This window comes from Rhizobium sp. BE258, from assembly GCF_031457345.1.
Lineage (GTDB): Bacteria > Pseudomonadota > Alphaproteobacteria > Rhizobiales > Rhizobiaceae > Rhizobium.
Map to the genome: position 1 here is coordinate 107,515 of NZ_JAVDWL010000002.1, position 53,676 is coordinate 161,190.

Below are 53,676 nucleotides of genomic sequence, written 5' to 3' on the forward strand. Positions count from 1 at the left end.
CCTACGCTGCCTCGGCATTCCTGAAGATGGCGGAAGTGCTTGAGAATTACGAGTTCACCCGCACGATCGGCCGCGCCGCGGTGACCATGCAGCCGCTTGGCGTCGTAGCGGCAATCACGCCTTGGAACAGCAACTACGGCTTCATCTGCGCCAAGCTGGCCACCGCGCTGGCTGCGGGTTCCACCGTCGTCATCAAGCCGAGCGAGATGAGCGCGATCCAGACGCAGCTGATCACCGAATGCCTGCATGAGGCAGGGCTGCCCAAAGGCGTGTTCAACATCGTCAACGGCCGCGGCGATGTCGTCGGCGCCGAGTTCAGCAGCCATCCCGATATCGCCAAGGTGAGCTTCACCGGCTCGACCGCCGTCGGCAAACAGATCCTGCGCTCCGGCGCCGAGACGATGAAGCGGGTGACGCTGGAACTCGGCGGCAAGGGACCGAACATCATCCTCGACGATGCCGATCTCGATACCGCCATTCCGGCCGTGCTGATGATGGGGCTCATGAACAGCGGCCAGGCCTGTGTCGCAGGCACCCGCATTCTTGTACCGGAAAGCCTGATGGCCGAGACCCTGCCGCGGCTGAAATCGGGCATCGAAGCGATCAAGACTGGCAACCCCGATGATCCCGAGGTCAAGGTCGGACCGATGGTGAGCCAGAAGCAATATGACCGGGTGCAATCCTATATCCGGCTTGGCGAGGAGGAAGGTGCCGAGATCCTCACCGGCGGCATCGGCCGTCCTGAAGGTCTGGAGCGCGGCTGGTTCGTGCGCCCGACGATCTTTGCCAATGTGCATAACGGCATGCGGATCGCCCGCGAGGAAATCTTCGGGCCGGTGCTCTCGGCCATCCCCTACAAGGACGAGGCGGATGCCATCCGCATTGCCAACGACACGAGCTATGGGCTGCAGGCCTATATCCATTCCGGCGACATCGACCGCGCCAGGCGGGTCGCCGAGCAGATGGAATCCGGCCGCGTGGTGATCAACGGCGCGCCGCACGAGCCGCTTGCGCCCTTCGGCGGTTTCAAGCAATCGGGCATGGGCCGTGAGTTCGGAACCTTCGGGCTTGAGGCGTTTCTCGAGCCGCGAGCCATTCTGGCTTAGGCGCAGACGCCGACATCCCGCCCGCAAGGCTGCGGGCGGCGTGGCGCAACAGGCAATCGGCAGCCTTAGTTTGTGCGGTCCGGGCAGGCCGCGTTGACGGTGCCGTCGCCGCGCGTCTGATGCGTGCTGTCGCGCTCGCACGGCGCTCTCCAGCTCGATGGACGCAGGATGGTGATGCCGCCGGTTTCGATCGGGTCGAGCGGTATTTCCAGACCGCTCTGCTGCGCGTCATAGGCCGGCGACGTGCCGGGAGGCGGGCTGCCATCAAAACGGCCGTTGGTATCGACACCCATGCTCGACTGGGCAAAGGCCGGGGCTGCAATGAGAAGCACTATGGATGTGATTGAAATGAGCCTGCGCATGATCGTTATCCTTCCGGTGTGATCATCGCGGCTGAAACAGCCGACGGGATGGTTTTGTTCCCTGCGTCAGCGGCGTCTGGCGATCAATATTTGGCGATTGGAAATGTGAGGTTAAGCGAGCCTGCGGCTGTGTCATTCCGGGGCTTGGTGCGGGTGAATGGCTGCGTTGTGAAGAAAGTGATTCAAGGCGTTTGAGCAGGATGCGACGAATGGCGGGGATGCGATTGAAAATGCGCTGCTTTCTCTGAGCGTTGACGGTGGAAGCTGCGGCCCGCGGCCCCCTCATCCGGCCCTACCGGGCCACCTTCTCCCCGTTGGGGCGAAGGGGAGTGGAGAAGTTCGCGCCAGCACCCCTTCTCCCCTCGGGGAGAAGGTGGCCCGACAGGGCCGGATGAGGGGGCCACGAATACAGGCTGTCACCACCCAAAAGCCCACCGCTGCACGCCACGCTTCGCTCCCCCGAAACGGCGCCGTCCGGCAAGGCTTGCGCCGCGCACGGAAAGCAGTATCGGTAGCCACGCCCCCAGCCGCAAATCCCACGACATGGAGACGCCTTGACCTCACCTCTCAAAATTGCCGTCGGCGGCGCGCAGGGCCGGATGGGCCGGGCGATCGTTTCGGCGCTCTCCGGTGATCCGGCATTCCTGCATGCCGGCAGTTTTGGCCGTCAGGGCAGCAGCGGCGGCGGCCTGATCGACCGGTCGGCGGCGATCGAAGCGGCCGATGTGATCGTGGATTTCTCGACGGCAGCTGCTGCCGTCGAACTGGCGGAACTCTGTGCCACAAGAAACGGGCCGGCCCTGGTGATCGGGGCGACGGGGTTCGAGCCGGAGGAGCTTGCCCGGATCCGCAAGGCGGCAGACCGCATTGCGATCGTCCGCTCGGGTAATTTCTCGATCGGCCTCAGCATGCTTCTCGGCCTCGTCGCCCAGGCGGCGGCTGCCCTGCCTGCCGAAACCTGGGACATCGAAATTCTGGAAGCCCATCACCGGCGGAAGATCGACGCGCCGTCCGGCACGGCGCTGATGCTGGGGGACGCCGCCGCAGACGGCCGTGGCGTGCCGCTGGCATCGGTCGAGCGCCGCGGCCGGGACGGCATCACCGGCGAGCGTCCGGTTGGCGAGATCGGCTTTTCGGTCGTCAGGGGTGGCGGGATCGTCGGGGAACACAGCGTTCTCTTTGCCGCCGCCGAGGAAGTGGTGACGATCTCGCATTCCGCACTTGATCGCGGCATGTTTGCGCGCGGCGCATTGGCTGCCGCCCGCTTCGCCGCCGGCCGGGCGCCGGGCGAATATGACATGCAGGACGTGCTCGGATTGTCGCGGCGATCCTGAGGCCGCGGCACAAACAAAAAGCCCCGCGCCAAGGCGCGAGGCTTCGATCTCCAGAATGACCTTCGTCTCAGACGAACTGGCTCAAGCCCGGAACGGAAGCGACGACCTGATCGACGACTTCCTCGCCGGCATATTGCTTCGCGATGCCGATCGTTTCCTTGGCGAGCGCGGTGATTTCGCCCATGCCGAGGCCTTCGCTCATCAGCTGCTGTCCAAGGCCCATGATGCCGCCACCGCCGCCGAGCGCGCTCATCAGCCCGCCGAGCAGACCGCCGCCGCTGGCGCCTTCGCCGTTGAACTGGGCCACGAGATCGGAGCCGCCGGGGATCGCTTCGATCATCTTGGCAACCGGGCCGTCATCGGCCTCGCGCTGCAGGAAACCGAGCATCATACCGAGCGCCTTTTCGGCGAGGTCGGGCGAGATGCCCACGCGGTCAGCGATCTGGGTCACAACTTCATTCATCGTCAGGCCTCCTTTTATTTGACGTTAACGTCAACGTTAATCGACTTTCTCCGGCAACTCAAGCGGCCTTTCGCAAGGCGGCACTTTGTCCAGAATTGCTTTTAATGCAAACAGTTGCCGGTATCACGCTCCCTGCTTATAACAGGTACACTATAGGAGAATGAATGCGGCTGATCTTCGCATTCCAGCTCTAGCGGCGGCCTTGGCCCAAGGGAGAATTCGCAATGCTCGAAGACGGCAAGATTTTCATCGGCGCCAGCCGCAATCCTGACGATAGCATCAACAAGCCGGAATATCTCGACCTGAAATTCGGCAACCGCCACGGCCTCGTCACCGGCGCCACCGGCACCGGCAAGACCGTGACGCTGCAGGTGCTGGCCGAAGGCTTCTCGAAGGCCGGCGTGCCTGTGTTCTGCGGCGACATCAAGGGCGACCTTTCGGGCATCGCCGCCAGGGGCGAAGCGAAGGATTTCCTCACCAAGCGCGCCGAGCAGATCGGCTTTACCGATTACGAATACGATCTCTTCCCTGTTATCTTCTGGGATCTCTTCGGCGAAAAGGGCCACCGCGTCCGCACCACGATCGCCGAGATGGGACCGCTGCTGCTGGCACGCCTGATGGATGCTTCCGAGCCGCAGGAAGGCGTCATCAACATCGCCTTCAAGATCGCCGACAAGGCCGGGCTGCCGCTGCTCGACCTCAAGGATTTTTCGGCGCTGCTGAACTACATGGCCGAGAATGCCAGCGAGCTGTCCAACCAGTTCGGGCTGATTTCCAAGACCTCCGTCGGCTCGATCCAGCGCGCCATGCTGGTCCTGGAGCAGCAGGGTGCGGAACATTTCTTCGGCGAACCGGCGCTGAAGATCTCCGATATCATGCGCACCGACAATCGCGGCTACGGCCAGATTTCGGTGCTCGCCGCCGACAAGCTGATGATGAACCCCAGGCTTTACGCCACCTTCCTCCTCTGGCTGCTGTCCGAGCTCTTCGAGGAGCTTCCTGAGGTCGGCGACCCCGACAAGCCGAAGCTGGTGTTCTTCTTCGACGAGGCGCATCTGCTCTTCAACGACGCACCGAAGGTGCTGACCGAGCGTGTCGAGCAGGTGGTCCGCCTGATCCGCTCCAAGGGCGTCGGCGTCTATTTCGTGACGCAGAACCCGCTCGACGTGCCGGAAACCGTGCTCGCCCAGCTCGGCAACCGCGTGCAGCATGCGCTGCGCGCCTATTCGCCGCGCGAGCAGAAGGCGGTGAAGACGGCGGCCGACACCTTCCGCCCCAACCCGGCCTTCGATTGCGCCACCGTGATCACCACGCTCGGCACCGGCGAGGCGCTGGTCTCGACGCTGGAGGCCAAGGGCGCGCCGTCGATCGTCGAACGCACGCTGATCCGCCCGCCATCCGGCCGCGTCGGCCCGCTAACCGATGCCGAGCGCCAGCAAGTGATGGATCACAGCCCGGTTCTCGGTGTCTATGACGAAGACCTCGACCGCGAATCCGCCTTCGAAATCCTCGCCGCCCGCGCCAAGAAAGCGGCCGAGTCGGAGGCCGCCAAGCAGGCGCAGGAGGCACAGCCGACCGAAGCCGGCACCACCTCCGGCTGGAGCCTGCCGGGCTTCGGCGGCGGCGATGACGACAACAAGCAGAGCGGCCAGGGTCGCGGGCGTTCGGGATACCAGCGCGAGACCGTGGTGGAAGCGGCGATGAAGAGCGTGGCGCGGACGGTTGCGACGCAGGTCGGCCGTGCGCTGGTGCGGGGGATCTTGGGGAGTTTGAAGCGGTAGCTTAGGCGTTGACGGTTGGAGGTTACGCTAGGGGAAGATTGGCTAGTGCATCACTCGCCACATCGCGATACGGCGCTCAAGCTCGCATCTATAGTGAGGGAGCCACATCTTAAGGAGGCTATTATGGATGACGCAGTCAAACACAGTGTGATTGTTGCCGCTAGCGCTGGAACCTGGACGGTAACAACATACGATGGCGGATCAAAACCAACCTCTAAGACTTTCAAATCGAAAGTCGAGGCAGAAAATCATGCTGTGTTCGAGCGCAAGAGACTGGGCATTGGAGGTTAGAGCAGCCTCGACTACCGCCCAAGTTCGACGGCCAAGACGCAAAATGATGAGTAAGCGTCCATGCCGCGATAAGATGCAGCCGGCCGAACCGACGCTAGATGCCAACTATGTGCGAAAGGAGCGGCGCTGCAGAGTTATGAAGCCCTAGGCAAGCCACACACCCTCACCGCTTCCGCACAAATTCCGTCCGCAGCACCAGCCCCTTGATCGCATCGTGCTTGCAATCGATCTCTTCTGGATTGTCCGTCAACCGGATCGAGCGGATCACCGTCCCCTGCTTCAGCGTCTGGCCGGCGCCCTTGACCTTCAGGTCCTTGATGAGCGTCACGCTGTCACCATCCTGCAGCAGGTTGCCGGCTGCGTCGCGGACCTCGGCAGCTTTTGCCGCAGCGGCGGCGAGTTCGGATGCCGGGCGCCATTCGCCTGAAGCTTCGTCATAGATATAGTCGTCATCGGCAGCCATCGGCGCGTCTCCTCAAAGGAATTTCAATATGAGACCGGCGCTTATAGTAGCCGGCCGGCCGCGGCAAGACCGGGGCCGCAGCGTGCGGTTGCGCCGCAGCCCGCTCGATGCTATCCAATAGACGTTCGCTCAAAGAGAAAGGAGGGTCACGTGCAGAATTTCTATTTCCGGTATTACCGGCAGCGTGGCCCCGTCAACGCCCTGCAAATGCGTTTGCAGGGCTGACCAGAGACCGTTTCTCGCGACACCTCTTCCTGGTCTGCCCTTCGTGGCCCGCAGCACCTGTCCCATGGGATCTGTGCTGCCGATATTCCTATCCGCCGCTACAGTGCCTTCATCGATGATGGCCGATGCCCTCGATGACTGCGCCATGCGGCAAAGACCAGAGACCGACCATGACACTGATCAATATCCGCAATCTCGGCATCGCCCTGTCGCAGCCGCTGTTTTCAAAACTGAACCTCGTCGTCAATGCCGGCGACCGCATCGGTCTGGTAGCCGCCAACGGACGCGGGAAATCGACGCTGTTCCGCTGCATCGCCGGCGCCCTGGAGGCGACCGAAGGCGAGATCACCAAGGCGCGCGGGCTGACCATCGGCTATGTCGAGCAGAACGTGCCGCCCGCTCTCTTCGGCCACAGCTTCTACGACGCCGTGCTCGATGCTCTCCCGGCCGAACAGGCGGAGACCGAAAGCTGGCGTGTCGATGTGGTGCTTGAATCTCTCGAAGTACCGGAGGAATTCCGGCAGCGGCCGCTCAATGCGCTCAGCGGCGGCTGGCAGCGGCTGGCGATGCTGGCGCGCGTCTGGGTGACGGAACCCGATGTGCTGATGCTGGACGAGCCGACCAACCATCTCGACCTCGGCAAGATCGCGCTGATGGAAAACTGGCTGAACGCCCTGCCCCGCGACGTGCCCGTCATTCTGGCCAGCCACGACCGCGCCTTTCTGGATGCTGTCGCCAACCGGACGCTGTTTCTGCGGCCGGAGAATTCGCAGCTCTTCTCGCTTCCCTATTCGCAGGCGCGCGCCGCACTTGACGAGGCGGATGCCGCCGATGCGAAGCGCTACGAGCGCGACATGAAGACGGCCGAGCAGCTGCGCAAGCAGGCGGCCAAGCTCAACAATATCGGCATCAACTCCGGCAGCGACCTGCTGGTCGTCAAGACCAAGCAATTGAAGCAGCGGGCCGACAAGCTGGAGGATGCGGCAAAGCCTGCGCATCTGGAGCGCTCGGCCGGCGCCATCAAGCTCGGCAATCGCGGCACCCATGCCAAGGTGCTTGTTAGCCTGGATGATGCCGAGGTGCGCACGCCTGACGGAACCGTGCTGTTCAAGACCGGCAAGCAGTTCATCTGCCAGGGCGACAGGATCGTGCTGCTTGGCGAAAACGGCGCCGGAAAATCGCGGTTCATCGCCATGCTGCGCAAGGCGATCGGCAATCCGGATGGCACTCTTGACGGCATCAAGGCAACGCCTTCGCTGGTCCTCGGCTATGCTGATCAGGCCCTCGCCGATCTCCGGGATGCCGATACGCCGATGGAGACGATCATCCGCCGCTTCGATATCGGCGATCAGCGGGCACGTTCGCTGCTCGCCGGGGCCGGGATGACGATCGACATGCAGGCAAAGCCGGTCGGCCGCCTTTCCGGCGGCCAGAAGGCGCGGCTCGGCATGCTGGTGCTGAGGCTGACCGAGCCGAACTTCTACCTCCTGGACGAGCCGACAAACCATCTGGATATCGACGGCCAGGAGGCGCTGGAAACAGAGCTGATGGCGCATCAGGCAAGCTGCCTGCTGGTCTCCCACGACCGCAGCTTCGTGCGCGCCACCGGCAACCGCTTCTGGCAGATCGAGCGGAAGCGGCTGGTCGAGGTGGAGAGCCCCGAAGGGTTCTTTGCCGCTGCCGCGGAAGGCAGGGGCTAAGAGACAGCGCAGCCGCGGCGTATCGATGCCGCGGCTGCGCGAAAATGCTACGGCAGCGCTTTGGCGCCCGGGCCGAAATACGGCTGGCGTTCCGTTTCGCTTGCCCGGAGCGAATGGCGCAGGCGCAGCAGATCCTTGCGGGCGATGAGGCCGACGAGCTGACCGCTCTCGGGATCGACGATCGGGATGCGGCCGGCATCGGTTGCCAGCATCAGATCGGCGACATAGCCGGCCGTGTCATCGGGGTGAGCGAGCGGCACGGAGCTGTCGGAGACCAGATCGGCGAGCGGCTGGCTGCGCTCGACGCGTTCCTGCTGCCAGCGCAGAGCGTCGCCGCGCGACATCAGCCCCTTGAGGATGCCGAGGTCATCGATGACAGGATAGACCCGGTGCGTCTTCGGCTGCGTGGTGAAGAGGTCGATCGCCTCCCCCGCGGTCATGCCGGCGTTCAGGCTATCGACCCTGGAGATCATGATGTCGCGGGCGCGGGCGAATTCGAAGGGGTCGATGCCATATTCGCGGGTGATATGCTGGCCGCGGCGGGCGATCTTTTCGGTGAGGATCGAGCGGCGCAGCAAGAGAACGGTGACAGCGTAGGCGGCCACGGTTGCCGCCAGCAGCGGCAGCAGCGCCTGGACATCGCCGGTCAGTTCGACGGCGAAGAAGGTGCCGGTCAGCGGCGCGCGCATCGTGCCGCCCATCATCGCCGCCATGCCGAGCAGCGCCCAGAAGCCGGGATCGCCGGGAAGGACAAGCCCGACAAGCCAGCCGAGCGCACCGCCGAAAATCAACAGCGGCGCCAGCACGCCTCCTGATGTACCCGATGACAGCGCCACGAGCCAGATAGCCGCCTTGACCAACAGGACGGTAAGCACCGCCTGCGGCAGCAGGCTGCCGTTCAGGAGGCCATCGATGATGTCGTAGCCGACGCCGAGGACGCGCGGTTCGATCAGGCCGCCAAGACCGATGATCAGTCCGCCGAGTGCCGGGCACCACATCCAATGGATGGGCAGCGCTTCGAAGAGATCCTCGATCTTGTAAAGCAGCGTCGTCAGGATGCCGGACTGCAGGCCGGAGAGAATGCCCATGCCGGCGCAGAGCAGGATGCCCCACCAAGGGAGATCCATGTGGAATTGCTTCGGAAACAACGGCCCTGCCTCGAACAGGAACGGGCGCCAGCAGATCGACACGCAGGCGGCGACGGCAACGGGAATGAAGCTGCGCGGCTTCCATTCGAACAGCAGCAGTTCGACGGCGAGCATGATGGCGGCGATCGGCGAACCGAAGATCGCGGTCATCCCCGCCGCGGCACCGGCCACCAGCAGCGTTTTGCGCTCGGCCGAACTCAGGTGAAAGCATTGGGCAAACAGCGAACCGATCGCCCCGCCAGTCATGATGATCGGGCCTTCGGCGCCAAATGGGCCGCCGGTTCCGATCGAGATCGCCGAAGAAATCGGCTTCAGGATCGCCACCTTCGGCGACATCCGGCTGCCGCCGATCAAGATCGCCTCAATCGCCTCAGGGATACCGTGGCCGCGGATCTTCTCCGAGCCGAAACGGGCCATCAGGCCGATGACGAGACCGCCGAGAACCGGGATCACAACCATCCAGACCGAGCGCGGGGCGGCAGCCAGCGAGACGGCATGGATGCTGAAGCGGCCGAACCAGACGAGATTGGTCACCAGCGAGATGAGGCTGACCAGCACCCAGGCAGCAAGGGCGCCGCCGGTGCCGACGATCAGCGCCATGCCGATCAGGGCGATGACGCGCTTGTCGGTGGTGAAGTCTCCGGCCTCGCGCCGGGAAAGGCCGCCCATGAAATCATGCGGCCGGTGGGTGTTTTGTGAGGACATAGGGGTTCCTGTTGACAGGCTGGCAATGAAGCGCGAAATATATCGTATTACGATATAAATCAAGTCATGCTTTGAGGAGCAGTCCGATGCCCAAGGAAAGCCTTTCGGAGATCGAATATGAGGCGCTTGCCAACCTGAGATACCGGATCCGCAAATTCCGCCAGTTCAGCGCCGATGCAGCCACCCGTCTCGGCCTTGCGCCGCCGGAACATCAGGCGCTTCTCGCCATCAAGGGGCTGGGGATCGATGGCGAAATGAGCGTTTCCAGCCTGGCAGAGACGCTGTTTCTGGCGCCTGCCGCAGCCATGGAGCTGACCGAAGGATTGAGAGACCGCGGCTTTCTGACGATCGCCACCAAGCCGAAGCACCGCATCGTTGTCCGATTGACAGATCAGGCGGAAGAGCTATTGCGTCGGCTGACGCCTGCCCATCTTTATGAGATCCGGGAAATGGCGCCGGAACTGATGCAGGCGCTGCGGGCGCTGCAGGATCACCGGCGGATGGAGATGGCGGCATGGATGCAATGATCTTGCCGACGGCAAGCGAATGACGGCAGGGGATTGATGGCCAGGAAGCCGATAGACGATCTGACGGATGCCGATTACGAGGCGCTGTCCAACCTGCGCTATACGCTGCGCCAGTTCATGGATTTCAGCGCCTCGGCCGCCCACGAGGAAGGTTTGCCGGCACAGCAGCATCAGGCGCTGCTCGCCATCAAGGGCCACCGCGGCGAAGAGGCGATGTCGGTCGGCCTGCTTGCCGAGCGTCTGCTGATCGCGCCGCATTCGGCAACCGAACTTGTCGGCCGGCTGGTCGCCGCCGGCTATGTGTCGCGCAATGCCGACCCGAACGACAAGCGCCGCCAGACCCTGGCGCTGACCGCAAAGGCGGAATCGGCGCTAAAGCGGCTGACCGCCATTCATCTGAGCGAGATTCGTGAGCTCGCCCCACGGCTGATCGCCATCCTGCATAGCCTGCAGGACGGCGTGGCGCTGCAGGACGATCCCTGGGCGGATTAAGGGCAAGGGCCCGGGCGCTTCAAGCGTCTTCGCCAATCTCCTTCGCCACCTCCGATATCAGCGACCGCAGCCAGCGGTGGGCAGGGTCGTGACGGTAGCGGACATGCCAGGCGATCTCGACGGGGAAAGTGCCGAGATCGGCGGGAGCGGGCAGGATTTTCAGGCGGGGGTCGCGGGCGAGCCGCCGGCAAATCTGGCTGGGCAGCGTGGTGCAGTAGTCCGTTGCCGCGATCATTTCGGGCACGGCGAGGAAATGGGTGACGGAGACCGCCACCTCGCGGCGCAGGCCGCGCTGTTCCAGCGCCTGGAACAGACCGGCGCGCAGGCGGCCGGGCGGCAGGACATTGACGTGTTTCAGCCGCTCGTACTGTTCCTTCGAGATACTGTCGCCGATATCGGGATGACCGGCGCGAACGACGCAGGCGAGGCCATCGTCCATCAGGTGCTGCACGACCATATTGTCGGGCGGATCTGTGAAGCGGCCGATCACCATCTCGGTCGATCCCGATACCGCGCCGGTTTCGGCGAGATCGCTGCCGAAGGGGATGAGGCGGAGCTTGATGCCATCGGCACGTTCGCGCAGGCGGGCAACCACCTCCGGCATCAGCACGAATTCGGCATAGCTGTTCGGTGCAAGCGTGAAGAGCCTTGAGGCTTCCGCGGGATCGAACTGCTGCTGGCCGAGGATCAGCTCGTCGAACTGAGCCAGCGCGTTGCGCACCACCGGCGCCATCTCTTCGGCGAGCTGCGTCGGGCGCATGCCGTAGCGCTCGCGGATGAACAGCGGATCGCGCAGCGTGTCGCGCAGGCGGTTCAACGCATTCGAGAGCGCCGGCTGGGTGATGCCCAGCCGTTCGGCGGCGCGGGTGACGTTGCGCTCATCCATGAGCGCCAGGAACACCGGCATCAGATTCAGGTCATATCGCATTCAGTTATAATGCCATGTGAATATCTGGAATAGAACAAATAAATTTCCGAAATACGTCGGCGGAGAGCATCATCCAGTCATCGAAACGAGGCCAGAGGCCAAGGAGATGACAATGAGCAAGGGTAAAGTTCTCGTCGTGGGTTCGAACGCAACGCGCATCGAAACCAAAGGCGGCCGCAGCGGCGCAACCGGCCAGTATCTGAATGAGACCGTGATCCCGGTGATGGCAGTGATCGCTGCCGGTTACGATGTCGTACTCGCCACCCCCAACGGCACCAAACCGCATATCGATGAGGTCTCCGACAAGGTGGATCACTTCGGCGGCGACGAAGAAGCATACCGCAAGGCCAAGGCCTTCTATGCCGAGGACCCATCGATGAACGAGGTGAAGACCTTGGCGACGGTTATCGCCGAGGGTCTGGACGGCTACGCCGGCGTCTTCGTGCCCGGCGGCCAGGCGCCTGGGGTCGATCTGATGCAGGATGCCGATCTCGGCGAAATCCTGCGCCACTTCCATGAGAAGGCGAAGCCGACCGCCCTGCTCTGCCATGGTCCGATCGCTGTCGCCTCGGCCATGCCGAATGCCCGCGAATTCCGCGCGGCGCTGATCGCCGGCGCGCCAGAAAAGGCTGCCGAATGGGCCAAGGGCTGGCAATATGCCGGGTACAACATGACCGTCTTCTCCAATAGCGAAGAAAAGGTTGTCGAGGACTACATTTTGCACGCTAAGCTCTATTTCAACGTGGTCGATGCGCTGCAGATTGCCGGGGGCAACGTGACGACCGGTGACATCGATTTCGAACCGAATGTCGTTGTCGATCGCGAACTGATCACCGGCCAGAACCCGCGTTCGGACCATCCGCTTGCCGCCAAGCTGGTCGAGGCGCTGAACCGCGCAACGGCCGCCTGAAACGAAGGACGATAGCCATGCCGCATTCCGTGAAGATCATGGCAATCCTCGCCGCCCGGCCCGGCAAGGCAGGCGAACTCGAAGCGCTTCTGTCCGGCATGGCACCCGCCTGCCGGGCGGAGCCGGGCAACCTGCGCTGGCATATCTGGCGCGATCAGGCCGACGCCGCGCGCTTCGTGCTCGATGAACTCTATCAGGACAATGACGCGGTGGCCGCCCACCGCCAGACCCCGCATTTCAAGGCCTATCTTGCGAAGATCAATGATCTCGCCGAACGCACCGCGCTCGTGCTCGACGCGGCCGATATCGGCTGACACCCAACACTGGAGAGGACAGTTCAATGGCACTCAAGGACATCCTGCCGAGCAAGCTTGGCTTCGGCGCAGCCCCGCTCGGCAACATGTTTCGCGATATTCCGGAAGCCGAGGCGCTTTCGACTGTCGAAGCCGCGTGGAACGACGGCATCCGTTATTTCGATAACGCGCCCTTCTACGGCGCTGGCCTTGCGGAGATCCGCATGGGCGAGGCGCTGGCGGCCAAACCGCGCGATCAGTATGTGATCAGCACCAAGGTCGGCCGGGTGATCCTCGACGAGCTCGAGGATGTCAGCGCCCGCGATCTCGGCGAGAAGGGTGATGTGTTCAAGTATGGACGGCCGAACAAGATCGTCGACGACTACTCGGAAGATGCAACGTTGCGCTCGATCGAGGACAGCCTGAAGCGGCTGAAGACAGACCGCATCGATATCGCCTTCGTCCATGACGTCGCTCAGGACTTTTATGGCGACGAGTGGCTCGATGTCTTCGAGACCGCCCGCAAGGGCGCCTTCAGGGCGCTTGACCGGCTGCGCGACGAGGGCGTGATCAAGGCCTGGGGCCTCGGTGTCAACCGCGTCGAGCCGATCGAATTGCTGCTCGGTCTGGATACACCGCGGCCCGATGGCTTTCTGCTGGCCGGGCGCTACACGCTGCTCGACCATGACCGGGCGCTGCAGCGGGTGATGCCTCTGGTCGCCGAGCGCGGTCTCGGCATCGTCGCCGGTGGCCCCTACAGCTCGGGCGCGCTGGTCGGCGGGCCGAACTTCGAATATGCGCCGGCAACGCCCGCAATCCTCGACAAGGTGGCGCGGATCAAGGCGCTGGCTGACCGCCATGGCATCAGCATAAAGGCTGCAGGCCTGCAATTCTCGCTGGCACATCCGGCCGTCGCCGCCGTGATCCCCGGCGCCAGCAAGCCCGAACGCATCGCCGAGGACGGGGCGGCATTGAACGAGACGATCCCGGCGGAGTTCTGGCGTGATCTGCGTAAGGCGGGTCTGGTGAACCCCGAGGCGCCGCTGCCGCTCTAGGGAAGACGAGGCTCTCCCACACGATGTGCCCTCCATCCTTAACTGTTGATGGGGGGCATATTTGATTGCGATAGTCATATTTATTTCATAAAACCCTCTCCCTTGAAGAGGTACAGATGAAATGACTACCACCCTGCCCTTCCGGCTCGTGGCCTTCGCCTTTTTCCTCCTGGCATATCCGCTGTCTTTCGTTCTGCCGGCCTGGTGGAGTTGGGAAAACGCACCGCTCGAGCTCCTCGACAATCTCGTTCTCGCCATCGGCACCGTTCAGGCAATCGTACTGGCGAGCCGCAGCCAGGCGCCATGGAAATGGCTCTGGCTGGCGCTCGTACCGGTCTGGATCATCTGCCTGGGACGTGAAATCAGCTGGGGTGCGGTGTTCTATCCGCCATCCGGCATGTCAGAGGACGGGCCGGAATTTTCCGGCAAGCTGCTCTGGTTCAACCCGGCCGTAAAGCCGCTCGTCATCCTGCTGGTGCTGGTGACGCTGACGGTGACGGCACGTTTCAAGCTCTGGCGATTGCTGGATCCGGTGATGAAGGCGCGGCAGTTTCCGGCGCTCGAACTGGTGATGGCCGGCCTGTCGCTGATCCTGATGACGGCGGCCGAGCGCCATATGGGAATGTCGCTCGACGCCTTTGTCGGCGTGCCCGAAGTGTTTGAGGAAACCGTCGAGCTCGCAGGCTACATGTTCCTGCTCGCCGCCCAGCAGCGCATCCTGATGGCCGCGGCGGCGGCCTTTGACACGTCCGGCCTGGCACTCGCCAGGCACTGATTTATCGAGCCAGCGACCCGATGGCCTCAAAAGGCCTTCGGCGCCGCCACGAACAGGTTCGGCTTGCCGCCGGTGATGGTGAAGAGGCTGAGCTTGCGTTCGACGCCGCCTGATACATTCAGGCGGAAGAGCCCGGTGATGCCGCGGAAGCCCGTCTTGCTGGTCAGGTTTTCGGCCGTCAGAGCCTTCGGATCCTTGGTGCGGATGATGCCCGAGGCGATTGCCACCGCGTCATAGCCATAGGCCGCATTGGCGGTCAGCGGACGCCGGTAGTGGCGCTGGTAGCGCTCCGATATCATCGAGGCACCTTCCGGATCGACCATCGCGATCAGCGCACCTGATACAGCCGGGCTGGTATAGGCCTGCTGCGGCCAGCCGCTGGTGCCGACAAGCGTGATGTTGGTGAAGCCCGCAGCCTTGATCGCACCGGCAACCGTGGTGACGATAGTGGATTTGCCAAGCACGACGATGGTGTCGGCGCCCTGCATCTGCACCTTGCTCTTGGTCACCGCATCGGCGGCCGAAGCATCCGAAAGCGCATAGCGGGCCGAACCGAGATAGGTACCGCCTGAAGCGCGCACTCCATCGGCGATGCGGGCTTCGCCGATCGCCGTCAGCTCCGTCGTGGCGAAAACGAAGACCTTCTTATGGCCGCTGGAGACGGATGTGCGGGCGCCTTCGACGGCGCTGTCCACCTCGTCGGAGGTGAAGTTGTAGACATTACCCGACGTTGCCGGGACCGGCGCACCGAGATTGATCAGCGGCAGGCGCTCGGCCGAAGGGATAGCTGCGACGGCAGCGGTGGTCGCCTGCGGCGCGAAGCTGACGAGGAGGGCGGAATTGCGCGCCTTGGCGGCCGAAACGGCAGCGGCAACCGATGCCAGGCCGCCGGAGACATCGACAACCTTGACGAAGACCTGCCCGTTGCCGACTTCGCCGACGCCGAGCGCTGCGCCATCGCGGATATCGCGTGCCTCGCCCTCATAAAGGCCGGTGGAGCCCTTCGGCAGCAGCAGAGTGATCTCCGTTCCGGTTTCGCCGAAGCTTTCCTCGACAGTGCTGGAGGGCGCCTTGATATCGGTGTTCTTGACGCTGTTCGACAGACTGTCGCCATCCGCCTGGCAACCGGCCAGCAGGCCGCCGGCGATCAGCACAAGGGCGGGAACGACGCGGCTGATGGCAGCAGGCGTCTTCAACACTCTGTTGCGTAAACCATGCAGGCGCGCGATCTTCGAATTCAAATGCGGCGTCACTGTTTCCCCCGAGGATGCGATGTCGCGGCCGTTTGCGGCCTTTTTAGAATGCGCTCATTTCTGCACCGTGCGGGCGCGAAAATCAAACCATTCCCCCAAACTTGGTTGACGTGAACGCTAAAGTTTTATGCGTCTTTGACCGGAATATTTATACTTGCGTTTTCCAAGCTTACACACGGCATATTTATAGCTCATCGGTACATTCCTCTCAAACAGAGAGAGAAAATCCGATGAAGCGCAGCACAAAATCAAAAATACTTGCAGCTTTTACTTTAGCATCTTTCGCATCGTTTCTTGGCACCGCACCGTCGAACGCCACTGAAATCCCCACAGCGCAGATTTCACTGACGTCTTACGCGAGCATGATCTCTGCCAATACTGCACTTTCTTTTGCGGAGACGGCAGGTATATCCGGCCTCTATAGTCTGGCGAAGACGGCGTTTACAGGCGTTGCGGGCACCGTTCAGCGCATTGATCTTGCCGCCATTGCACGGCCGCAACAGGTTACCTCGCCCGAGATCACGGCGTCGATCAGGCCCGACAAGCCGGCAAAGCTTACCACCTCCAACGAAGCGGTGTTCGGCTCGGTCGCCATTCCCTTCAAGCGGCTGGCGGCGCTTAAGCGCTTTGCGCCGTCGCTTGCCGAAATGCAGAGCGGCGCGGCCATCACCTGCGGCGCCAAGGGCTGCACCAATGCGGCGCAAGTCATCAAGACGGCGCTTGGCCAGACCGCGCAAGCGTCGATCCGCGACAAGCTGAACACCGTCAATGCCGCCGTCAACCACGCCATCCGCTACCGCAAGGACATCGAGACCTATCAGGTGGCCGATTACTGGGCGACGCCTTCCGAGACGCTGTCACGCCAGCAGGGCGACTGCGAGGATTTCGCGATCCTAAAGATGGCGGCGCTGAAGGCCGAGGGCGTCGACATGAAAGACATGTCGATCGTCGTTCTCTTCGACCAGAAGCGCCATTTCTACCACGCCGTTCTGTCGGTCGCGGTCAACGGCAACTTCTTCATCCTCGACAACATGCGCGACCAGGTTCTGACCGACAGCCGCCTGCCCGACTACCAGCCGCTCTACTCGATCAACGCCGGCAAGGGCTACCTCCATGGCGTCAAGGCCGGCAACAAGCAGGTGGCATCCGCTATGCCGCTCGAAAAGGTCGCTCCAGGCGAAGGTGTCCCCTACTGAGCGTGGCGATTTCGAGCGAAGTACAAGAGCCGGCCAGGTGGGCCGGCTTTTTTGTTTTCAATTCTGCGGCATCGGCGCCGGGATAAGCGGGCTGCAGGCACGACGTTTCCTGATTGCACCCCGCCCCCACCCCCGTCATGATGCGCCGACACTCAATACATACAGGCCGACATGCGCATCTTTCTCGTTCGACACGGCGAATCCCTTGGCAATATCAGCGAAGGCGCCTACCGGCAGTTCGGCGATCACAATGTTCCGCTGACGGAATGGGGCTACCGGCAGGCGCTTGCGGCCGGGCGCGGCATTGCGGCCTATCTGGCGGCGCTGCCGGATGCCGCCCCACGGGCCAGCATCTGGTATTCGCCCTATCTGCGCACGCGCCAGACGATGGATGCGATCATCGAGGCGCTTCCAAAGGGCGCTGTCGGCGAGGTCCATGAGGATTATCTGCTACGCGAGCAGGATTTCGGGCTATTTACCGAGATCTACGACCGCGCCGAGCAGCGGCGGAAGTTTCCCGAGGAGTTCGAGAAATGGGCGCGCCTGCGCAACAATAGCGGCAAGTTCTATGCGCGGCCGCCCGATGGAGAAAGCCGGGCCGATGTGGCGCAGCGGGTACGGCTCTTCCTGCTGACCGTGATGCACGATATCGGCGGTGGCAACGATACGGCCATTATCGTCGGCCATGGCGTCACCAACCGCGCCTTCGAGATGAACTTCCTGCATCACAGCGTCGAGTGGTTCGAACGCTCCGACAATCCTGGGAATGCCGACGTGACGCTGATCGAGGGCACGCATGCGGAGGGTTACAGCGCGACGCTGCTGCACAAGGCCGACGACCGCAATCCGGCAGAAGCGACGGATATGCGCGGCGCCTATGGCTCGGCGCTGACGATCGCGCCGAAGACCGGCGGCTGAAATTTCTCAGTAGCGGGAGATGTAGCCGACCAGCATCGGCTTTTCGTGGGTCGGCGCCAGCGCCAGATTGATCTGGCCTTTCATCGTCTGCGAACCCGCAGCGATGGTAAAGCCGGTATTCAGGGTCTTGCCCTTGTTCATGGCGAGCGTCGCCATGGCCTCCTCGATCTGCGTATCGATCGAAAAGCGCAGGCTCTTCGTCAATTGCGCCGCATCGCCCATTGGCAGGCGGTGGCGCAGCATCGACAGGAAGGCGTCGTTGAACAGCTGGATCTTCTTCTCCAGGGTGAGAAGGATGGTCGGCGACGGCGAAGCCTGGATCAGCGCATTCAGATTGGCCATCGAGGAGACATCCTCGACCGTATCCAGCCGCTTCAGCGCCCATTTGAAGCTGAGGACGCGGAGCAGCGAAGCGAGATTGCCGGTCTCCGGCATCTGGGCAGCCGTATGATGCACCAGATCAGCCGTCGTCATCTTGCCGGCCGACGACATGCGGCCGAGGCCATCCCAGTAGATGCGTTCCAGGCGGATACCGCGGCGCTCTCCGCCCCGGCCGGCAACGGCGCGGAACTTCGGCTCGATCTCATCGGCGCCGATGACAGGCAGCGCATCGTCGAGCGGCTCGGCGCTCGTCAGATCGGTTGCGGCAGCCTTGCTGATCAGCATTCTCAGCGCTCCGTCAGCGCTTCCGAGCGCGCCTTGTTGATCGGCTTCAGAAGGTAACCACCAAGATATAGCCGATTATGCTTCCACCCAAAAATGTTCAGGGACGGTTAACCTTGGAACGGCCTTTTGGGGTGAGAACGCTAAAATTTGAATAAAATTAAGGAAGTAGCAAGGGGTTCTCGACCCCGAAACGGTTAACGGCGGCCCGTTTTTTTCAGGGGCCGCCGTTAACCTTTAAGGGCGCGATTCGGAGTTGTCAGGGGCTGCCGGACACCCCGTTTTCGGAGGTCAGCGCCGGGGCGCCGCAAGGCAGAAAAATGCGCCCTGCGGATCGATGCCGTTGACCACCCAGCTGCCGCCCGGAACCTCCATCGGACCGAAGACGATCTTGCCGCCGCCTGCGTTTACCCGCTCGACGGCGCTGTCGATCTCCGGCACGTTGAAGTAATAGGCCCAGTACGTCATCGGCACGTCGGCAGGCTTGGTCATCATGCCGCCGGTCTGTTTTCCGTGCTCGGCGAAGATGCGGTAGGTGCCCATCTCGCCCATGTCGAAGTCATGGTCCTTGGTCCAGCCGAAGATCTTTTCATAGAAATCGAAGGCCTGCTGCCAGTCGCCGGACATCAGCTCGTGCCACCCGACATGGCCTGGCGTCCCCATTTCCGGCTCCCAGCCATCGTCGTTTTCCATCGGCAGCGGCGTCATGATGCAGAGCACGGCGCCGCTCGGATCGGCGACGACGGCGAAGCGGCCGACGGTCGGGATATCCTCGGGCGGGCGGCGCACGCTGCCGCCATTGGCGGCAAAGTCGCGGGCGGACTGATCGACGTCATCGACGGCGACATAACCCGTCCAGTTGGGCGGAATGCCCTGCCCTTCGAGCTCGGCCGGAAAGGTCATCATGCCGCCGACGCCGCGGCCGTTGGCCTCGAAGATCGTATAGACACCCATGTCTCCCATGGGCATTTCCTTGGTTGTCCAGCCGTTGACCGAGCCGTAGAACTTCGCGGCGGCGGCGGTATCGGGCGTCATCAGCTCGCACCAGATGAACTTGCCATGCGTATTCGAAACCATGATCTTTCCCTTTCAAGAGTGTCGGATGTCATTTCCGTCTGGCGCCCTGATGGGGACGCCGCGATCACGGCTTGCGTGCGTAGCGCGCTTCCATGAGTTGCTTCCAGCTGCCGTCGGGCTGTTTCGCCGAGGAGGCGAAGGTGCGGTGGTCGGCGTCGATGAAGGAGATCTGTTCGCGGTAATCCTGTTCACCACCGCCGCCCATGCAATCGGGACCGCGCGTATAGAGGCTGAGCACCTTGCCATCGGGCGAGACTTCGCCCTCATAGACCCACATATGGTCCATCATCGAGCCGATCCAGGTGCCGACATATTTGCCCTTCGAAGGCGAGTAGCCGAGGGTCAGCACCGTCGTTGCGGCGCCACTGCCGTCAGGCATCTGGCCGTTTCCTTCGGCCACGAACCAGGCGCCGTGAAGCGAGCGGACGACCTCTGTCCATTGCCCGTTTTCTTTCATGTCGTCGGACGTGACGTTCCAGGTGCCGACGAGCTTTTCGAGGAAACGTTGCTCCTCGATCGCTTTTGCAGGTTCCATCATCCTTCCTCCCTCGGCTGATGTTTGCAGATCTCAGTGACAGCAGGACTGCGTCTTCGCATCCTCGTATTCGTCGTGACGCTTGACGAAGCTCATGGTGCTGTCCTCATTGCGGCCCTTCGGCGCGTAGTCGAGGATCATGAGCGTGCCCAGCACCTCTTCGCCGCCGCGGGCATAGTTCGAGTACGTGTGGAAGATCTCGCCCTTCTCGTTCTTGTAGAAGGCGCTCATGCCCGGCAGTTCGTCATTGGCGTCCTCGGGCTTCATCTCGGTGAAGTTGTAGAAGACCTTGTCCTTCTTCAGATCCTCGGGCGTGAAGGAGACGTGGTAGTCGAAGTTGAAATCATTCCCGACGGAAGAGACCCAGGGGAATTTCCAGCCCATGCGCTTTTTGTAGGCTTCGATCTTGTCGACCGGCGCGCGGGAGACCGCCACCCAGGTGACGTCGTGATTGTTGAGATGCGGCAGCGTGCCGTCGATATGATCGGACAGGAAAGAGCAGCCCGGGCAGCCTGCCTCCCATTCCGGCCCCATCATGAAATGATAGATCATCAGCTGGCTGCGGCCTTCGAAGAGGTCGGCAAGCGACTTTTTGCCATCCGGCGTGTCGAAGACGTAGTTTTTATCGACCTTCACCCAGGGGAGCGCCTGGCGCTCGGCGCGCAGCGCATCACGCTGGCGGGTATGGGCCTTTTCCTTGGCCAGAAACGCGCGGCGGGTCTCGAGCCATTCTTCGCGGGAAACGACAGCATTCTGCATGATCGCACGCCCTCCCCCGGCGTGGCCGGCAAGGACCGGCATCTCGTTCTGCTTTGCTTGACTAAATACATTGATATCAATAGAATTTGGCCATGTCAAATTCGGTCGAGATTCCCTATTCCACGACGCTGCTCGTGCGCGACACCTGCCTCTGCCTGCATGTGCAGCGGGCGGCCCGGGCCTTGGCGCGGCTGTTCGACGACGCGCTTCGTCCTGTCGGGCTCACCAACGGGCAGTTCTCGCTGATGATGTCGCTCAACCGGCCGGAGCCGCCGCCGATGGGGCCGGTCGCCAACCTGCTCGCCATGGACCAGACGACGCTGACAGCCGCGCTGAAACCACTGCAGCGCCGTGGATGGGTAAATGTAACGCCCGGGGCCAAAGACAAGCGCTCGCGGCTGCTCAGCCTCACGGCCGAGGGGAAATCCGTACTGGCCGCCGCCGTGCCGATCTGGCAGAGCACCCATGCCGCACTGGAAGACAAGCTGCCTGATGCCAATGGCGACGGGCTGCGCAGCATGCTGCTGGCACTTTGCTGATCAGTTTCCGATACGCGGATCGGCGCCGAAATCGCTGCGCGCAAAGCCGATGCGCTGTTTCGGAAATTCGCACAGAGCCTGAACGCCGGATGCCGACAGCCGGATGCGCCATGTCTGCCGTTCGGCGGGCTCGCGGACGCTGAAGGCCTTGGCGGTCAAAAGCGCCAGATTGCGGCCATGGCGCGGATCGCGGACGGATTCATAGAGGATGGCCTCCGTATCCGCCGCGCGGGCGGCCTCGGCAAGCGCCTGGCATGCTTCGTAGTTTAGAGGGTCGGTCCATATCGCCCGGTCGCGATCGAGCGGCGGGAGCGTCAGGTCGAGCGCTGCGGATGTCGCGACGGGCGCTGCAAAGGCGGTGTATTCGGCAGCATTGGCGGGCAGCGGAGTGGCGGGCGAGTCCGCATAGAACAGCAGCCGGTAGAAGGCCATTTCCGACAACGCCGTCTCCACCTTCTCCGAGGCATAGAACACACCCAGCGTCCGTCCTGCCCGGCGGAAGCGGGAACCATGCGGATAGACGGCGCCGTATCGGAACGGCGTCGCCAGCAGATAATCCAGCCCCGCGCATTCCGGCGGCAATGCCGGCTTGCTCTCTTCCAGCAGATTTTCGAGAAGCGCCTGCTCCTCCAGCGTATCGACGAGTTTCAGCGTCGAGATCTGGTGCTGCGCCTCCACCAGCCGCCAGAAACGGCCGGAGACGGCGCGCAGTTCAGACGACAGCGCGGCGGGCGTCCAGATAGGCAAGGACATCGGTCAAACCTGAAATGCTGACGATCTTTTCGAGCGGGGTGGCGCCGAGCGCCGTGTTGGCATTGCGCAACCAATGCTTGGCAACCGCCTCATCGCCGCCGGCGATGGCGTCGAGCGACCGGAACAGGCGGACGAGAAGAATGGCGAGCTCGAAGGATTTGCTGCTGCGATCCAGCAGGTGATCCTGCCGTTTCATGCGCGACACGGTGGCTTCCGAGACACCGAGAACGGCGGACAGCGTGCGGGCGCTGATGCCCAGGCGATCTGCTGCGTTGACCGCGGCCTTGGTGATGACGGCGGCTTCCTGGGTGGAGCGCGCTTGAGCGGGCGATGGTACGGGCATCGGATATCCTTTCCTTAGAAAGAATATAGCGATTTTATTTCATATGAAAAGATGTGGTTTGTGCACAGGGAGGCAAACCAACTCTCCGCCCTCATCCCTGTGCCTGTCACAGGGATGAGGGAACACGTGGAGGCGTTCCTCGGGCTTCCCTTCTCCCCTCGGGTAGAAGGGAAGCTCAATCAGGCAACCGTCACCGGAACTTCGGTCGAGGTGCGCATCGCGTGGCTGTAGGGGCAGACGATATGGGCAGCAGCGGCGAGCTTTTCGGCTTCAGCCTTGTCGAGGCCCGGGATATTGACCGTCAGGGCCACTTCGATGCCGAAGCCGCCGCCGTCTTCGCGCGGGCCGATGCCGACCTTGGCGGATACGGTCGTGTCTTCAGGAATCTTGACCTTCTGCTGGCCTGCGACAAATTTCAGGGCACCCAGGAAGCAGGCCGAGTAGCCGGCGGCGAAGAGCTGCTCGGGATTGGTGCCGGTTGCGCCGTCGCCGCCGAGTTCCTTCGGGACGGTGAGGGTGACGTCGAGAACGCCGTTATCGGAAACGGCGCGGCCTGCGCGGCCACCGGTGGCGGATGCTTGGGTCGTGTAGAGAATAGGCATGTCAGTCTCCTTTGCGTTGGGGTTGCGATTTATATAATGCGCAATTAAATTGTACGCAAGTGAATTTTGCAAATTGCATTCGGAATCTGAAAAGAGGACAATCGCGCCTCGAAGGAACAGGATCATGACAGCGCGGACGGCAGAGACAATGAAAATACCGGCAGAGGAAAAGAAGCTGGAACGGCAGCTCTGTTTCGCGGTCTATTCGACGGCGCATGCCTTTACCCGCGCCTACAAGCCGATCCTCGACAAGGTGGGCCTGACCTATCCGCAATATCTCGTGATGCTGGTGCTGTGGGACAAGGCCGAACTGCCGGTGAAGACGATCGGTGAAAAGCTCGATCTCGATTCCGGCACGCTCTCGCCGCTGCTGAAGCGTCTTGAGCAGAACGGCCTTATCAAGCGCATCCGCGATTCCCGCGACGAGCGTCAGGTTCTGGTGTCGCTGACACCGAAAGGCGATGCGATGCGCGGCGAGGTCGACACGATCATGGGCTCGATCGGCCAGGCGATCGGCTGTACGCTCGAGGAGATGGCGGAGATCCGCACCCTGCTCCAGGGCCTGCGGTCGAATCTGAACGAAGCGGATTAACGCCCCGGGACTTGATATACGTACTATATGATAGTACGTTCTATTTGATGATCACAAGCTTCAAGGATAGCGACACCGAAGCTCTTTACAGAGGGAAGCGCCCGAGGCGCATACCCGCGGATGTGGCGTCTCGTGCTGTCCGAAAGCTATTCCTGATCGATACGGTGACAAGACTTGACGACCTCAGGGTACCGCCTGGCAACCGGCTGGAAGCGCTAACTGGAAATCGGCAAGGCCAATATTCGATCCGAGTGAATGATCAGTGGCGCATCTGCTTCGAGTGGGCTGATGGCGATGCAATGAATGTCGAATTTACGGACTATCACTAGAAAGGAACCCTGACATGGCGAGAGAAATTCCTCTTCCCCACCCGGGGATCGTGCTCAAGGAAGAATTCCTGGAGCCTATGGGCATCAGTGTTTATGCCGCCGCCAAGGCGACCGGCATTGCGCGCAGTCAGCTCAATCGGGTCTGCCACGGCGGCCTCAACATCACGGCGCCTATGGCGTTGCGGCTTGGCAAATATCTGAATGTCGATCCGAAGTGGTTCATGAACATGCAGGTCACCTTCGATCTCGTCTCGTCCAGCGAGAGCCTGACACGCGAGCTGCAGGCGATCGATCCGGTCAGATCGGCAGCATAGGGAGACCCGCGCCAATGGCGCGGGCCGGAGTGCACTACTCGGCGGCCTGATAGGCAGCCGGGGCCGAAGCGCGCGAACCGCGCGGGCCTAGTGCTGCGAAGAGGACCACCAGCACTGAGAGGATGGCGACGAAGGTGACGCCTGCGGTGTAGGCGTCGTAGCCCATCGACGGCGCGGCGCTGAAGATGGCGGAGGCGGCCGCGAGAACAATGCCGCCGCCGATCTGGAAGGCGGCGAAGAGCAGGCCCGAGGCGAGACCCGACTTGTCTTCCTCGACATCCGCGAGAGCCGCGACCTGCACCGACGGGTAGGTCATAGCATAGCCGACGCCGAGCGGAATCTGCGACAGGGCGACGAGCAGCACCGGATTGACATGGCCGGCGGCCAGCACCCAGAAGATATAGCTCGATGCCTGCAGCGCGACACCCAGCGTCATCAGGCCCGTCGTGCCGCGGTTCTGCGCGATGGTTGCGAAGCGCGGTGCGAGGAACATGACGCAGACGCCGCCGAAGGCGAAGCAGAAGCCCGTGACGAAAGCCGACCAGCCGAGTTCATCCTGATAATAGAGCGTGGCGATGAACTGGAAGCCGACATAGACGCCCTGGAACAACGCCGCCAGCAGGTTGGCATGGCTGAGCTTCGCCTTGCGGAAGATACCGAGCGGCACCATCGGATCGTGATGCCGGGATTCGACCACCAGAAAGAGGCCGATCAGCAGCACCGCGGCCACCAGGGAACCCCAGGTCGGCAGGGCGTTCCAGCCCTCGGCGGCGGCATTGGTGATGCCGAAGACGAAGAGCAGCAGGCCGGGCGTGATGGTCAGCGCTCCGGCCCAGTCGAAGGACGGACGCTTGCCGCCGAGCTTGACGTCGCGCGGCAGAACATAGGGCGCGGCGATCAGGGCGAGGATGGCGACCGGCGCGCCCATGACCAGCGTTGCCCGCCAGCTGATGATGGTGGCGGCACCGCCGAGCACCATGCCGAGCACGAAGCCGGTTGCCCCCGTCGAGGCAAAGACACCGAGCGCCTTGGCGCGCGCCGCTCCCTCGCCGAAGACGGAGAGCAGCAGGGCGAGTGCTGCCGGCGCGGTGAAGGCGGCGGCGATGCCCTTGATCAGGCGGGCGGCGATCAGGGTCGGACCGCTATCCACGAAGCCGCCGGCAATGCTGGCGGCCGCGAAGACGGCAAGCGACCACAGGAAGACGCGGCGGTGACCGAAGACATCGGCAACACGGCCGCCAAGAAGCAGGAAGCCGCCATAGCCCAGCACATAGGCGCTGACGGCCCATTGCAGCGAGGTGGCAGGCATCCCGAGTTCAGCCTGGATAGCGGGCAATGCGACGCCGATGGTCGAGACGTCCATTGCATCGAGGAAATTGGCGGCACAGAGCAGCAGCAATGCCAGCCCTGCCGCGCTTCTGGATTGGGAGAGTGTCATCGAAATCGTTCCTTTCGGCTGCCGCGGTTTGGGAGAAAGCGGCAGGGAACGAGAAAATGTACATGTCCTCATCCTATTGCAAATTGATAGTACCCATGCCAGGTATTACTGACGATGATAAATGATACGACCCTTCGAAAGATCGACCTGAACCTGCTCGTCGCCTTCTCGGTGCTGATGCAGGAGCGCAATGTCAGCCGCGCTGCCGAGCGGCTGCTGCTCGGGCAGCCGGGTCTTTCGGCAGCGTTGAAGCGGCTGCGCGAGGCGCTCGGCGATGAGCTTTTCGTGCGCGTCGGGCGCGGTTTGCAGCCGACGCCGCGCGCACTTGCCATCGCGCCTGCCGTCGAGGAGGCGCTGACCTGCATCGAAAAGGCCATCCGCCCGCCTGATGCCTTCGACCCGGCGCTTTACGAAGGCGAATTCCGCATCAGCATGTGCGACAATCTCGAGACCGCCTTCTTCGGACCGCTGGCCGCGCGCCTGCGGCAGTTGGCGCCGAATGCAAAACTGATCGGCGTCGCATCCGAAAAGCGCGAGGCAACCCGGCTGCTCGATGACGGCGCTTTCGACTTCAGCGTCGCCGTCCACGACGAGCCCGCCTCCTGGCATGTCCGTGAACCGCTTTTCGAACAATGCTCGATGTCGATCTATGACCCGTTACAGCTGCGCCTGAAGGCGCCGCTCGGGCTCGCCGATTTCACCGGCAATCCACATATCGTCATCTCCTACGAAAGCGGCGATACGGCCACCAATCTGGATCTCGCCCTGACGCGGATCGGCCAGAAGCGGACGATTGCCGCCAGCGTGCCGCGCTTCTCGGCGCTGCCGACCGCACTGAAGGCGATGCCGGCGATTGCCACCGTTCCGGAGGCCATTGCCCGCTGCATGGCGCAGCTGCATGGGCTGTCGATCTCGCGCCTCCCCTTCGACCTTCCGGCCGATCCCGTGACCATGCTCTACCGCCGCGTCGACCAGGCGGACGGGCGCGCCGTGTGGTTGCGCAAACTGTTCATCGAGGTCGCATCGGCAGCGCTTGAGGCATCCGGATGCACGATGAGCATCTCGAAAGCAGCGGCTTAACCACTTCTTTGCCAAGCTGGGTTAAATGGCCGTTCACGAAATGTGTTTGGCATAATCGGTAACGTGAGGTACAAAGTCTCGCCGAGTGATTTGGGGCTGGACCGAAAAAACTGGGAGGCACTGCCGTTGAGGGGCAAAACCATCTCCGCGATTTTCATCGCAGGACTGGCCGTCACGGGTTGCAGCACGGCCAACGAGCCGGATGCGCTCGATGCCAAAGCGACGCCAAAGGCGAAGACCGTTGCCGCCACTCCAGGCAAGGTCACCTATAATTACACCGCCAAGGACCGCGAGTGCCTGAAGCGCGCGATGTATTTCGAGTCCGAGCATTCGGATCGCAATGGCTATCTCGCCGTCGGCACCGTCGTCATGAACCGGCTGACCTCGCAGGCCTATTCCGATTCCATCTGCGGCGTCGTCGGACAGAAGAAGCAGTTCGCACCCGGCGTCCTCACCCGAACGGTCGAGCCGGTTGCCGAGCCGCAGCTTGATGCCGCCGCCGACGACATCCTGCGCGGCGCGCGCCATCCGGGCGTCAAGGAAGCGATGTTCTTCCACACCGAAGGCCTGAAATTCCCCTACGGCAACATGCACTACGTGACGGCTGCCGGCGGCAACGTCTTCTACGAGAAGCGTGGCCGCGACGGCGAATTGCAGACGCCCGCCCCGATGCCGTCCTATGAAGTGGCGATGAATTACGTCGCGAACGACCAGCGCTCCGGCGCCGTCCAGTTCGCCGGCGTCGAGCAGTACACTGCTGCGGCGCAGCCTGCCCCTGCAGCCCCCGCCGTCGGCGCGCCGCAGCCATCCTCGACACAGGTCGCCTATACGCAGGTTGCTTCCGCCGATCCGGATTCGCCGGCGCCGTTCGAAATCCTGCTGCCGGAAACTGGCCCGGTCCCAGCCGCTATGCCGGGCGAGGCTGCACCCGCCTTGGCCGTCCAGCCCGCCTCCACAGGGTCGCTGCCGCAGGCATCGCAGATGCAGATGCAATTCCAGGCACAGCCGGCGCCCCAGACCCTACAGCCACCATCGCTGCAGCCCGCCGCCGATGTGCTGACCCCGCCAACCCGCGTCGTCCTGCCGACGCCGCGCCCGGCATATAAAAGCGCATCGCTCAATCTCGGGCCGTTACGTTCGGGTGGTTGAGGCGAACGATTGAAAAAGCTCCCGTTTTGGGAGCTTTTTTGTAGGCGCGGCGTCATCAGACCACCCTCATTCCTGTGCCCGTCACAGATATCCAGTGCGCCACAGTCATGGGGCGCGGGAGACTTCTTCAAAAGGCAAATGAGTCATTCACCGCGCGGACGCGCGGTGGCTGGATTCCTGTGATAGGCACAGGAATGAGGGAGATGTGGGTGCGGCCAAAAGAAAAAGGCACCCTTGTGGGGTGCCTTTTCAAGTATATCGCGCCAGCTTTGCGCTTGCGCGTCGACCGTTTGGCCTACTGCCAGACGACGATCGGGCTCTTCTGGGGAACGCGGTCGTAGAGGTCGATGATGTCCTGGTTCAGCAGGCGGACGCAGCCGGAGGATACGGCCTTGCCGATCGAACGCCAGTCGGGATTGCCGTGCAGGCGGTAGAGCGAGTCTTCGCCATTGGAGAAGATGTAGAGCGCGCGGGCGCCGAGCGGGTTCTTGAGGCCCGGCTCCATACCGCCATTGGCGATCGAATATTTGGTGAGCTCCGGCTGGCGGGCGACCATCTCATTCGGTGGCTTCCAGCGCGGCCATTTCTGCTTCCACTGGATGACGCCGTTGCCAGACCAGGCAAAGCCCTCGCGGCCGATACCGACGCCGTAGCGCATCGCCGTGCCACCCGGCTGAACGACATAGAGGAAACGCGAGGGCGTATCGACGACGATCGTGCCTGGCGCCTGGCCAGTGGGGTCGATGACCTGCTGGCGGTAGAAGCGCGGATCGATCTGCTTGTAGGGCACCGGCGGGATCAGGAAGCCACCGTCTTCGATCGGGCCATACATGACTTCCAGTTCGGCATCGGTGGGAGCCGGCGTCGTCTGGAAGAGCCTGGGAACGCGGAAGGCTACGGGCTGAACGCCCGGGGCGCTGGATGTGGATGCGCAGCCGGCAAGCGCGGAGGCCGCGGTCAATGCCGAGAAAGACAGAAAGCTGCGGCGGGAAATGGGGTTTTCGAAGCTCATGGCCTGGGAGGGACTTCCTTCTGACGCGGAACCGGCCCGTAACGGCAGGCCGGTCCCCGTTTGATTCATTCGACGCAATGAACGTCTCTCAGAAATCTATCGGCCCCAGCTAAATAAACCATAGCTTCACGAAGTCTTGTCCAGCAGTGAGCGCACGATATCGGTGGCGCTGTTGCGCTGCTACATCACAACGATCTCAGCCTTGGCGGAAACCCGGTCGTAGAGATCGACGACATCCTGGTTCAGCATGCGCACGCAGCCCGACGAGGTGGCCTTGCCGATCGACTGCCATTCGGGCGTGCCGTGGATACGGTAGAGCGTATCCTTGCCGTCATGGAAGATATACATGGCGCGGGCGCCGAGCGGATTGCCGAGGCCGGGGTTCATGCCGCCGTTCTCGGCGGAGAAGGAGCGTACGTCCGGCTGGCGCTGAACCATTTCATCGGGCGGCGTCCAGCGCGGCCATTTCTGCTTCCACTGGATCACGCCGCGGCCCGACCAGGCATAGCCCTCGCGGCCGAGACCGACGCCGTAGCGCATGGCCTTGCCATTGGGCTCGATGAGATAGAGGTGCTTGGTCCGGGTATCGACGACGATGGTCCCGGGCTTTTCGTTGCTCGGATAGTCGACTTCCTGGCGCAGGTACTCGGAACTGACGCGGCTGACGGGAATTGCCGGCAGCCGGAAATCGCCATCCTGCTTTTCGGCATACATCGCGACGCTGACCGGATTGCTGACCGGCAGGCCGTAAGTCCGGCTGGATGCAGCACTTGGGATGCCGTAGGTGACGCCCGGATCGGCGGCGCCCAAGGTCCGGCCGGGGATGCCGTAGCTCTGATTGTAGATCGTAGCCGGAACGCCGGGCCGCTGCGGCACCGGCGCATCGATCGGCCGGACGCGATTGGGATTGGTGCCCGGCTGATAGAAGACCGGCGCGGTCTCCTGGACGAAACGGACAGGATCGGTTGCGCCGGTATCGGGGATCAGCACGTTGCAGCCGGCAAGAGACATGGCAGCAACAACAAGCCCGGCAAGAGGGAGCACCCGGCGCAAGAATTCCATAAATCCACCCTTATCGAAATCGGCAGAGAAACATATCTGCCGGGAGGATGGCATTTGCGGCTGGCGTGAAGCTGGTGTCGGGGTGCCCTTACGCTGCCACGCCCTGGAAGAAATGGATGCTCTGGGCGATCTCGGCGGGGAGTGCCGAGGTGTGGTTGCCGGCCACCGTATCGGTTTCGATGCGGATACCGGCGCGGCGCGCGCGGCGGGCGAGCAGGTCGGCGCGGTCGTTGAAGTGGTCTTCCTCGGTGCCGTGCATGACGCGCAGCGGGCATTTGAAGCTTTCGGCATAGCAGAGCGCCGTGCGAACCTCGAATTCACGCTCGTTGCTGTCGTCGAAACGGATGTCCTGCGGATAGCGATTGAAGAAGCGGAAGGCATCCGGATTGCCCGAGATCGGGGCTGCGGCGCGGAACTTGTGGGTGGACATCGACGCCAGCATGGTCAGCGTGCCGCCGATGCTGTGGCCGGCGATGAAGAGGCGATTCTGATCGACGCCCGGCAGATGCGCCATGCGATCGGCGGCGGCGAGCACGTCATCCACCTCGTCGTAGAAGCCGGAGAAATTGCCCATCTGGCCGTTCTCACCGCGCACCGACGGCATCATCACCACAAAACCGGCATCCATATAGGGCTTCATCAGGTTCCAGTGGCCCATGCCCATGGCGTTGCCGCCGTGGAGGAAGAGCACAGCCGGTTTCGGCTGGCGGGTGCGCTTGTATTTGCTGACCCAGGCGACGAGCTCAAGTTCGCTGCCGGCGCCCGAGCGGTAGAAAATCTGATCGCCATCTGCGGGGGCAACGAGGTTCTCGTATTTGTCCGGGGCCGGTCCCTTCTGCAGCAGCTTGGTGCGGAAATGAGTGCGGACCTTGGCGTAGTCGTGCGCGATCAGCTTCGGTTTCAGGGGAACATCGAAAGCGCGGGCCATCCCCGGCAGCAGCAGGCTTCCAGCAAGACCCGCAAGAACCGAGCGGCGCTGACGGAAGAAGGCATTCTGGTCATCGGTCATTGTTCAGCACTCTATGTACCCGGCTCTCAAAATGTGCCTGCAAACTCTGTTGCGGCCAATACACATTGTGTTGAAAATGTGATCCTGCGGCATTTTGCGCACAGCCGCTATTCCGCCGCCTTCGCATCGATCATCGCCACCAGCGTTTCGAGCCGGTCAGCCTCATAACTCGGCTTGTCCGGACGCAGGCGCGAAATGCGCGGGAAGCGCATGGCGACGCCGGATTTGTGGCGGGTCGAACGGTTGATTCCCTCGAAGGCGACCTCGACGACGAAGCCGAACTCCTTATCGGCGCGGACGGCGCGGACGGGGCCGAAACGTTCGGTCGTGTTGTTGCGCACGAACTTGTCCAGCACTTCGAGTTCCTGGTCGGTGAAGCCGAAATAGGCCTTGCCGACGGGTACCAGCTGCTCGCCATCGGGCATCTCGGCCCAGACGCCGAAGGTGAAATCGGAATAATAGCTGGAGCGCTTGCCGTGGCCGCGCTGCGCGTACATCAGCACGGCATCGACATTGTAGGGATTGCGCTTCCACTTGAACCAGGGGCCCTTCATGCGGCCAGCCTGGTAGATACTGTCGCGGCGCTTGATCATCACGCCTTCGATGACGGGATCGGGCGGCGTGGAGCGCAACTCGTCGAGCTCGTCCCAGGTCGTGAAATCAACCAGCGGCGAGAGGTCGAACCGGTCGTGCGGCGCCTGTTCGATGATCTCGGAGAGGCGATCCCGGCGCTCGGTGTAGACGCTGCCACGCACATCCTCCTCGCCATCGAAGAGCAGGTCGTAGGCGCGGATGAAGGCCGGGTATTCCTCTAGCATCTTGCCCGAGACAGTCTTGCGGTTCAGCCGCTGCTGCAGGTCGGAGAAGGTGCGGGTCGGATTGTTGGAACGCGCCGTGCCGCCGACCAAGAGTTCGCCATCGACCACGCCGTTGAAGCTGATCGCGTCGAGAATATCAGGGAAGGCGCCGGAAATATCGTCGCCGGAGCGGGAATAGATCTTTCGCGTGTCACCAGAGCGGGAGAGCTGCACGCGGATGCCGTCCCATTTCCATTCCGCGGCGTAATGCTTGGGGTCGAGATTGGCGAGGTCGCCTTCTTCGACGGGATTGGCGAGCATGACGGAATGGAAGATCGCCGGCGTTGCCAGGATCGGCTTGCCGCCCCTGCCCTCCAGCCATTCGAAAAGGGACTCGTAGGGTGGCTCCAGACCATGCCAGAGCGTCTCGATCTCGGTGACGTCCTTTGCCCCAAGCTCTGCGAGCGCCTGTTTGGCGAGGCGGGCCGAGACGCCGATGCGCAGGGCGCCGGTGGCGAGCTTGATGAAGGCGAAGCGGCCGGAAGAGTCCAGCCGGTCGAGGAGATCGCGGACATAGCTGCGGACTTCGGTGCGGCCGAGCGCATTCATCTGGCTGATCACCTCGCCGAGATGCGGCTGGGCGAGCGCGGAGCGTTCGATGTCCTTTTCGTTGTCCCAGACGAGCGAAATGGTTTCGGCGAGATCGCCAACATAGTCGTAGGAATAGCGGAAAAGCACCTCGTCCATGCGCTCCAGCACCAGTTCGCGGAGCATGGCGGGCTTGACGTTACGACCCTCCAGCGTGCCGGCGATGGCGGCGAGACCGTAGCCGCGGTCGGGATCCGGCGTGTCTCGAAAATAGTCGGTGAGGAGTTTGAGCTTGCCGTTGCGGCTGGGGGTGAGGACCAGGCGATCGAGGAGGTCGGCGAAGGGTTTCATGGGCGGGCTCCCACCTGTGAAGAAAACCCCTCCCCAACCCCTCCCCACAAGGGGGAGGGACTAACCTGCGGCTCCTTGCGGCGGATAAAGACAGGTGTTCCACATTCGGAGGCGTCACGATGCGCGCAGAGGGCGCGGCGTCGTAGCCCCTCCCCCTTGTGGGGAGGGGTTGGGGAGGGGTTTTCTTGACCAGCACTTTCCCCCATCAATCCCCCTCATCCTCATAGCCCACCAGATGCAGCGGCCGGGCTTTCACGCCCTGCAACTCGCACCAGCGCACCAGCGCCTCCTCGCGCCCATGCGTCACCCAGACTTCCGCAGGGTGCAGCTCTGTGATCGTTTCGGTCAGTTCCGGCCAGTCGCAATGGTCGGAGATGACGAGCGGCAGTTCGACGCCGTTTTGCTTGGCGCGCTGGCGCACCATCATCCAGCCCGAAGCGAAGGCCGGGAGCGGTTCGTGGAAGCGGCGCGCCCAGCGGTCGGCGAAGGCAGAAGACGGGCCGACGACGATGGCGCCCTTGAAGGCGGACTTGTCGCGGCCTTCGACGGTGGCGGGAAGCAGTTCGCCGAGGTCGATCCCCTGCCCTTGGTAATAGTCGCAGAGCCGCTCCATGGCGCCGTGGATATAGATGGGTTGATCATATCCGGCATCGCGCAACAGGCGGATGACGCGCTGCGCCTTGCCGAGCGCATAGGCGCCGATCAGATGGGTGCGCTCGGGAAATTGGCGGAGCGAGGCGAAGACCTTGCGGATCTCGTCCATCGGATCGGGGTGGTGGAAAACGGGAAGACCGAAGGTCGCCTCGGTGATGAAGACGTCGCAGGGCACCGGCTCGTAGGGGGCGCAGGTCGGGTCCGGACGGCGCTTGTAGTCACCGGAGGCAACGATGCGAGTGCCGTTCTTCTCGACGGCGATCTGCGCCGATCCGAGCACATGCCCGGCCGGATGGAAGCTCACCTTGACGCCGTTGACATCGATCTCTTCGCCGAAGGCGGCGGCCTGCTCGCTGCCGGCGAAATCGTCGCCATAGCGCAGCCGCATGATATCGAGCGTCTGGCGCGTCGCCAGCACATGGCGGTGGCCGGGCCGTGCGTGATCGGAATGTCCATGGGTGACGAGCGCCCGATCGACCGGCCTGACCGGATCGATATAGAATCCGCCCTCCGGGCAGAAAAGGCCTTCGGGGGCCGGATACAGCAAGGCGTCGGGTCGCATCATCCACTTGAAGATAGCGGGAATGATGCGAAGAGCCAGAGGCAGGCAGAAATTGGCCGGATGCCGCCTATTTCAAGAGCTTCACCACCTCATCGACAGGCAGCGGCTTGGCGAACCTATAGCCCTGTGCTTCCTCGCATTTGGCCCAGCGCAGGAATTCCAGCTGGGCGTCGCTTTCGACACCTTCGGCGACGACCGTGAGCTTCAGGGTCTTGGCGAGCGAGATGACGGCGGAGGCGATGGCGACGGCGGTCTTGTCGGCCGGGAGCGCTTCCACCAGCGAGCGGTCCATCTTCAGGCGATCGAAGGGGAAGGTCTTCAGGGCCGCGAGGCTGGAATAGCCGGAGCCGAAATCGTCGATCGACAGGCGTACGCCCAGCCGGTGCAGGCGCGCCATGATGCCGAGTGCCTTGTCGACATCCTGCATGACGGTGCTCTCCGTCAGTTCGAGCTCCAGCCAGCGCGGATCGAGGCGGTGGCGCTCGAGCGCCTCATGGACATGGCAGGCAAAGTCGGGATCGGCGAACTGCCTGGCCGAAACGTTGACGGCGACGGTGACTGGGTTCAACCCCTGATCCTGCCAGTCGCGGGCCTGGCGACAGGCCTCGTTCAGAACCCAGAGACCAAGCTGGATGATCAGCCCGGTTTCTTCGGCGAGCGGGATGAAATTGCCGGGCGGCACCAAGCCGCGCTGCGGATGCTGCCAGCGCACCAGCGCCTCCAGCCCGGCGGTTCGGCCAGAGGCAACCTCGACCTGCAGCTGATAATGCAGACGCAGCTGATCGCCGACGATCGCCTGACGCAGCTCCTCTTCTTCGCTGAGAGGAATATCGACGGCGTTTTCACCGTCGCCGCTATGATATTGCAGCGTGTTGCGGCCGAGTTCCTTGGCGCGGTACATCGCCTGATCGGCATTGGCGAGCAGCTCTTCCGGCGTGCTGCCGCCTGAGGGAAAGGCTGCGACACCGATGCTGCTGGTGACCAGCAACTCCTCGCCGTCCAGCGATACCGGCCGGGTGATCGCCTTCTGCAGCTCCCGAAGGCGGCGCAGGATACCGGCGTCGTGGCTGGACTGGTGGACGAGCACGACGAGAAATTCATCGCCGCCGAGGCGGACAACCATGTCGGAGGCGCGGACGCAATTGGCCATGCGCGCGGCCAGTTCCTTCAGCACCTCGTCGCCTGCGGCATGGCCGCGGCTGTCGTTGATGTCCTTGAAATTATCGAGGTCGATATAGGCGACGGTGACCTTGCGGTTGTTGCGCCCGGCCTGAAACAGCGTCTTGGCCATGCGCTCCTTCAGGAAGGCACGGTTCGGCAGGCCGGTCAGATCGTCGTGATGGGCCATGAAATAGATGCGTTCGTCGCCGCGCTTGCGCTCGATGGCGATGCCGGCGATGTGGGTAGCGAGCGCCACCATCTCCATCTCGTGAGCGGTCGGCTCACGGACAGTATTCGAATAGAGCGCGAAGGTGCCGAGCACATTGTTCTGCGAGGTCAGAACCGGTGCCGACCAGCATGAACGAAGACCGAATTCGGCGGCCACGCCACGGAAATCCTCCCAGAGCGGATCAATAGTAACATCGGAGACGATGACCGGCTTGCCGCGCCAGGCGGCCGTGCCGCAGGAGCCGACCTTGGGGCCGATCGGGGTGCCGTCGATCAGCCTGCTATAGGCGCCGGGCATGCTGGGTGCAGCACCGTGCAGGAGACGCGTACCATCACGATCGAGAAGCAGGATCGAGCCGGCAATCCCGTCAAGCTCCGCCTCGACCAGCAGCACCAGTGCTTCCAGGATCATTTCCAGCGGCTCGTTACGGGCGATCATTTCCAGGAGCGCCGACTGGCCGCGGCGGAGGTCTTCCTGGCGCTTGCGCTCGGTAATATCACGCGAGACGCCGATCAGGCCGACAACCTCGCCGCGGTCGTTGCGAAGCGGGATCTTCGAAGTCAGGCGGCACATGGGCTTGCCGCCGGCCACGGGAATGATTTCCTCCATGTCCAGTGCCGGGACGCCCGTCGACATGATCTCCTGCTCGACATCGAAGTATTTGCGGGCGAGATCGAAATCGAAGAGATCGAAGTCGCGCTTGCCGGCGATGTCGGCGGCATTGTCGAAATTGTGGCTGCGGGCAACGACGGCATTGGCAAAGACGAAACGGCTGTCGCGATCCTTGACGTAGAGAAAATCGGGAAGTTCGTGGACGATCGCCTTGAGACGCAGGTTCTCGATGCCATCAGAGTGATGGCGGGCGTTGGCGGCCATCATGGTTTCCGTCGCAGCGACCAGCCGCCTCGTCTCTTCTGCCAGCTCGCCGTCAGACTGCCATTGCGTGGCACTCATTTCATTCATGACGACACTCCGGCCGGCCTGGCGCCGGTGCGCTTGAAAAGTGACAATTGAAACTATGGGCAAGCTAACCGGGATTTCCTTCGGCTTGCTTAAATGGAAAGGTGAACGGGCGCCAAATAATTACCCGCAAGAGTTTGGCATCCGGCGCCCCGGTTACTACAGCGCAAGGTTTTTGTGCCAAAAGCAGGCATGCGCCAATGCGCCGATATCTGTTTCAGGGGCAACGCGCGAAAGGTCTGACATGTACAACCGCCGGGCTATACTTGGTCTCTTCGTATCCAGCCTTGCCCTGATTTCCACAAGCCGCGCCTCGGCGGCCAGCAAAGCGCCAGCGCTGCGCGGCGCACTCGACGCTTCAAGCCTGCCGAAGGGCAGCCTGCAGGCGATGATCGACGAGGCGGCGAGAAGCGGCACACCGCTCTACCTGCCGCCCGGCACCTACAAGGCGGCAAACCTGGCGTTGCCCGACGGGACGCGGATAACAGGCGTATCCGGCGCCTCACGCATCCTGCACCGGGGATCGGTGAATTCAGCCGCGGCTGCCACGCGCATCGAACTGTCAGGCATCGTCATCGAGAGCGACGGCGGCACCAGCGGCGAGCTGAACGGCGGGATGGTGCAGCTGACCGGGATCAGCGCGCTCTCGATCGACAATTGCGAATTCCGCGGCGGGGCCAAGCATGGCCTGAGACTGGAAGGCTGCGCCGGGCGGGTTGAGCGCTCGCGCTTTTCCGGCGCCGGGCAGGCAGGCATCTTCGCCGTCAATTCGACGGGGCTGACCATCGACGGCAATACCGTTAGCGATTGCGGCAATGGCGGCATTCTCGTGCACCGATACGACAAGGGCGAGGACAACAGCGTGGTGACGGGCAACCGGATCAGCCGCATCCGCGCCGATGACGGCGGAACCGGCGAGAACGGCAACGGCATCAACGTGTTCCGGGCCGGCGGGGCGATGATCGCCAACAATCATATTTCCGACTGCGCCTTCACCGCGGTCCGCGCCAATTCCGGCGACAACGTGCAGATCAGCAACAACCAGTGCCTGCGCTCCGGCGAAACGGCCATCTATGTCGAATTCGCGTTTCAGGGCGCCGTCGTGTCCGGCAATCTCGTCGATGGCGCGGCGAACGGCATCTCGATCGCCAATTTCAACGAAGGCGGCCGGCTGGTCAGCGTCACCGGCAACGTGGTGCGCAATCTGACGCTCGACGGTCCCTACAAGCCCGACGTCGCTTTCGGCACCGGCATTGCCGCCGAGGCGGATACGGTCATCTCGGGCAACGTCATCGAGGGCGCGCCCTACTGGGCCCTGCAGCTCGGCTGGGGACCATACTTGCGCAATCTGGTGGTCACCGGAAACGTCATCCGGCAATCGGCCGTTGGCTGCGCGGTGTCGGTAGCGGATGGTGCGGGAACGGCGGTGATCGCCGACAACATCTTCGAAGCCATGAAAGACGGGGCTGTGTTCGGTTATGCCTGGGAAAAGAAGGTTTCGGGCGATCTGACGAAATCAGGCGGCAGCGCCTATCCGCATCTGACGGTCGAGCGCAATCGCGTCCTCTGACATCGATCACAAACTTTCATCGATTCATCAGGGGCACCCCCTTCCCGGCGCGCCGGGGCAACCGTAGTTTCGCGGCAGCAAATCAGGGGACATCGACATGCTGAAGATCTACGGCGTTTACCGCTCCCGCGCATCGCGCGTCTATTGGATGGCCGAGGAGCTCGGCATTCCATTCGAATACATCCCGGTGCTGCAGTCCTACATGCTTGCCGACCCGGCAGCGGCGGGCGCACCGCTGAACACGCGCTCGCCAGAATTTCTCGCCATCAATCCGATGGCACTGATCCCGAGCATCAAGGACGGCGATCTTGTCATGCACGAGTCGCTGGCGATCACGGAATATCTCGCCAAGAAGCATGGCGGCCCGCTGGCGCCGAAGACGCTGGAGGAAGATGCGCTGATCAACATGTGGACCATCTGGGCCGCATCCGAGGTCGAGGTGCAAACCTTCCAGCTCGTCAAGACCTATGACAATGCGCTGGAGAAAACCGAAGGCGGCAAGTCGGTGATCGCGGTCGCATCACGCCAGCTGAAGCGGCCGCTCGACGTGCTCGAACTGCATCTTACCGGGCGGGAATGGATTGCGGCTGATCGCTTCACGGCCGCTGACCTCAACGTCGCCGAAGTGCTGCGCTATGCGCAGAGCGAGCAGGCGCTCTTCGATGCGCGCCCGAACATCGACGCCTGGATCAAGCGCTGCCAGTCGCGGCCGGCTTACCTGAAGATGCAGGCCGGGCGCACCAACGAGCCTGTCTGATCAGGCAAACAGCGCCAGTGTTTCCCGCATTTCAGAGCGGATCCAATCCTTGAAGGCGCGAACCTTTTTCGGTTCGCGCGTTCCTTCCGCAGTGATGAAATAGTGGCCGAAGCCGGTCCTGGCGCGGATGCCGAACGGGGCGACCAGCTGCCCGGCCTGCAGCGAATAGCCCGCCAGCGTCTGCCAGGCGAGCATGACGCCCTGCCCGGCCATGGCGGCATCGAGGCAGAGCGAGGCGTCGTTGAAGACATGGCGCGTCGTCAGTGTCGAGCCCGAGAGACCCGCTTCACGCATCCAGACTTCCCAGGTGAACATCGCCTTGCCGTCGATGATGGCCGGAACCTCCAGGATATCGCGCGGGTCGCGAAGGCCTTCGGCGATCCGTGGCGCGCAGACGGGAAACACCTCCTGCTCCAGCAGCAATTCGGCCCTGACGCCGGGCCACTGGCCATTGCCGACGCGGATACCGAGATCGACATCCGAGGCCGCCGGATTGACGAGCTTGGTCGTGGCGTCGATCCGCAGGTTGATATCGGGGAACTGCTCGGCAAAGCGATCGATGCGGTAGACCAGCCATCGCGCAGCAAAGACCGGCGCCACCGAAATGGTCAGCGTCGTTTCGTCCGTCTTCTGCGCCATCGACACGGCTTCGGAGAGGCGCGACAGCCCTTCGCTCAGCGCCGCCAGCACCGGCGCACCGGCCTCTGTCACTACCATGCCCTTCGGCGTGCGCTCGAAGATCAACTGATCCAGCTGCGCCTCGGCCTTGATCACCTGCTGGCTGACGGCACCAACGGAGACACCGAGCTCATCGGCCGCCGACTGCAGCGAGCCGAGACGGCCAACTGCCTCCAGCGCGCGCAGGCCATTCAGATGAACGGAATTCAGGTTTCTCATATAGTTTTTCTATAGCGAACTGCGGGTAAACTCAATTGAAATGAGGACAGATGGGGTTGATACTCGGGGCATAACTTCTACCGGATCTCAACATGAGCAGCGCCTCCCAAGCATGCTATCGTGAGAAGCCGGCAATAGAGAAAGTGAGGCAAGCCATGTCATTGCTGAAGTTTTTCTGGAGCGACAGAGACTCCAAGCACGAACGGGAGATCAACGAGCCGGCCGCCGATCGCGCGATTGCCGCGATGTCTCAGCGCGAACTCGCCGATCTCCCGTCAACCTTCCCGGCGCCGCAGCCGACACGCTACGAGCTGCCACGGCTTTCAAGGTGTGCGTGAGTTTTGGCTGCAGTTGTGGCATTAGGAAGGGAGGAGCGTGTGCGCCCATCTAGCGCTTCAGGCAATCTGACAGGCTCCGTGCACGGTGACCCGCGGATAGGGAGCAGCCATGACGGCCGACACAATGGACAGTCTCTTTAACCGCCTGATCCGGCTTGCGGCCGAAGCGGGATTGCCGGGCGTGGAAGAAAGCACGTCCTTTGGCAACCCTGCCCTCAAGGTCGCGGGCAAGGCCTTCGTTTCGGTGAAGAACAACGAGACGCTCGTGCTGTCGATAGCCATTCCCGACAAGGAGCACCTGATCGAGATGGCGCCGGAGATCTATTTCCAGACGGACCATTACAAGGGATGGCCGTCGCTGCCGGTACGCGCCGCCAATATCGGCGACGGCGAATTGCGGCAGCGGCTGATCAATGCCTGGCTGTTCCGGGCACCGAAGAGGCTCGCGGCCACCTTTAGCCGTCAGGCCTGATCGGCAGCCAGCGCCGCCCTGACCGCCGGACGCTCCAGCATCCGCGCATGATGAGCGGAGACCTTGGGGAACCGCGCCATGTCCACACCGTCGCCGGGCAGCCACCTGGCCATGGTGAAGAGATAGGGATCGGCCACGCTATATTGCCCGCCCATCACCCAGGGGCCTTCGAGCATCTTGTCTTCGATCATCTGGAAGCTCTCGGCCATGGTCTGCGGCACCTTGGCGGCCATGGCCGCAATGGCGGCGGGATCATCGGCCCAGCGGCTGCCGCGGCGGCTATGCGCGTGGTTTATGTGCACGGTCGAGGCGATATAGCTGTTGAAAGCCTGCAGGCGGGCAAATTCGAAGGGATCGTCAACAGGCGCAAGCTTCGCCTGCGGCGCGATCTGGGCGATGTAGACGAGAATGGCGACGGTTTCGGTCAGCACGCCGCGATCGGTGACCAGTGCCGGAACCCGGCCCTTCGGATTGATCTTCAGGTACTCAGGCGCGCGCTGCTCGCTGTCCTTGAGGCTGAGCTTTCTCGGCTCATAGGCAAGGCCCGCTTCTTCCAGCGCAATCAGCGTTGCCAGCGCGCAGGTACTCTGGCCGAAATAGAATGTCAGCATTGTGATCTCCCTTTTGGGGAGATGATATATCGCGGCGGCGCGGGGGCAGCCATGGGGAAATTGGACGCATTTGAAATGCGCCCTCACCCCATCCTTGTCGCTGGGATGAGGGGCAAGCGGGTCACGCCGCCGCAGCGCAGCCCGGCACATCCTCGAGCCGGTACCAGACGGGAATGCCCCGCTCCCGGGCAATCCGTACGTCGTTATCGGCGCCCTTGGATGCACCGGGAAGGCGCAGCACGCCCTCGCAAAGCTCAAGCAGGCGATGGGCGACGGGATAGAAGATTTCCTCGTGCAGCGCATCGCCGATCGTCTTGCCGCCCGCAGCATGCCAGACCGGCAGCGCCACCCATTCGCCGATCATCGGGACATGGCCCGCCTTGAACAGGGCATAGGACGGCGCTTCCAATGCCTTCAGGTTCGCCGCCATTTTCACCGGGTCGTCACCCGTTCCCGACCGGTAGGGACCGGCAATCAAAATCAACATGACCAAACTCCACAACTCCCGGCGTCATGCACGGGATTTCACGATAATGCGCGAAATTGCTTGCATGTCGAGTCATATTGGGCATTATCACGGAGTTTCGTAAATTTTCGTGCAGGACAATGCTGACCACACAACGCAAATCCCTGATCCTCGATATCCTGCGCCGGGACGGCCAGGTGATTGCCAAGCGCGTTGCCGAGGAGTTCTCGCTGTCCGAGGACACGATCCGCCGTGACCTCAGGGAGATGGCGGGCGAAGGATTGCTGAGGCGGGTGCATGGCGGAGCGCTACCGGTTTCGCCCGATCTGCCTGATCTTTCAGCCCGGCGCGCCGTTGCTTCGGAGACCAAGCAGCGGCTCGGCGCCAGGGCCGCGGCGATGGTGAAGGCCGGACAGATGATCTTTCTCGATGGCGGCACGACGACGGCGGAGATCGCCAGGCGGCTGCCGCGCGACATCGCCTTCACGGTCGCGACCCACAGCCCGACGATCGCCGCCGAGCTGGAGCATCACCCGACGGCCGAGGTCATCCTCACCGGCGGGCGGCTTTACAAGCATTCGATGGTGGCAACGGGAGCAGCCGCGATGAGTGCGATCGCGCAACTCAGGCCCGACGTCTTCTTTCTCGGGGTCACCGCCGCCCATCCCGTGCACGGACTGTCGACCGGCGATTTCGAGGAGGCGGCGATCAAGCGGCATATCGCCCGCTGTTCGGTGGAGACCTATGTGATGCTGACGGAAGACAAGCTCGACCGCGCCTCGCCCTGCCCTGTGCTCGGCATCGGCGACGTCTCCGGAATGGTCATCCCCGAAGGGATCGGCGAGGAGCGGCTGGCGCCCTACCGCGCGCTCAACGGCGCGATCCTCGAAGCGTGAACGGCTCCAGCAGGCGCTCGCGCAGGACCGCCGCATCCTGCGGCAGCAGCGTCGCGCCAAGCCCGGCAGCGAACATCGCCAGCACCGCGTAGGCAGGGACCATGCTGCCGGTGCCGAGATCGAGCACCGCTTCCAGCGGCGCCTGCAGCCCGGCGAGCGTCTCAGCGAGCCAGGGCATGCCAATCAGGCGGGCGGGCGTGGCGCCGAAGCCCGATGTTCCGGCGAAAGCAGTCAGCGTGCCATAGGCGACGCAGAACCAGAGAAGCCCGCGCAGCCACCGCCATTCGCCGAACGGAACGGTGCGCCCCTCCTCGAAGGGGATCGCCAGATAGGCGCAGAGCACATTGATGAACAGGAAGGCGGCAGGCAGGCTTTCTGCCACCATTTCCGGCCGCAGCTGGCCAGTCCAGCCGGCAGCAAGGATTCCGGGAAAGGCCGTCGAGGCATAGAACCAAACGAGTGCCGCTGCGGCCCAACCCCATCCGCAGCGCAGATAGCGCAGCCGTCCCACGGTGCAGATCACCATGATCAGGCTCGCCAGGCCCATGCCGGCAGGTTTCATGGCGCCCGACATGCTGACGACGATCGGCCCGCAGGAGCCGGCGACTTCAGCGCAACCGGAGACGGCGACGACGATCCAGGTGACGTAATCGAAGCACATGGAGAAGAACAGGAAGATCGCCACGGCGATCAGCATCCACCAGATATAGCGGCCTGCAAACATATCCTGCCCTCAAGGCATCGAGATCGAAACCCCACGTTTCGAAAGCCGCGCCATTGTAGGACAAATCCCGGCGGCCGCACGCGCCGTCGCCGGAATTGGTTTAATCCATATTAGTATTTGCTGTTTTTTGCAGGACTGATGTGCCGCAACGGCACGGATCGTCAGGCGAACGCAGCCGTTGCGCGCACCTCGCCCACCGCTGCGCCATTGCGATTGTGGATCGGCCGGGTGGCAATCGCCATCAAGGCCGCGTGCGTTTCGCCGCCCTTCTCGAAAAAGCGGGCGAGCGTGGCGGCGACCATGGCTTCGGCGGCGCGCGTTGTGCCGTCCTCGCATTTCAGCGCGACAGCAATTCCCTGCTCCGGAAGCGTGGCGCAGAAGACGCCCTCGGCGCCGGTCTTGGCGAAAATCTTGCCAGGGGCGATCTGCATCAGCGCCGTGCAGGTGCCGCCGGTCCCGGAGACATAGAAGGGCTCGGCCATGCAGGCCTCCGTCAACCGCTTCGAGGCCTTGGCGCGGATCGGCTCGAGACCATTGCCCGTCGTCATCTTTGCGAAACCATGGGCAAGCCGCTTCAGCGGCACGGCATAGGTCGGGATGGCGCAGCCGTCGATGCCGCAATTGTCATGGGCGAGCACGGCGCCCGTCAGGCTTTCCATTGTGCCGCGGATTTGTTGCTGCAGCGGATGATCGTAGCCGACATAGCCCTTCAGCTCTATGCCCTGATGAACACAGGTGCAGACGAAGCCGGAATGCTTGCCGGAGCAATTGTTGTGCAGCGGGTTTGGCCTGTCGAGCGTGCGGGCCTGATGGATCAGCGTATCCTGATTGGACGACCAGTGTGTGCCGCATTCGAGCACGCTTTCATCGCGTCCGGCGCGCGCCAGCATAGAGGCCGCCAGCGCCACATGCGCATCCTCGCCGTAATGCGAGGCGCAGGACAGCGACAGCTCCTTGTCGCCAAACCCAAAGGCATCGGCCGCACCGCTTTCGACCAGTGGCAGCGCCTGCATCGCCTTGCAGGCCGAACGCGGGAAAACGGCGGCATCCGCATCACCCAGCGAAAACACCACCTTGCCATCGCCATCGACCGCTACGACCATGCCGCGATGACGGCTTTCGACGAGCGAACCACGGGTGACTTCGACGGTGACGGGATTGGACATGGGGGATATTCCGGGTGGTTGACAGGGATGCTGAAGGCATAGCGCCGTCCGCCGATAAAGCAACGCCTTTCAGCCCGCCGTTAGGCGCAATTGCGCCATCATGATCGGGAATATCGTCCTATCGTTGCTGTTCGGGGGCTTTGGCGACTATGCGGTTTTTGAAGCGGCTGTTTCTGGCGATACTCGTCATCTACCTGCTTCCGGCGCTGGCTTCGGCCGGATGGTGGGCGCTGAAGGAGCGGCCGAAGAGCTGGCGGGAGGCGAAGTGGACGTCATCGGGCGTGCTGCCCAAACCGGATGCCGATGGCGAGGCAGCGATCTACGTCCTTTCGGCAGCGACCGGCGGGATGAAGGGTGCTGTGGCCAGCCATTCGTGGATCGTCACGAAGGGAACCGGCGACACGGCCTATAACCGCTACGACAAGGTCGGCTGGGGCTCGCCGATCCGCCGCAACAACTATCAGCCGGATGCCTACTGGTATTCCAACACGCCTCATATCGTGCAGGCGCTGAAGGGACCGGAAGCGGCAGCGCTGATCCCGGCGGTCGAGGCGGCGATCCAGTCCTACCCCTTCGCCGCGACCGGCGATTACCGGATCTATCCGGGCCCGAACTCCAACAGCTTCGTCGCCCACGTGCTTCGAGCCGTGCCGCAACTCGGCACCGTGCTGCCACCCGATGCCGTCGGCCGGGATTTCCTGACCGACGGGCGCTTCTTCGAGATAGACCCTGACGGACGCGACATGCATGCGACGCTCTATGGCCTCATCGGCTTTGCCGCTGGCGTGCGCAGCGGCTTCGAGGTGCATTTCATGGGACTGGTGGCGGGCGTCGATATCGCCAATCCGGGGGTTAAGGTTCCGGCGTTCGGACGGGTTGGGATCTGAGGCCGTCTCGTCTCACTTCATCGATACGATGCCTAACTGTTTCAGAAGCGCCAGATTGTCCTCGATATGCCAGTTGTCGGTGACCTTGCCCTTGGTGACTTTCAACAGATCGGTAGCGATGAACTCGATGGCCTGCCCGGAGCCCTTGGTTGTGCCGAATGCGCCGGTGAAATGGCCGCGGAAGATCATGTGTACGGTGACGTAGTCGCCAGCGATGATCATCTTGCGGACCTCGACCGAAAGGTCGGGAACGGCAGCTCGGAAATTTTTGGACGCGAAGGCTGGCCCTTCAGGACCTTGCGGCCTGCCTTCCGGCAAGGTGTGATCGGTGAAGGCGGGTGCGATCGCCTGCTTGAGATCGGCCTCGTCGCCGGTGTTCCAGAAAGCATAGAAATGCCGGGCGGCAGCTTCCGTGCTCTTTTCGGCATGCCCCGGTTTCGGCGAATGCACGATCTCGTCGATCTTCAGCGGCGCGGATGCGCTTGCCGGGAAAGCCACCGATGTTGCGATGGCAATGGCGGCAAGGCCGGCCTTGAGGGTTGCAGTGATCATCGTCTTGTTCCCTTTTCTATCGCTCAATTGATCTTGGCGTCTTCGCGGAAGACGAGTTCGAGGAGGATGCCGCCGGGCGTGCGGACGAAAAGGCGCCGCTCGCCAAGCGCGGGTAGGTCCATGGTGGAATAGGGTGTCACGGCATCGTCAAGCTTCTTGCGGAACACCTGATAGCCTTGGAGGCGGAACCCGACATGATCGATGGTCTCCGCATCCCTGCCAACGGTAGCGCCAGCGCCGGGAATGAGATGAACGACAGGTTCGCCTTCGTCATAAAGCCAGTAGCCCGGGAAACCGAAGTCCGGACGGGCGCCAACCGTCAATCCAAGAAGATCCTCAAGAAAGACCTTTGTGCCTTCCAGATCCGCAGTGCGCAGCGTGACGTGATCGATCAGCATGGCATCACCCGATCGCGCCGCCGCCATCGACACGCACGGTCGAACCGGTGGCAAAAGGCGTCATCATCAGGAACAGCACCGCATTGGCGATATCGGATGGCTGCCCGATCGTCTTTGCGGGCAGATTGCCGGCAATGCGCTCGAACATGGCATTTCGGTTTGCCTCGTCCATCTTCGACCAGAGCGGCGTATCGATGACACCCGGCGAGACGGCATTGACCCGGACGGGCGACAATTCAAGCGCAAGACCGCGGGCCAGCGATTCAAGCGCGGCGTTGATGGCGCCCTGCAGGACCGAGGATGCCGAAGGGCGTTCGCTCAGGAAGCCGGAGATGAAGGTCAGCGATCCGCGTTCGGCGAACTGCGCGGCCCTGGCGATGCGGTAGGCGCCCCAGAACTTGCTTTCCATGGCGCGCTTCGCATCGTCGAGCGAGAGCTTGCGCACGGGCCCCGATGGGGTCTGCGCTGCGGAAATGACGATATGATCCCATGCGCCGCCTGCCGCGAGGAAGGCCTCGACGCTGCCGGCGTCGCCGGTATCGAGAACCGCCGTCGCCACGCCGCCTCCGATCAAACGCGCTGCTTCGGCAAGCTTGTCTGCGGAACGTGAAGCGATGGTGACTGCGGCGCCTGCGGCAGCAGCCTGCTCTGCGACGGCAAGACCGATGCCGGAGCTACCGCCTACGACGAGAACGCGCTGTTTTTCCAGGGATGTCATCTGTTGCTCTCCTCATGCGGCAACACCGTGCCGCGGTTTCGATGGAGGGACTGTAGCCCGGTCTCGCTGTTGTCAGAATGGATATTGTTGTCGATAGTCTCTTGCGATATCAGCAATAATATGAGCGACAATTTTCTCGACATGCTGGTCTTTGTGCGGGTCGTGCAGGCGAAGAGCCTCTCCGGCGCGGCCCGCGAGCTTAGTTTTTCGCTGACGGTTGTCAGCCGGAAACTCTCGCGGCTTGAAGAGCGGCTCGGTGTGCGGCTGGTCAACAGGACGACCCGCTCGCTGGCTTTGACCGAAGAAGGCGCGCGCTTCTACGAGCGTTGCGTCCAGATCCTGGCCGAGATCGACGATGCCGAGACCGAGGCTTCGAGCGGAAGCGACAGGGCGAGCGGGGTCTTGAAGGTCACCTCGACCTTTGCTTTCGGTTGCCGGTGGCTGGCGCCGATCCTTTGGGACTTCCAGCAGGCCCATCCAGACCTGCATGTGCATCTGGACACCAATGACGGCGTCGAGAATATCGTCGATGCCGGATACGATCTCGCCATCCGTTTCGGATCGCTCTCCGACTCCAGCCTGATCGCCCGCCAGATCGCGCCCAATCGGCGCGTCATCTGCGCGGCGCCGGCCTATCTCGACCGCCGGGGACGGCCGCAGACGGTCGACGATCTTCCCGGCCACGACATCGTCGCCTTCGGAGAGCCGCCGAACACCCATTGGGCTTTTGCCGACGGCCGCAGCGCCAATGTCACCAGCAGTCTCACGACCAACAACGGCGAGCTTGCCCACCGCTGGGCGCTTTCCGGCGCGGGACTGGTGCTGAAATCGATATGGGATGTCCGCGACGACATCGATAGCGGCAGGCTTGAGGTGGTGCTGCCCGAGGCACGGCTTGCCGCCGCGCCGATCCATGCGGTCTTCCCCCATAGCCGTCTCGCCGCCGCCAAGGTCAGGCTCTGCATAGACTATCTCTCGGTGACGCTGCGCAAGGCATTCCGGGCCGAGACGCAGTAGGCGGATCACGCCAGTTCGCAGCCCATCACACGAATTGACACCGGTATCACAAACAATCGTTTTTCGATGGCAGCAGGCAGGATTAGAGGTAGCGCATCAGGAATCACAGTCATGCCCTCTGCCTTCTCCGTCATCCTCCGCGAACCAAAAATCCGCATTCCGGCCGTCACGCTGGTGGCGCTCGCCTTCACCTATGCCTCGACGCTGCCTTATCAGTCGATCATCGGCATCAACGAGCTCGGGATGAGCGACGGCGCCTACTCGGCGCTGGTGTTCTTCTCGGCGCTGGCCAATGTGGCGACCAGCCTGACGCTGGGGATATGGTCGGACCGGATGGCAGACCGGCGGCCGCTGGTGCTGGCGTTATCTGTCTGCGGCATGATCGGCTTCGGCTCGGTCTTCGTCTTTCATACCGCGCCGGTGTTCATTCTCTGCGTGCTGCTGCTCATCCCGGCGAGCAACTCGACCTATTCGATCCTGTTTGCCAGCATTCGTGCGACGACCAACAGGATGGATCGCGGGCTGGCGGGATCGATCTCCTCGACGGTGCGGGCGCTCTATTCGGGATCCTGGGCGCTGGCGCCGGGGGTGATCGGGCTTTATCTGGCGACCGCGCAGTCGATGACGCCGGCCTATGGGATTGCCGGGGCGGCAAGCCTCACCTGCTTCTGCCTGTATTTCTTCTTTGCCGGGAAGACGCCGAAATCGTCGGGGCCGCTTGCCGATGCGCCGGGTTTCTTGCCATCGCTGAAACGGATCGCCCAGCCCTATATCCTCAAGCGCATCATCGCCATGTCGCTGCTGCTCGGCTTGCAGCGGCTGAACACCATGCTGTCGCCGCTGATCATCACCCATCCGGCCGGCGGCACGGTGGTCGATGTCGGCTTCATGGCGGGGCTGGTCGCCTTCCTCGAAATGCCGTTCATGATGATGTGGGGCGCGCTGCAGAAGCGCTTCCGCAATGTCCATATCCTGGCCGCGGGCAGCCTGATCTACTGTCTCTACCTGACGCTGGCAGGCTTCGCCTCGGCGCCGTGGCATATCTATTCGCTGGTGCTGATCAATGCCTGCGGGGCAGCCGCGATCCTCAGCGTGCCGATCACCTATCTGCAGGACCTGATCGCCGACCGGCCGGGGCTCGGCAGCTCGCTGATCTCGGTCAGCGTCTTCATCAGCAATGGTGTTGCCGCAACGATCTTCGCCATCGGCACGACGCTGACGGATTATTCGGGAACGGCGCAGATCGCCGCCCTTGCCGGTCTCGGGGCGATCGCCTTCCTGCTGGTGCTGGAAAGCGGCAAGCGGCAGCTGAGCCCAGCCTAGACCGATATCCGGTAGGCACAGCGGCGGGCGCCGAGCAGGATATGTTCGGAGCGCTCGACCTTGGCGCCAAGCACGCTGCGGAAAGTTTCGATCTCCGAGCGGCAGAAGCCGGCGCAGACAGCGGCGGCAGCGCAGATCGGGCAGTGGTTTTCGACGAGCATGAAGGAGCCGTCCTCCTCCTGCCAGCTATCGGCCATGTAGCCCTCGCGGCTTCTGATGGCGGCGAGCTCGCTGACGCGATCGGCAAGCGCCGGAGCCGAGACATCATGCCGGTAGCGGGCGAGCGTCTCTGTTTCGCGGGCCGAGATGACGGCATCGAGCGCGCCGGGGCCGAGCTCAGCGGTGATTATTCCGAGCAGGCCGGCGGTGAGTTCGGCATGGCCATCCGGGAAGGTCTGATGGCCGGCGGCGGTGAGCTGCCAGAGCTGTTTCGGGCGGCCGCGGCCGGAAGACGGTTCGCTCACCGGCTCGGTGAGCCCTTCCTCGGCAAGCTTGGTCAGCTGCTGGCGGGCGGCCTCCGCGGTGATGCCGAGATGGTCGCCGACATCGGTGCCGAGCTGCGGGCCTTCGGTCTTGAGCAGAAGCAGGATACGGTTGGCAGGCGATTGGCGCATTTATTTTTCCAAGTCCACGCTTGTTTTAATAACACAAGCATGCAATTTTCCAACTTATAAATTGGAAAATAATCTTCCGCCAGAGAAAACACATCAAGGCATACAGCATGACCAGCATAGATCAGGGCGCCGCGCCCAAATCCTCCGTCCTCCAGCTTTTCACCCCTCGCCTGCTTCCGGCCACGCTGATGCTCGGCGGCGGGGTGACGCTTTATGCGGTCGAGAGTTACATCATGGCGACGATCGCGCCGTCGATCGTGCGCGATATCGGCGGGCTGCCGTTGCTCTCCTGGGTGACGACGCTCTATGTCGCGGCGGCCGTCCTCGGATCGATCTCGGTGGCGATGCGGCCGCGCGGCATGGGGCTCAGGATTGCCTATGTGTTCGGCGCCGTGCTGTTCGGCGCGGGCAGCCTCGTCTGCGCCGCCGCACCGGTGATGGAAGTCGTGCTCGTGGGACGGACGATCCAGGGCTATGGCGCCGGGATTCTGGCAGCGCTTGCCTATGCCTTCGTGCGCTTTGCCTTTCCCGAGCCGCTCTGGCCCAAGGCTTCGACGCTTTATGCGGCGATCTGGGGTGTCGCGACGCTGCTTGGTCCGAGCGCCGGGGGATTGTTCGCCGATGGCAGCAACTGGCGGCATGCCTTTATCGTCCTGGTGCCGCTCGGCGTGCTGATGGCCGTGCTGGCGCCGTGGCTCCTGCCGAAGGCCACAGATGATCGTGCCGAGGGACGCATACCCTTCGTGCAGATCGGCCTTCTGATCGGCGCCGTGCTCCTTGTCAGCATTGCCGGAACGCTCGAGCACACAGGCGGCAAGGCAGTGCTCGTTGCGCTTGCGGTCATCGCCATCGCGCTGGTGCTCGTCGTCGAGCGGCAGGGGCGGACACGGCTGCTGCCCACCGGCGCGGTCACACTCGGCAAGCCGGTAGCGCGCGTCTATCTCACGATGTTCACGCTGCTGATCGTGCTGACCAGCGACATCTACATCCCCTATTTCCTGCAGGCGCTGCATGGCGTGACGCCGCTGATCTCCGGCTATCTGACGGCGCTGGTGGCGCTCGGCTGGACCTTTGCCGCCTTCTTCAGCGGCAATCTCAAGGGTCCGGCTGCCATCAAGGCGATCATCGCCGGATGCGTGATCGAGGCACTCTCGACGGCAGCCCTGGCGCTGCTTCTCGCCCGCGAAAACCAGACGGCCGAGATCCTGATCCTCGCGCCGGCTGCCTTCGCGATGCTGATGATGGGCTTCGGCGTCGGTCTTGGCTGGGCGCATCTGGTCACCAAGGTGCTGCAGCTGGTGCAGAATTCCGAACAGGACAAGGCGTCCGCGGCAATCTCCACCGTGCAGTCGCTCGGCAGCGCCTTCGGCGCGGCCATCGCCGGCGTGATCGCCAACAGCACTGGGCTGGTTCACCCCGGTGGGATCGCAGGCGATATTGCGGCGGCGCATTGGCTGTATGCGGCGATGGCTTTGCCGGGGATTGTGACGGTGATCACGGCGCTGTCGTTGCGGGACAAGGCGGCCTGAGCCTCTCGCGGCCATCCTCGGCTGAGTAGCTGCCATTGTCGTAGGGCGTCGTTGGATCCTCGGGACAAGCCCGAGGATAACGGCCAGATGATATCGTCTTCGCCTGCAACGAGAGCCCAACCCAACTTCGTCATCCTCGGGCTTGTCCCGAGGATTTAACGAACCCTACGTCAGCCGGTGCAGATGCAGGCCCGAGCATGACACGAGTCGGGTGACACTCAGACCTTCAGCATGATCTTGCCGATGTGAGAACTCGTCTCCATCAGTCGATGCGCCTCGACGACATCGTCGAACGAGAAAACCTTGTCGATCACCGGCGAAACGGTGCCGGCTTCAAGCAGCGGCCAGACCTGGGAGAGGAGATCGTCGCGGATGGCGCGTTTTTCTTCGGCGGTGCGCGGGCGCATGGTCGAGCCGGTGACCGTCAGGCGCTTGACCATGATGGGTGCCAGGTTGACCTTTTCGGCCACCGCGCCGCCGAGGAAAGCGATGATCGACAGGCAGCCGTCTTTCGCCAGTGAGGCGATGTTCTTCTCGAAATAGGCGGCGCCGATCATGTCGAGGACGATATCGACGCCCTCGCCCGCGGTTTCCGCCTTGATGACTTCGGCAAAATCCTCGGTCTTGTAGTTGATCGCCCTTGTGGCTCCGAGCCTGACGCAGGCGTCGCATTTATCGGCCGAACCGGCGGTCGCGTAAACGGTGGCGCCGAAGGCTTTGGCGAGCTGGATCGCCGTCGTGCCGATGCCGCTTGAGCCGCCGTGGATGAGCACGCTCTCGCCTTCGGTCAGGCCCGCCATCTGGAAGAGATTGGCCCAGACGGTGAAAAAGGCTTCCGGCAGGGCGGCGGCCTTGGCGGCGTCGTAGCCCTTGGGGAACGGCAGTGTCTGGCCTGCGGGCAGCAGGCAATATTCGGCATAGGCACCGCCATTGGCGAGGCCGCAGACCTTGTCGCCGACGGTGTAGCCGGTGACACCGGGGCCGATGGCGGCGACTTCGCCTGCAAGCTCGAGGCCGAGGATCGGGCTGGCGCCCTTCGGCGCCGGATAGGTGCCCTGGCGCTGCGCCACGTCAGGGCGGTTGACGCCGATGGCCTGCGTCTTCACCAGGATTTGCCCCTCGCCCGGAACCGGCAGCGGACCGCTGGCGATCTTCATTGCCTCAGGGGCGCCGAAGCTCGGCAGATCGACGTAACGCATGGTCGGCGGCAGGGGCATATCCGGTCTCCTCATTCCGAAAGCACAGGAGATAATTCAGCCCTGCCGCCTTGGAAAGGCGGGAAGTGGCAATGGCGTCAATTCGCCTCGCCCAGAAGGTGGAAGACGAGACCGTCGGCGCTTTCCTTGGCGGCGGCCTTCACATGGGCGATCTCGGTGCCGACACGGTTGATGTCGTCGATGACCAGCCCGTCCGACAGTTCGAGAACCCCGATCGAGCAGCGCATCAGCGGGAACAGCGCTTCGGCACCCGAGCGGTCGTGGCCGCGAATGCTGCCCTTGGCGCGGTCCTGATCCGAATAGAGGGCCAGCACGTCCTCATGGAAATCGCTGATCAGCCGGTCGAGGATTTCGCTGAGCTCGGCCTGCGTCCAGCCGACGACGCCGATGAAGAAATCGTCGCCGCCGACATGACCGAGGAAGTGGCGCTCGGCGAAGAAGTAGCGGCGCATCAAAGCGGCAAACAGCGAGATCGCGTGGTCGCCGAGATGGAAGCCATAGGCATCGTTGAACGGCTTGAAATTGTCGAAGTCGCAATAGCAGAAATGCCTGACGCCATCGCCGTCGCGGCCGGACTGGCGCATGAAATCGCGGATCGCATGATTGCCCGGCAGGCCGGTCAGCGGGTTCTGGTCCTGGGCGATCTTCAGCTGCTTCTCGTTGATCACCTTGATCAGTGCGGCGGCGGAGACAACACCGGCATAGCGCATGTTGTCGGTCAGGATCAGGCAGTTGCTGCCTTCCATATTGGCGAAGATCGCCATCAGCCGCTCGGCATCGCTGTCGAGGCTGACGATCGGGGCGATCTCGACGAATTGCGAGATGGTGCGCTCGTACATCTTGTTCTTCAAGAGATCGCGCCCGAACGGGTGGTAGATATACTGCTTCAGATGATGTTCGTGGATGATGCCGCGCGGCTCGCCATTGGCGTTCAGCACCGGGAAAAAACCCTGGCGCGGATTGCGGCGGAAGAGTTCGAACACCGTATCGATGCTGTCGTTTTCGAACACCGTCGGCAGCATCTCGACCTGCTTGCGGATC

General features: G+C 62.9%; 59 protein-coding genes (2 of these 59 cut by a window edge). 28 read left to right on the forward strand and 31 right to left on the reverse strand.

Features of this window, described 5'->3' with window-relative positions; all coding sequences use genetic code 11:
- Positions 1-1,106, forward strand: the 3' portion of a protein-coding gene (locus J2X43_RS05705) for an aldehyde dehydrogenase family protein (protein WP_310291593.1). 310 nt of this gene lie to the left of the window's left edge; 1,106 of the gene's 1,416 nt are visible here — the last part of the coding sequence; its start codon lies off the left edge, out of view; it ends in the stop codon at positions 1,104-1,106.
- 65 nt (positions 1,107-1,171) lie between these two features.
- Here J2X43_RS05705 and J2X43_RS05710 read toward each other — a convergent pair whose 3' ends face one another.
- Complete coding sequence (locus J2X43_RS05710) at positions 1,172-1,468, reverse strand: hypothetical protein (protein WP_310291597.1); 297 nt, start codon at positions 1,466-1,468, stop codon at positions 1,172-1,174.
- 554 nt (positions 1,469-2,022) lie between these two features.
- Between J2X43_RS05710 and dapB the strand changes: the two genes are divergently transcribed.
- Positions 2,023-2,802: a 4-hydroxy-tetrahydrodipicolinate reductase gene (dapB, locus tag J2X43_RS05715; protein WP_310291599.1), complete on the forward strand. Its 780-nt coding sequence runs from the start codon at positions 2,023-2,025 to the stop codon at positions 2,800-2,802.
- Positions 2,803-2,869: 67 nt separating this feature from the next.
- Here the strand turns inward: dapB and J2X43_RS05720 are convergent, their stop codons facing one another.
- Positions 2,870-3,265: a hypothetical protein gene (locus J2X43_RS05720; protein WP_112389783.1), complete on the reverse strand. Its 396-nt coding sequence runs from the start codon at positions 3,263-3,265 to the stop codon at positions 2,870-2,872.
- Positions 3,266-3,489: 224 nt separating this feature from the next.
- Here J2X43_RS05720 and J2X43_RS05725 point away from each other — a divergent pair, with 224 nt between their 5' ends.
- Both J2X43_RS05725 and J2X43_RS05730 read left to right on the forward strand, forming a co-directional pair.
- Entirely contained in the window at positions 3,490-5,046 is a 1,557-nt protein-coding gene (locus J2X43_RS05725; RefSeq protein ID WP_112445374.1) for a helicase HerA-like C-terminal domain-containing protein, read from the forward strand.
- A 123-nt stretch (positions 5,047-5,169) separates the two neighbouring features.
- A complete protein-coding gene (locus J2X43_RS05730) occupies positions 5,170-5,337 on the forward strand; it encodes a hypothetical protein (RefSeq protein WP_310291603.1) in 168 nt (55 codons plus the stop codon).
- Positions 5,338-5,500: 163 nt separating this feature from the next.
- Here J2X43_RS05730 and J2X43_RS05735 read toward each other — a convergent pair whose 3' ends face one another.
- On the reverse strand, positions 5,501-5,800 hold the full coding sequence (locus J2X43_RS05735) for an alkylphosphonate utilization protein (protein ID WP_310291606.1): 300 nt from the start codon (positions 5,798-5,800) through the stop codon (positions 5,501-5,503).
- A 395-nt stretch (positions 5,801-6,195) separates the two neighbouring features.
- On the opposite strand from J2X43_RS05735, the gene J2X43_RS05740 reads away from it, so the two are divergent.
- Positions 6,196-7,725 carry an ABC-F family ATP-binding cassette domain-containing protein gene (locus J2X43_RS05740; RefSeq protein ID WP_310291609.1) on the forward strand — a complete coding sequence of 510 codons (1,530 nt, stop codon included), beginning with the start codon at positions 6,196-6,198 and terminating at the stop codon, positions 7,723-7,725.
- Positions 7,726-7,772: 47 nt separating this feature from the next.
- On the opposite strand, the gene J2X43_RS05745 is transcribed toward J2X43_RS05740, so the two are convergent.
- On the reverse strand, positions 7,773-9,578 hold the full coding sequence (locus J2X43_RS05745; RefSeq protein ID WP_310291612.1) for a chloride channel protein: 1,806 nt from the start codon (positions 9,576-9,578) through the stop codon (positions 7,773-7,775).
- A gap of 86 nt (positions 9,579-9,664) precedes the next feature.
- Between J2X43_RS05745 and J2X43_RS05750 the strand changes: the two genes are divergently transcribed.
- Together J2X43_RS05750 and J2X43_RS05755 are read left to right on the forward strand one after the other, a co-directional pair.
- A complete protein-coding gene (locus tag J2X43_RS05750; RefSeq protein ID WP_310291616.1) occupies positions 9,665-10,105 on the forward strand; it encodes a MarR family winged helix-turn-helix transcriptional regulator in 441 nt (146 codons plus the stop codon).
- A 36-nt stretch (positions 10,106-10,141) separates the two neighbouring features.
- Positions 10,142-10,597 carry a helix-turn-helix domain-containing protein gene (locus J2X43_RS05755; protein WP_310291619.1) on the forward strand — a complete coding sequence of 152 codons (456 nt, stop codon included), beginning with the start codon at positions 10,142-10,144 and terminating at the stop codon, positions 10,595-10,597.
- 19 nt (positions 10,598-10,616) lie between these two features.
- Here J2X43_RS05755 and J2X43_RS05760 read toward each other — a convergent pair whose 3' ends face one another.
- Complete coding sequence (locus J2X43_RS05760) at positions 10,617-11,525, reverse strand: LysR substrate-binding domain-containing protein (protein ID WP_310291621.1); 909 nt, start codon at positions 11,523-11,525, stop codon at positions 10,617-10,619.
- A gap of 112 nt (positions 11,526-11,637) precedes the next feature.
- Here J2X43_RS05760 and J2X43_RS05765 point away from each other — a divergent pair, with 112 nt between their 5' ends.
- From J2X43_RS05765 to J2X43_RS05780, 4 genes are all read left to right on the forward strand, one after another.
- Positions 11,638-12,435 (forward strand): type 1 glutamine amidotransferase domain-containing protein, encoded by a 798-nt coding sequence (locus J2X43_RS05765; RefSeq protein ID WP_310291623.1) that lies wholly within the window; start codon positions 11,638-11,640, stop codon positions 12,433-12,435.
- A gap of 17 nt (positions 12,436-12,452) precedes the next feature.
- Positions 12,453-12,749 (forward strand): putative quinol monooxygenase, encoded by a 297-nt coding sequence (locus J2X43_RS05770; RefSeq protein WP_310291625.1) that lies wholly within the window; start codon positions 12,453-12,455, stop codon positions 12,747-12,749.
- 26 nt (positions 12,750-12,775) lie between these two features.
- A complete protein-coding gene (locus tag J2X43_RS05775; RefSeq protein WP_310291627.1) occupies positions 12,776-13,783 on the forward strand; it encodes an aldo/keto reductase in 1,008 nt (335 codons plus the stop codon).
- A 121-nt stretch (positions 13,784-13,904) separates the two neighbouring features.
- Positions 13,905-14,558: a hypothetical protein gene (locus J2X43_RS05780; RefSeq protein ID WP_310291630.1), complete on the forward strand. Its 654-nt coding sequence runs from the start codon at positions 13,905-13,907 to the stop codon at positions 14,556-14,558.
- Between the two features lie 26 nt (positions 14,559-14,584).
- Here the strand turns inward: J2X43_RS05780 and J2X43_RS05785 are convergent, their stop codons facing one another.
- Entirely contained in the window at positions 14,585-15,811 is a 1,227-nt protein-coding gene (locus tag J2X43_RS05785; RefSeq protein WP_310291633.1) for a hypothetical protein, read from the reverse strand.
- Positions 15,812-16,173: 362 nt separating this feature from the next.
- On the opposite strand from J2X43_RS05785, the gene J2X43_RS05790 reads away from it, so the two are divergent.
- Together J2X43_RS05790 and J2X43_RS05795 are read left to right on the forward strand one after the other, a co-directional pair.
- Positions 16,174-17,007, forward strand: a complete 834-nt coding sequence (locus J2X43_RS05790; protein ID WP_310291636.1) for a transglutaminase-like cysteine peptidase — start codon at positions 16,174-16,176, stop codon at positions 17,005-17,007.
- 171 nt (positions 17,008-17,178) lie between these two features.
- Positions 17,179-17,925 carry a phosphoglycerate mutase family protein gene (locus J2X43_RS05795; RefSeq protein WP_310291639.1) on the forward strand — a complete coding sequence of 249 codons (747 nt, stop codon included), beginning with the start codon at positions 17,179-17,181 and terminating at the stop codon, positions 17,923-17,925.
- A 6-nt stretch (positions 17,926-17,931) separates the two neighbouring features.
- On the opposite strand, the gene J2X43_RS05800 is transcribed toward J2X43_RS05795, so the two are convergent.
- The 4 genes from J2X43_RS05800 to J2X43_RS05815 form a co-directional block, all read right to left on the reverse strand.
- On the reverse strand, positions 17,932-18,591 hold the full coding sequence (locus J2X43_RS05800) for a ribbon-helix-helix domain-containing protein (protein ID WP_112386347.1): 660 nt from the start codon (positions 18,589-18,591) through the stop codon (positions 17,932-17,934).
- A 288-nt stretch (positions 18,592-18,879) separates the two neighbouring features.
- The gene (locus tag J2X43_RS05805) at positions 18,880-19,665 is read right to left on the reverse strand and encodes a VOC family protein (protein ID WP_310291646.1); all 786 of its coding nucleotides are present in this window, start codon (positions 19,663-19,665) and stop codon (positions 18,880-18,882) included.
- Between the two features lie 64 nt (positions 19,666-19,729).
- Positions 19,730-20,203, reverse strand: a complete 474-nt coding sequence (locus J2X43_RS05810) for a DUF1579 domain-containing protein (RefSeq protein WP_310291649.1) — start codon at positions 20,201-20,203, stop codon at positions 19,730-19,732.
- Between the two features lie 30 nt (positions 20,204-20,233).
- Positions 20,234-20,959, reverse strand: a complete 726-nt coding sequence (locus J2X43_RS05815; RefSeq protein WP_310293751.1) for a thioredoxin family protein — start codon at positions 20,957-20,959, stop codon at positions 20,234-20,236.
- A gap of 92 nt (positions 20,960-21,051) precedes the next feature.
- Between J2X43_RS05815 and J2X43_RS05820 the strand changes: the two genes are divergently transcribed.
- Entirely contained in the window at positions 21,052-21,498 is a 447-nt protein-coding gene (locus tag J2X43_RS05820; protein ID WP_310291652.1) for a MarR family winged helix-turn-helix transcriptional regulator, read from the forward strand.
- On the opposite strand, the gene J2X43_RS05825 is transcribed toward J2X43_RS05820, so the two are convergent.
- The 3 genes from J2X43_RS05825 to J2X43_RS05835 all read right to left on the reverse strand — a co-directional run bounded on the left by J2X43_RS05825 (position 21,499) and on the right by J2X43_RS05835 (position 23,196).
- A complete protein-coding gene (locus J2X43_RS05825; protein ID WP_310291655.1) occupies positions 21,499-22,251 on the reverse strand; it encodes an RES family NAD+ phosphorylase in 753 nt (250 codons plus the stop codon).
- A complete protein-coding gene (locus tag J2X43_RS05830; RefSeq protein WP_310291659.1) occupies positions 22,211-22,594 on the reverse strand; it encodes an MbcA/ParS/Xre antitoxin family protein in 384 nt (127 codons plus the stop codon). The genes J2X43_RS05825 and J2X43_RS05830 overlap by 41 nt, the downstream gene beginning before the upstream one ends.
- Positions 22,595-22,773: 179 nt before the next feature.
- Entirely contained in the window at positions 22,774-23,196 is a 423-nt protein-coding gene (locus J2X43_RS05835) for an organic hydroperoxide resistance protein (protein WP_112537233.1), read from the reverse strand.
- Positions 23,197-23,320: 124 nt separating this feature from the next.
- Here J2X43_RS05835 and J2X43_RS05840 point away from each other — a divergent pair, with 124 nt between their 5' ends.
- Genes J2X43_RS05840 through J2X43_RS05850 form a run of 3 tightly spaced genes read left to right on the forward strand, consistent with a single transcriptional unit; the run spans position 23,321 to position 24,431 of the window.
- Positions 23,321-23,788: a MarR family winged helix-turn-helix transcriptional regulator gene (locus J2X43_RS05840; protein WP_112517318.1), complete on the forward strand. Its 468-nt coding sequence runs from the start codon at positions 23,321-23,323 to the stop codon at positions 23,786-23,788.
- A 47-nt stretch (positions 23,789-23,835) separates the two neighbouring features.
- Complete coding sequence (locus J2X43_RS05845) at positions 23,836-24,117, forward strand: type II toxin-antitoxin system RelE/ParE family toxin (RefSeq protein ID WP_310291665.1); 282 nt, start codon at positions 23,836-23,838, stop codon at positions 24,115-24,117.
- Between the two features lie 14 nt (positions 24,118-24,131).
- Positions 24,132-24,431: a HigA family addiction module antitoxin gene (locus J2X43_RS05850; RefSeq protein WP_112517320.1), complete on the forward strand. Its 300-nt coding sequence runs from the start codon at positions 24,132-24,134 to the stop codon at positions 24,429-24,431.
- Positions 24,432-24,465: 34 nt separating this feature from the next.
- Here the strand turns inward: J2X43_RS05850 and J2X43_RS05855 are convergent, their stop codons facing one another.
- The gene (locus J2X43_RS05855) at positions 24,466-25,869 is read right to left on the reverse strand and encodes an MFS transporter (protein ID WP_310291669.1); all 1,404 of its coding nucleotides are present in this window, start codon (positions 25,867-25,869) and stop codon (positions 24,466-24,468) included.
- A gap of 114 nt (positions 25,870-25,983) precedes the next feature.
- On the opposite strand from J2X43_RS05855, the gene J2X43_RS05860 reads away from it, so the two are divergent.
- Together J2X43_RS05860 and J2X43_RS05865 are read left to right on the forward strand one after the other, a co-directional pair.
- Positions 25,984-26,949 (forward strand): LysR family transcriptional regulator, encoded by a 966-nt coding sequence (locus tag J2X43_RS05860; protein WP_310291672.1) that lies wholly within the window; start codon positions 25,984-25,986, stop codon positions 26,947-26,949.
- A 120-nt stretch (positions 26,950-27,069) separates the two neighbouring features.
- Positions 27,070-28,098, forward strand: a complete 1,029-nt coding sequence (locus J2X43_RS05865) for a cell wall hydrolase (RefSeq protein WP_405049576.1) — start codon at positions 27,070-27,072, stop codon at positions 28,096-28,098.
- A 295-nt stretch (positions 28,099-28,393) separates the two neighbouring features.
- Here the strand turns inward: J2X43_RS05865 and J2X43_RS05870 are convergent, their stop codons facing one another.
- The 6 genes from J2X43_RS05870 to J2X43_RS05895 form a co-directional block, all read right to left on the reverse strand.
- Positions 28,394-29,110 (reverse strand): L,D-transpeptidase, encoded by a 717-nt coding sequence (locus J2X43_RS05870; RefSeq protein ID WP_112386362.1) that lies wholly within the window; start codon positions 29,108-29,110, stop codon positions 28,394-28,396.
- 180 nt (positions 29,111-29,290) lie between these two features.
- Positions 29,291-30,172 carry a L,D-transpeptidase gene (locus tag J2X43_RS05875; protein ID WP_310291678.1) on the reverse strand — a complete coding sequence of 294 codons (882 nt, stop codon included), beginning with the start codon at positions 30,170-30,172 and terminating at the stop codon, positions 29,291-29,293.
- Positions 30,173-30,260: 88 nt separating this feature from the next.
- Complete coding sequence (locus tag J2X43_RS05880; protein ID WP_112386364.1) at positions 30,261-31,181, reverse strand: S9 family peptidase; 921 nt, start codon at positions 31,179-31,181, stop codon at positions 30,261-30,263.
- A gap of 107 nt (positions 31,182-31,288) precedes the next feature.
- Complete coding sequence (locus J2X43_RS05885) at positions 31,289-32,917, reverse strand: cisplatin damage response ATP-dependent DNA ligase (protein ID WP_310291681.1); 1,629 nt, start codon at positions 32,915-32,917, stop codon at positions 31,289-31,291.
- Positions 32,918-33,122: 205 nt separating this feature from the next.
- On the reverse strand, positions 33,123-34,133 hold the full coding sequence (locus J2X43_RS05890) for a ligase-associated DNA damage response exonuclease (protein WP_310291684.1): 1,011 nt from the start codon (positions 34,131-34,133) through the stop codon (positions 33,123-33,125).
- A 67-nt stretch (positions 34,134-34,200) separates the two neighbouring features.
- Positions 34,201-36,486 (reverse strand): EAL domain-containing protein, encoded by a 2,286-nt coding sequence (locus tag J2X43_RS05895; RefSeq protein WP_310291687.1) that lies wholly within the window; start codon positions 36,484-36,486, stop codon positions 34,201-34,203.
- Positions 36,487-36,727: 241 nt separating this feature from the next.
- Between J2X43_RS05895 and J2X43_RS05900 the strand changes: the two genes are divergently transcribed.
- A complete protein-coding gene (locus J2X43_RS05900; RefSeq protein ID WP_310291691.1) occupies positions 36,728-38,053 on the forward strand; it encodes a TIGR03808 family TAT-translocated repetitive protein in 1,326 nt (441 codons plus the stop codon).
- Positions 38,054-38,150: 97 nt separating this feature from the next.
- Positions 38,151-38,810: a glutathione S-transferase family protein gene (locus J2X43_RS05905; RefSeq protein WP_310291694.1), complete on the forward strand. Its 660-nt coding sequence runs from the start codon at positions 38,151-38,153 to the stop codon at positions 38,808-38,810.
- On the opposite strand, the gene J2X43_RS05910 is transcribed toward J2X43_RS05905, so the two are convergent.
- Complete coding sequence (locus tag J2X43_RS05910) at positions 38,811-39,707, reverse strand: LysR substrate-binding domain-containing protein (protein ID WP_310291697.1); 897 nt, start codon at positions 39,705-39,707, stop codon at positions 38,811-38,813.
- A gap of 92 nt (positions 39,708-39,799) precedes the next feature.
- Between J2X43_RS05910 and J2X43_RS05915 the strand changes: the two genes are divergently transcribed.
- Positions 39,800-40,045, forward strand: a complete 246-nt coding sequence (locus J2X43_RS05915) for a hypothetical protein (RefSeq protein WP_310291700.1) — start codon at positions 39,800-39,802, stop codon at positions 40,043-40,045.
- 109 nt (positions 40,046-40,154) lie between these two features.
- Positions 40,155-40,517, forward strand: coding sequence for an MmcQ/YjbR family DNA-binding protein (locus tag J2X43_RS05920; protein ID WP_112537222.1), 363 nt, complete (start codon positions 40,155-40,157; stop codon positions 40,515-40,517).
- Here J2X43_RS05920 and J2X43_RS05925 read toward each other — a convergent pair.
- Together J2X43_RS05925 and J2X43_RS05930 are read right to left on the reverse strand one after the other, a co-directional pair.
- On the reverse strand, positions 40,508-41,128 hold the full coding sequence (locus J2X43_RS05925) for a glutathione S-transferase family protein (protein WP_310291702.1): 621 nt from the start codon (positions 41,126-41,128) through the stop codon (positions 40,508-40,510). The two genes, J2X43_RS05920 and J2X43_RS05925, sit on opposite strands and share 10 nt — an antisense overlap.
- Before the next feature lie 121 nt (positions 41,129-41,249).
- Complete coding sequence (locus J2X43_RS05930) at positions 41,250-41,615, reverse strand: DUF4406 domain-containing protein (protein WP_310291705.1); 366 nt, start codon at positions 41,613-41,615, stop codon at positions 41,250-41,252.
- Positions 41,616-41,734: 119 nt separating this feature from the next.
- Between J2X43_RS05930 and J2X43_RS05935 the strand changes: the two genes are divergently transcribed.
- Complete coding sequence (locus J2X43_RS05935) at positions 41,735-42,490, forward strand: DeoR/GlpR family DNA-binding transcription regulator (protein ID WP_310291708.1); 756 nt, start codon at positions 41,735-41,737, stop codon at positions 42,488-42,490.
- Here J2X43_RS05935 and J2X43_RS05940 read toward each other — a convergent pair.
- Both J2X43_RS05940 and J2X43_RS05945 read right to left on the reverse strand, forming a co-directional pair.
- Positions 42,465-43,214 carry a hypothetical protein gene (locus J2X43_RS05940; protein WP_310291713.1) on the reverse strand — a complete coding sequence of 250 codons (750 nt, stop codon included), beginning with the start codon at positions 43,212-43,214 and terminating at the stop codon, positions 42,465-42,467. The genes J2X43_RS05935 and J2X43_RS05940 overlap by 26 nt on opposite strands.
- 161 nt (positions 43,215-43,375) lie before the next feature.
- Positions 43,376-44,380: an asparaginase gene (locus J2X43_RS05945; protein WP_310291717.1), complete on the reverse strand. Its 1,005-nt coding sequence runs from the start codon at positions 44,378-44,380 to the stop codon at positions 43,376-43,378.
- 149 nt (positions 44,381-44,529) lie between these two features.
- Here J2X43_RS05945 and J2X43_RS05950 point away from each other — a divergent pair, with 149 nt between their 5' ends.
- On the forward strand, positions 44,530-45,267 hold the full coding sequence (locus J2X43_RS05950; protein ID WP_310291720.1) for a DUF3750 domain-containing protein: 738 nt from the start codon (positions 44,530-44,532) through the stop codon (positions 45,265-45,267).
- Between the two features lie 12 nt (positions 45,268-45,279).
- Here J2X43_RS05950 and J2X43_RS05955 read toward each other — a convergent pair whose 3' ends face one another.
- The 3 genes from J2X43_RS05955 to J2X43_RS05965 are packed head-to-tail and all read right to left on the reverse strand — an operon-like array spanning position 45,280 to position 46,935.
- Entirely contained in the window at positions 45,280-45,819 is a 540-nt protein-coding gene (locus J2X43_RS05955; RefSeq protein ID WP_310291723.1) for an ester cyclase, read from the reverse strand.
- A gap of 23 nt (positions 45,820-45,842) precedes the next feature.
- Positions 45,843-46,217: a VOC family protein gene (locus J2X43_RS05960; RefSeq protein ID WP_310291726.1), complete on the reverse strand. Its 375-nt coding sequence runs from the start codon at positions 46,215-46,217 to the stop codon at positions 45,843-45,845.
- Between the two features lie 4 nt (positions 46,218-46,221).
- Positions 46,222-46,935, reverse strand: a complete 714-nt coding sequence (locus J2X43_RS05965) for an SDR family oxidoreductase (protein ID WP_310291730.1) — start codon at positions 46,933-46,935, stop codon at positions 46,222-46,224.
- Between the two features lie 120 nt (positions 46,936-47,055).
- On the opposite strand from J2X43_RS05965, the gene J2X43_RS05970 reads away from it, so the two are divergent.
- Positions 47,056-47,952 carry a LysR family transcriptional regulator gene (locus J2X43_RS05970; protein WP_310291735.1) on the forward strand — a complete coding sequence of 299 codons (897 nt, stop codon included), beginning with the start codon at positions 47,056-47,058 and terminating at the stop codon, positions 47,950-47,952.
- Positions 47,953-48,063: 111 nt separating this feature from the next.
- The gene (locus tag J2X43_RS05975) at positions 48,064-49,275 is read left to right on the forward strand and encodes an MFS transporter (protein WP_310291737.1); all 1,212 of its coding nucleotides are present in this window, start codon (positions 48,064-48,066) and stop codon (positions 49,273-49,275) included.
- On the opposite strand, the gene J2X43_RS05980 is transcribed toward J2X43_RS05975, so the two are convergent.
- Positions 49,272-49,889 (reverse strand): MarR family transcriptional regulator, encoded by a 618-nt coding sequence (locus tag J2X43_RS05980; protein WP_310291741.1) that lies wholly within the window; start codon positions 49,887-49,889, stop codon positions 49,272-49,274. The two genes, J2X43_RS05975 and J2X43_RS05980, sit on opposite strands and share 4 nt — an antisense overlap.
- A 107-nt stretch (positions 49,890-49,996) precedes the next feature.
- Between J2X43_RS05980 and J2X43_RS05985 the strand changes: the two genes are divergently transcribed.
- Complete coding sequence (locus J2X43_RS05985; RefSeq protein ID WP_310291744.1) at positions 49,997-51,418, forward strand: MFS transporter; 1,422 nt, start codon at positions 49,997-49,999, stop codon at positions 51,416-51,418.
- Between the two features lie 218 nt (positions 51,419-51,636).
- On the opposite strand, the gene J2X43_RS05990 is transcribed toward J2X43_RS05985, so the two are convergent.
- Positions 51,637-52,635 (reverse strand): NAD(P)H-quinone oxidoreductase, encoded by a 999-nt coding sequence (locus J2X43_RS05990; protein ID WP_310291747.1) that lies wholly within the window; start codon positions 52,633-52,635, stop codon positions 51,637-51,639.
- Between the two features lie 77 nt (positions 52,636-52,712).
- Positions 52,713-53,676, reverse strand: partial view of an EAL domain-containing protein gene (locus tag J2X43_RS05995; RefSeq protein WP_310291750.1) — the 3' portion only. 842 nt of this gene lie beyond the right edge of the window; only the last 964 of its 1,806 coding nucleotides appear in the window; its start codon lies beyond the right edge, outside the window; its stop codon occupies positions 52,713-52,715.

What these genes read in the sequence shown, in the direction of transcription:
- J2X43_RS05710 (WP_310291597.1), bottom strand. Translation starts at nt 1,468, where the DNA reads ATGCGCAGGCTCATTTCAATCACATCCATAGTGCTTCTCATTGCAGCC.
- J2X43_RS05720 (WP_112389783.1), bottom strand. Translation starts at nt 3,265, where the DNA reads ATGAATGAAGTTGTGACCCAGATCGCTGACCGCGTGGGCATCTCGCCC.
- J2X43_RS05725 (WP_112445374.1), top strand. Translation starts at nt 3,490, where the DNA reads ATGCTCGAAGACGGCAAGATTTTCATCGGCGCCAGCCGCAATCCTGAC.
- J2X43_RS05730 (WP_310291603.1), top strand. Translation starts at nt 5,170, where the DNA reads ATGGATGACGCAGTCAAACACAGTGTGATTGTTGCCGCTAGCGCTGGA.
- J2X43_RS05735 (WP_310291606.1), bottom strand. Translation starts at nt 5,800, where the DNA reads ATGGCTGCCGATGACGACTATATCTATGACGAAGCTTCAGGCGAATGG.
- J2X43_RS05740 (WP_310291609.1), top strand. Translation starts at nt 6,196, where the DNA reads ATGACACTGATCAATATCCGCAATCTCGGCATCGCCCTGTCGCAGCCG.
- J2X43_RS05745 (WP_310291612.1), bottom strand. Translation starts at nt 9,578, where the DNA reads ATGTCCTCACAAAACACCCACCGGCCGCATGATTTCATGGGCGGCCTT.
- J2X43_RS05750 (WP_310291616.1), top strand. Translation starts at nt 9,665, where the DNA reads ATGCCCAAGGAAAGCCTTTCGGAGATCGAATATGAGGCGCTTGCCAAC.
- J2X43_RS05755 (WP_310291619.1), top strand. Translation starts at nt 10,142, where the DNA reads ATGGCCAGGAAGCCGATAGACGATCTGACGGATGCCGATTACGAGGCG.
- J2X43_RS05760 (WP_310291621.1), bottom strand. Translation starts at nt 11,525, where the DNA reads ATGCGATATGACCTGAATCTGATGCCGGTGTTCCTGGCGCTCATGGAT.
- J2X43_RS05765 (WP_310291623.1), top strand. Translation starts at nt 11,638, where the DNA reads ATGAGCAAGGGTAAAGTTCTCGTCGTGGGTTCGAACGCAACGCGCATC.
- J2X43_RS05770 (WP_310291625.1), top strand. Translation starts at nt 12,453, where the DNA reads ATGCCGCATTCCGTGAAGATCATGGCAATCCTCGCCGCCCGGCCCGGC.
- J2X43_RS05775 (WP_310291627.1), top strand. Translation starts at nt 12,776, where the DNA reads ATGGCACTCAAGGACATCCTGCCGAGCAAGCTTGGCTTCGGCGCAGCC.
- J2X43_RS05780 (WP_310291630.1), top strand. Translation starts at nt 13,905, where the DNA reads ATGACTACCACCCTGCCCTTCCGGCTCGTGGCCTTCGCCTTTTTCCTC.
- J2X43_RS05790 (WP_310291636.1), top strand. Translation starts at nt 16,174, where the DNA reads ATGATCTCTGCCAATACTGCACTTTCTTTTGCGGAGACGGCAGGTATA.
- J2X43_RS05795 (WP_310291639.1), top strand. Translation starts at nt 17,179, where the DNA reads ATGCGCATCTTTCTCGTTCGACACGGCGAATCCCTTGGCAATATCAGC.
- J2X43_RS05800 (WP_112386347.1), bottom strand. Translation starts at nt 18,591, where the DNA reads ATGCTGATCAGCAAGGCTGCCGCAACCGATCTGACGAGCGCCGAGCCG.
- J2X43_RS05805 (WP_310291646.1), bottom strand. Translation starts at nt 19,665, where the DNA reads ATGGTTTCGAATACGCATGGCAAGTTCATCTGGTGCGAGCTGATGACG.
- J2X43_RS05810 (WP_310291649.1), bottom strand. Translation starts at nt 20,203, where the DNA reads ATGATGGAACCTGCAAAAGCGATCGAGGAGCAACGTTTCCTCGAAAAG.
- J2X43_RS05815 (WP_310293751.1), bottom strand. Translation starts at nt 20,959, where the DNA reads ATGCAGAATGCTGTCGTTTCCCGCGAAGAATGGCTCGAGACCCGCCGC.
- J2X43_RS05820 (WP_310291652.1), top strand. Translation starts at nt 21,052, where the DNA reads ATGTCAAATTCGGTCGAGATTCCCTATTCCACGACGCTGCTCGTGCGC.
- J2X43_RS05825 (WP_310291655.1), bottom strand. Translation starts at nt 22,251, where the DNA reads ATGTCCTTGCCTATCTGGACGCCCGCCGCGCTGTCGTCTGAACTGCGC.
- J2X43_RS05830 (WP_310291659.1), bottom strand. Translation starts at nt 22,594, where the DNA reads ATGCCCGTACCATCGCCCGCTCAAGCGCGCTCCACCCAGGAAGCCGCC.
- J2X43_RS05835 (WP_112537233.1), bottom strand. Translation starts at nt 23,196, where the DNA reads ATGCCTATTCTCTACACGACCCAAGCATCCGCCACCGGTGGCCGCGCA.
- J2X43_RS05840 (WP_112517318.1), top strand. Translation starts at nt 23,321, where the DNA reads ATGACAGCGCGGACGGCAGAGACAATGAAAATACCGGCAGAGGAAAAG.
- J2X43_RS05845 (WP_310291665.1), top strand. Translation starts at nt 23,836, where the DNA reads ATGATCACAAGCTTCAAGGATAGCGACACCGAAGCTCTTTACAGAGGG.
- J2X43_RS05850 (WP_112517320.1), top strand. Translation starts at nt 24,132, where the DNA reads ATGGCGAGAGAAATTCCTCTTCCCCACCCGGGGATCGTGCTCAAGGAA.
- J2X43_RS05855 (WP_310291669.1), bottom strand. Translation starts at nt 25,869, where the DNA reads ATGACACTCTCCCAATCCAGAAGCGCGGCAGGGCTGGCATTGCTGCTG.
- J2X43_RS05860 (WP_310291672.1), top strand. Translation starts at nt 25,984, where the DNA reads ATGATAAATGATACGACCCTTCGAAAGATCGACCTGAACCTGCTCGTC.
- J2X43_RS05870 (WP_112386362.1), bottom strand. Translation starts at nt 29,110, where the DNA reads ATGAGCTTCGAAAACCCCATTTCCCGCCGCAGCTTTCTGTCTTTCTCG.
- J2X43_RS05875 (WP_310291678.1), bottom strand. Translation starts at nt 30,172, where the DNA reads ATGGAATTCTTGCGCCGGGTGCTCCCTCTTGCCGGGCTTGTTGTTGCT.
- J2X43_RS05880 (WP_112386364.1), bottom strand. Translation starts at nt 31,181, where the DNA reads ATGACCGATGACCAGAATGCCTTCTTCCGTCAGCGCCGCTCGGTTCTT.
- J2X43_RS05885 (WP_310291681.1), bottom strand. Translation starts at nt 32,917, where the DNA reads ATGAAACCCTTCGCCGACCTCCTCGATCGCCTGGTCCTCACCCCCAGC.
- J2X43_RS05890 (WP_310291684.1), bottom strand. Translation starts at nt 34,133, where the DNA reads ATGCGACCCGACGCCTTGCTGTATCCGGCCCCCGAAGGCCTTTTCTGC.
- J2X43_RS05895 (WP_310291687.1), bottom strand. Translation starts at nt 36,486, where the DNA reads ATGAATGAAATGAGTGCCACGCAATGGCAGTCTGACGGCGAGCTGGCA.
- J2X43_RS05900 (WP_310291691.1), top strand. Translation starts at nt 36,728, where the DNA reads ATGTACAACCGCCGGGCTATACTTGGTCTCTTCGTATCCAGCCTTGCC.
- J2X43_RS05905 (WP_310291694.1), top strand. Translation starts at nt 38,151, where the DNA reads ATGCTGAAGATCTACGGCGTTTACCGCTCCCGCGCATCGCGCGTCTAT.
- J2X43_RS05910 (WP_310291697.1), bottom strand. Translation starts at nt 39,707, where the DNA reads ATGAGAAACCTGAATTCCGTTCATCTGAATGGCCTGCGCGCGCTGGAG.
- J2X43_RS05915 (WP_310291700.1), top strand. Translation starts at nt 39,800, where the DNA reads ATGAGCAGCGCCTCCCAAGCATGCTATCGTGAGAAGCCGGCAATAGAG.
- J2X43_RS05920 (WP_112537222.1), top strand. Translation starts at nt 40,155, where the DNA reads ATGACGGCCGACACAATGGACAGTCTCTTTAACCGCCTGATCCGGCTT.
- J2X43_RS05925 (WP_310291702.1), bottom strand. Translation starts at nt 41,128, where the DNA reads ATGCTGACATTCTATTTCGGCCAGAGTACCTGCGCGCTGGCAACGCTG.
- J2X43_RS05930 (WP_310291705.1), bottom strand. Translation starts at nt 41,615, where the DNA reads ATGTTGATTTTGATTGCCGGTCCCTACCGGTCGGGAACGGGTGACGAC.
- J2X43_RS05935 (WP_310291708.1), top strand. Translation starts at nt 41,735, where the DNA reads ATGCTGACCACACAACGCAAATCCCTGATCCTCGATATCCTGCGCCGG.
- J2X43_RS05940 (WP_310291713.1), bottom strand. Translation starts at nt 43,214, where the DNA reads ATGTTTGCAGGCCGCTATATCTGGTGGATGCTGATCGCCGTGGCGATC.
- J2X43_RS05945 (WP_310291717.1), bottom strand. Translation starts at nt 44,380, where the DNA reads ATGTCCAATCCCGTCACCGTCGAAGTCACCCGTGGTTCGCTCGTCGAA.
- J2X43_RS05950 (WP_310291720.1), top strand. Translation starts at nt 44,530, where the DNA reads ATGCGGTTTTTGAAGCGGCTGTTTCTGGCGATACTCGTCATCTACCTG.
- J2X43_RS05955 (WP_310291723.1), bottom strand. Translation starts at nt 45,819, where the DNA reads ATGATCACTGCAACCCTCAAGGCCGGCCTTGCCGCCATTGCCATCGCA.
- J2X43_RS05960 (WP_310291726.1), bottom strand. Translation starts at nt 46,217, where the DNA reads ATGCTGATCGATCACGTCACGCTGCGCACTGCGGATCTGGAAGGCACA.
- J2X43_RS05965 (WP_310291730.1), bottom strand. Translation starts at nt 46,935, where the DNA reads ATGACATCCCTGGAAAAACAGCGCGTTCTCGTCGTAGGCGGTAGCTCC.
- J2X43_RS05970 (WP_310291735.1), top strand. Translation starts at nt 47,056, where the DNA reads ATGAGCGACAATTTTCTCGACATGCTGGTCTTTGTGCGGGTCGTGCAG.
- J2X43_RS05975 (WP_310291737.1), top strand. Translation starts at nt 48,064, where the DNA reads ATGCCCTCTGCCTTCTCCGTCATCCTCCGCGAACCAAAAATCCGCATT.
- J2X43_RS05980 (WP_310291741.1), bottom strand. Translation starts at nt 49,889, where the DNA reads ATGCGCCAATCGCCTGCCAACCGTATCCTGCTTCTGCTCAAGACCGAA.
- J2X43_RS05985 (WP_310291744.1), top strand. Translation starts at nt 49,997, where the DNA reads ATGACCAGCATAGATCAGGGCGCCGCGCCCAAATCCTCCGTCCTCCAG.
- J2X43_RS05990 (WP_310291747.1), bottom strand. Translation starts at nt 52,635, where the DNA reads ATGCCCCTGCCGCCGACCATGCGTTACGTCGATCTGCCGAGCTTCGGC.